44 protein-coding genes (1 of these 44 running past the window's edge) are annotated in these 57,671 nt (G+C 61.7%); 21 read left to right on the plus strand and 23 right to left on the minus strand.

Going from position 1 to position 57,671, the window contains the following annotated elements; all coding sequences use genetic code 11:
* Positions 1-120: 120 nt before the first annotated feature.
* Positions 121-1,608, plus strand: a complete 1,488-nt coding sequence (istA, locus tag B8784_RS16780) for an IS21 family transposase (protein ID WP_169712612.1) — start codon at positions 121-123, stop codon at positions 1,606-1,608.
* Entirely contained in the window at positions 1,605-2,369 is a 765-nt protein-coding gene (istB, locus tag B8784_RS16785) for an IS21-like element helper ATPase IstB (protein ID WP_084396756.1), read from the plus strand. The genes istA and istB overlap by 4 nt, the downstream gene beginning before the upstream one ends.
* Before the next feature lie 298 nt (positions 2,370-2,667).
* On the opposite strand, the gene B8784_RS16790 is transcribed toward istB, so the two are convergent.
* Positions 2,668-3,495, minus strand: a complete 828-nt coding sequence (locus tag B8784_RS16790) for an SDH family Clp fold serine proteinase (RefSeq protein WP_084399047.1) — start codon at positions 3,493-3,495, stop codon at positions 2,668-2,670.
* A gap of 388 nt (positions 3,496-3,883) precedes the next feature.
* On the opposite strand from B8784_RS16790, the gene amt reads away from it, so the two are divergent.
* Positions 3,884-7,093: an ammonium transporter gene (gene amt / locus B8784_RS16795; protein WP_233356208.1), complete on the plus strand. Its 3,210-nt coding sequence runs from the start codon at positions 3,884-3,886 to the stop codon at positions 7,091-7,093.
* Between the two features lie 57 nt (positions 7,094-7,150).
* Here the strand turns inward: amt and B8784_RS16800 are convergent, their stop codons facing one another.
* The 11 genes from B8784_RS16800 to atpD form a co-directional block, all read right to left on the minus strand.
* Positions 7,151-8,740, minus strand: a complete 1,590-nt coding sequence (locus B8784_RS16800) for a class I adenylate-forming enzyme family protein (protein WP_084399048.1) — start codon at positions 8,738-8,740, stop codon at positions 7,151-7,153.
* Between the two features lie 132 nt (positions 8,741-8,872).
* Positions 8,873-9,805, minus strand: coding sequence for a F0F1 ATP synthase subunit gamma (locus tag B8784_RS16805; RefSeq protein ID WP_143435596.1), 933 nt, complete (start codon positions 9,803-9,805; stop codon positions 8,873-8,875).
* Positions 9,802-11,313 (minus strand): F0F1 ATP synthase subunit alpha, encoded by a 1,512-nt coding sequence (locus B8784_RS16810; RefSeq protein ID WP_084399050.1) that lies wholly within the window; start codon positions 11,311-11,313, stop codon positions 9,802-9,804. Before B8784_RS16810 ends, B8784_RS16805 begins: the two co-directional genes overlap by 4 nt.
* Before the next feature lie 29 nt (positions 11,314-11,342).
* Positions 11,343-12,131, minus strand: coding sequence for a F0F1 ATP synthase subunit delta (locus B8784_RS16815; RefSeq protein WP_084399051.1), 789 nt, complete (start codon positions 12,129-12,131; stop codon positions 11,343-11,345).
* Positions 12,132-12,135: 4 nt separating this feature from the next.
* Positions 12,136-12,417: a F0F1 ATP synthase subunit C gene (locus B8784_RS16820; RefSeq protein WP_084399052.1), complete on the minus strand. Its 282-nt coding sequence runs from the start codon at positions 12,415-12,417 to the stop codon at positions 12,136-12,138.
* Positions 12,418-13,125: a F0F1 ATP synthase subunit A gene (locus B8784_RS16825; RefSeq protein ID WP_084399053.1), complete on the minus strand. Its 708-nt coding sequence runs from the start codon at positions 13,123-13,125 to the stop codon at positions 12,418-12,420.
* Positions 13,115-13,438: an N-ATPase subunit AtpR gene (locus B8784_RS16830; RefSeq protein WP_084399054.1), complete on the minus strand. Its 324-nt coding sequence runs from the start codon at positions 13,436-13,438 to the stop codon at positions 13,115-13,117. The genes B8784_RS16825 and B8784_RS16830 overlap by 11 nt, the downstream gene beginning before the upstream one ends.
* Positions 13,435-14,673, minus strand: a complete 1,239-nt coding sequence (locus B8784_RS16835; protein WP_158085721.1) for a cation:proton antiporter — start codon at positions 14,671-14,673, stop codon at positions 13,435-13,437. The genes B8784_RS16830 and B8784_RS16835 overlap by 4 nt, the downstream gene beginning before the upstream one ends.
* Positions 14,666-14,968, minus strand: coding sequence for an AtpZ/AtpI family protein (locus tag B8784_RS16840; protein WP_084399056.1), 303 nt, complete (start codon positions 14,966-14,968; stop codon positions 14,666-14,668). The genes B8784_RS16835 and B8784_RS16840 overlap by 8 nt, the downstream gene beginning before the upstream one ends.
* A complete protein-coding gene (locus B8784_RS16845; RefSeq protein ID WP_084399057.1) occupies positions 14,965-15,372 on the minus strand; it encodes a hypothetical protein in 408 nt (135 codons plus the stop codon). The genes B8784_RS16840 and B8784_RS16845 overlap by 4 nt, the downstream gene beginning before the upstream one ends.
* Positions 15,372-16,772: a F0F1 ATP synthase subunit beta gene (gene atpD, locus B8784_RS16850; RefSeq protein WP_084399058.1), complete on the minus strand. Its 1,401-nt coding sequence runs from the start codon at positions 16,770-16,772 to the stop codon at positions 15,372-15,374. The genes B8784_RS16845 and atpD overlap by 1 nt, the downstream gene beginning before the upstream one ends.
* Positions 16,773-17,042: 270 nt before the next feature.
* Here atpD and B8784_RS16855 point away from each other — a divergent pair, with 270 nt between their 5' ends.
* Positions 17,043-18,662, plus strand: coding sequence for a Na/Pi cotransporter family protein (locus B8784_RS16855; protein ID WP_084399059.1), 1,620 nt, complete (start codon positions 17,043-17,045; stop codon positions 18,660-18,662).
* A 223-nt stretch (positions 18,663-18,885) separates the two neighbouring features.
* Entirely contained in the window at positions 18,886-19,239 is a 354-nt protein-coding gene (locus B8784_RS16860) for a c-type cytochrome (RefSeq protein ID WP_143435598.1), read from the plus strand.
* 77 nt (positions 19,240-19,316) lie between these two features.
* Here the strand turns inward: B8784_RS16860 and B8784_RS16865 are convergent, their stop codons facing one another.
* Positions 19,317-20,171 carry a fumarylacetoacetate hydrolase family protein gene (locus tag B8784_RS16865; protein WP_084399061.1) on the minus strand — a complete coding sequence of 285 codons (855 nt, stop codon included), beginning with the start codon at positions 20,169-20,171 and terminating at the stop codon, positions 19,317-19,319.
* 121 nt (positions 20,172-20,292) lie between these two features.
* Here B8784_RS16865 and B8784_RS16870 point away from each other — a divergent pair, with 121 nt between their 5' ends.
* The 3 genes from B8784_RS16870 (at position 20,293) to B8784_RS16880 (ending at position 26,079) form a co-directional block, all read left to right on the plus strand.
* Positions 20,293-20,934: a GntR family transcriptional regulator gene (locus B8784_RS16870; RefSeq protein ID WP_158085722.1), complete on the plus strand. Its 642-nt coding sequence runs from the start codon at positions 20,293-20,295 to the stop codon at positions 20,932-20,934.
* 400 nt (positions 20,935-21,334) lie between these two features.
* Entirely contained in the window at positions 21,335-22,897 is a 1,563-nt protein-coding gene (locus B8784_RS16875; protein ID WP_143435599.1) for a hypothetical protein, read from the plus strand.
* A gap of 317 nt (positions 22,898-23,214) precedes the next feature.
* Positions 23,215-26,079: a cation-translocating P-type ATPase gene (locus tag B8784_RS16880; protein WP_158085723.1), complete on the plus strand. Its 2,865-nt coding sequence runs from the start codon at positions 23,215-23,217 to the stop codon at positions 26,077-26,079.
* Here the strand turns inward: B8784_RS16880 and B8784_RS16885 are convergent.
* Positions 26,076-26,399 carry a DUF5132 domain-containing protein gene (locus tag B8784_RS16885; RefSeq protein ID WP_084399065.1) on the minus strand — a complete coding sequence of 108 codons (324 nt, stop codon included), beginning with the start codon at positions 26,397-26,399 and terminating at the stop codon, positions 26,076-26,078. The genes B8784_RS16880 and B8784_RS16885 overlap by 4 nt on opposite strands.
* Before the next feature lie 147 nt (positions 26,400-26,546).
* Between B8784_RS16885 and B8784_RS16890 the strand changes: the two genes are divergently transcribed.
* On the plus strand, positions 26,547-27,812 hold the full coding sequence (locus B8784_RS16890; RefSeq protein WP_143435601.1) for a DUF445 domain-containing protein: 1,266 nt from the start codon (positions 26,547-26,549) through the stop codon (positions 27,810-27,812).
* Positions 27,813-27,828: 16 nt separating this feature from the next.
* On the opposite strand, the gene B8784_RS16895 is transcribed toward B8784_RS16890, so the two are convergent.
* Together B8784_RS16895 and B8784_RS16900 are read right to left on the minus strand one after the other, a co-directional pair.
* Positions 27,829-28,593 carry an SDR family NAD(P)-dependent oxidoreductase gene (locus B8784_RS16895; protein ID WP_084399067.1) on the minus strand — a complete coding sequence of 255 codons (765 nt, stop codon included), beginning with the start codon at positions 28,591-28,593 and terminating at the stop codon, positions 27,829-27,831.
* Positions 28,594-28,649: 56 nt separating this feature from the next.
* Positions 28,650-29,414, minus strand: a complete 765-nt coding sequence (locus B8784_RS16900) for an SDR family NAD(P)-dependent oxidoreductase (RefSeq protein WP_084399068.1) — start codon at positions 29,412-29,414, stop codon at positions 28,650-28,652.
* Positions 29,415-29,761: 347 nt separating this feature from the next.
* On the opposite strand from B8784_RS16900, the gene B8784_RS16905 reads away from it, so the two are divergent.
* The 4 genes from B8784_RS16905 (at position 29,762) to B8784_RS16920 (ending at position 36,066) form a co-directional block, all read left to right on the plus strand.
* Positions 29,762-32,524, plus strand: a complete 2,763-nt coding sequence (locus tag B8784_RS16905) for a TonB-dependent receptor domain-containing protein (RefSeq protein ID WP_084399069.1) — start codon at positions 29,762-29,764, stop codon at positions 32,522-32,524.
* A 168-nt stretch (positions 32,525-32,692) separates the two neighbouring features.
* Entirely contained in the window at positions 32,693-33,106 is a 414-nt protein-coding gene (locus B8784_RS16910; RefSeq protein WP_084399070.1) for a nuclear transport factor 2 family protein, read from the plus strand.
* A gap of 116 nt (positions 33,107-33,222) precedes the next feature.
* On the plus strand, positions 33,223-35,430 hold the full coding sequence (locus tag B8784_RS16915) for a PQQ-dependent dehydrogenase, methanol/ethanol family (RefSeq protein WP_158085724.1): 2,208 nt from the start codon (positions 33,223-33,225) through the stop codon (positions 35,428-35,430).
* 90 nt (positions 35,431-35,520) lie between these two features.
* Positions 35,521-36,066, plus strand: a complete 546-nt coding sequence (locus B8784_RS16920) for a VOC family protein (protein ID WP_158085725.1) — start codon at positions 35,521-35,523, stop codon at positions 36,064-36,066.
* A gap of 19 nt (positions 36,067-36,085) precedes the next feature.
* Here the strand turns inward: B8784_RS16920 and B8784_RS16925 are convergent, their stop codons facing one another.
* Genes B8784_RS16925 through B8784_RS16935 form a run of 3 tightly spaced genes read right to left on the minus strand, consistent with a single transcriptional unit; the run spans position 36,086 to position 39,749 of the window.
* A complete protein-coding gene (locus tag B8784_RS16925) occupies positions 36,086-37,282 on the minus strand; it encodes an MFS transporter (RefSeq protein ID WP_084399073.1) in 1,197 nt (398 codons plus the stop codon).
* A complete protein-coding gene (betA, locus tag B8784_RS16930) occupies positions 37,282-38,913 on the minus strand; it encodes a choline dehydrogenase (protein WP_084399074.1) in 1,632 nt (543 codons plus the stop codon). The genes B8784_RS16925 and betA overlap by 1 nt, the downstream gene beginning before the upstream one ends.
* Positions 38,914-38,915: 2 nt before the next feature.
* Positions 38,916-39,749, minus strand: coding sequence for a phytanoyl-CoA dioxygenase family protein (locus tag B8784_RS16935; protein ID WP_084399075.1), 834 nt, complete (start codon positions 39,747-39,749; stop codon positions 38,916-38,918).
* Positions 39,750-39,942: 193 nt separating this feature from the next.
* Here B8784_RS16935 and betI (B8784_RS21685) point away from each other — a divergent pair, with 193 nt between their 5' ends.
* A complete protein-coding gene (betI, locus tag B8784_RS21685; RefSeq protein WP_158085726.1) occupies positions 39,943-40,551 on the plus strand; it encodes a transcriptional regulator BetI in 609 nt (202 codons plus the stop codon).
* 5 nt (positions 40,552-40,556) lie between these two features.
* Positions 40,557-41,135, plus strand: coding sequence for a transcriptional regulator BetI (betI, locus tag B8784_RS16945; protein WP_084399076.1), 579 nt, complete (start codon positions 40,557-40,559; stop codon positions 41,133-41,135).
* Between the two features lie 10 nt (positions 41,136-41,145).
* Here betI (B8784_RS16945) and B8784_RS16950 read toward each other — a convergent pair whose 3' ends face one another.
* Positions 41,146-42,057, minus strand: a complete 912-nt coding sequence (locus B8784_RS16950) for an NAD(P)-dependent oxidoreductase (RefSeq protein ID WP_084399077.1) — start codon at positions 42,055-42,057, stop codon at positions 41,146-41,148.
* Between the two features lie 167 nt (positions 42,058-42,224).
* Between B8784_RS16950 and betB the strand changes: the two genes are divergently transcribed.
* A complete protein-coding gene (betB, locus tag B8784_RS16955; protein WP_233356209.1) occupies positions 42,225-43,682 on the plus strand; it encodes a betaine-aldehyde dehydrogenase in 1,458 nt (485 codons plus the stop codon).
* 55 nt (positions 43,683-43,737) lie between these two features.
* Positions 43,738-46,065, plus strand: coding sequence for a TonB-dependent receptor (locus B8784_RS16960; protein ID WP_084399079.1), 2,328 nt, complete (start codon positions 43,738-43,740; stop codon positions 46,063-46,065).
* A gap of 78 nt (positions 46,066-46,143) precedes the next feature.
* Here the strand turns inward: B8784_RS16960 and B8784_RS16965 are convergent, their stop codons facing one another.
* Complete coding sequence (locus B8784_RS16965; RefSeq protein WP_084399080.1) at positions 46,144-46,812, minus strand: cytochrome b/b6 domain-containing protein; 669 nt, start codon at positions 46,810-46,812, stop codon at positions 46,144-46,146.
* A 12-nt stretch (positions 46,813-46,824) separates the two neighbouring features.
* Complete coding sequence (locus tag B8784_RS16970) at positions 46,825-47,328, minus strand: c-type cytochrome (protein ID WP_084399081.1); 504 nt, start codon at positions 47,326-47,328, stop codon at positions 46,825-46,827.
* A 447-nt stretch (positions 47,329-47,775) separates the two neighbouring features.
* Here B8784_RS16970 and B8784_RS16975 point away from each other — a divergent pair, with 447 nt between their 5' ends.
* Together B8784_RS16975 and B8784_RS16980 are read left to right on the plus strand one after the other, a co-directional pair.
* Positions 47,776-49,551, plus strand: a complete 1,776-nt coding sequence (locus B8784_RS16975; protein WP_143435603.1) for an amidohydrolase family protein — start codon at positions 47,776-47,778, stop codon at positions 49,549-49,551.
* Complete coding sequence (locus tag B8784_RS16980; protein WP_084399083.1) at positions 49,548-51,464, plus strand: gamma-glutamyltransferase family protein; 1,917 nt, start codon at positions 49,548-49,550, stop codon at positions 51,462-51,464. The genes B8784_RS16975 and B8784_RS16980 overlap by 4 nt, the downstream gene beginning before the upstream one ends.
* A gap of 75 nt (positions 51,465-51,539) precedes the next feature.
* On the opposite strand, the gene ggt is transcribed toward B8784_RS16980, so the two are convergent.
* A complete protein-coding gene (gene ggt / locus B8784_RS16985) occupies positions 51,540-53,345 on the minus strand; it encodes a gamma-glutamyltransferase (protein ID WP_084399096.1) in 1,806 nt (601 codons plus the stop codon).
* Positions 53,346-53,922: 577 nt separating this feature from the next.
* On the opposite strand from ggt, the gene B8784_RS16990 reads away from it, so the two are divergent.
* A complete protein-coding gene (locus tag B8784_RS16990) occupies positions 53,923-56,958 on the plus strand; it encodes a TonB-dependent receptor domain-containing protein (protein WP_158085727.1) in 3,036 nt (1,011 codons plus the stop codon).
* A 106-nt stretch (positions 56,959-57,064) separates the two neighbouring features.
* Positions 57,065-57,671, plus strand: the start of a protein-coding gene (locus B8784_RS16995) for an amidohydrolase family protein (protein WP_084399084.1). Its footprint extends 2,360 nt past the window's final position; only the first 607 of its 2,967 coding nucleotides appear in the window; it begins with the start codon at positions 57,065-57,067; the stop codon falls past the right edge of the window.

Consider the following 57,671-nt stretch of genomic DNA (forward strand, 5'->3'; position numbering starts at 1 on the left):
TGAGAACGGCGGTGCAAAATTAGACCACGGTAGCGCCGTCGTATTGGCGGTGCGGGCGGCGTAAAAGTCGTCCACTTTTTCCCTTCTTGCGGCAGCAGGGAGGGCGAGGAGATTTACACCGTGGAACTTTATCTGAAGGTCAGGCTGGCGCGCAGCGAGGGGATGAGCCAGCGGGATCTGGCGCGCCATTTCAACATATCGCGCGACAGCGTTCGCAAGATGTTGGCGTTCTCATCGCCGCCGGGATACCGGCGCACGAAGGAGATCAAGCGTCCCAAGCTTGATGGGTTCAGCGAGATCATCGACGGCTGGCTTGAAGAGGACAAGAAGTTGCCTCGCAAGCAGCGCCACACAGCGAAGCGGATCCACGAGCGGCTCAAGGCGGAACACGAGTTCACCGGCGGCTATACGATTATCAAGGACTACGTTCGGCAGCGTGAACGACGCACCCGTGAGATGTTCGTGCCGCTGGCGCATCCGCCGGGCCATGCGCAAGCCGATTTTGGCGAAGCGTTGGTTGTGATCGGGGGTGTCGAACAAAAGGCCCACTTCTTCGTCCTGGATTTGCCGCACAGCGATGCCTACTTCGTGCGGGCCTATCCGGCGGCGACGGCGGAGGCCTGGATGGACGGGCATGTGCATGCCTTTGCCTTCTTTGGCGGGGTGCCTCTGTCGGTTCTCTATGACAACGACCGTTGCCTGGTCTCGAAGATCCAGCCGGATGGGACACGGGTCCGCGCGACGCAGTTCAGCGGATTGCTGTCGCACTACCTGTTCCGAGACCGCTACGGGCGGCCGGGCAAAGGGAATGACAAGGGCAATGTCGAGGGGATGGTGGGCTACGTGCGCCGCAACCACATGGTGCCGATCCCCCACTTCCCGGATTGGGAGAGCTTCAACGCCTACCTTGAAGAGCAGTGCCGTGCCCGTCAGGGCGACACCTTGCGTGGGCACACGGAGATGATCGGCGCGCGCCTGCAGCGGGATCTGGCCGAGATGCGCCCCTTGCCAGCCGCCCCCTTTGAGGCCTGCGCACAGGCCAGCGGCCGGGTGAGCTCCCAGTCTTTGGTCCGCTACAACACCAACGATTACTCGGTCCCCGTGGCCTATGGCCATCAGGATGTGTGGGTGCGGGCCTATGTCGATCAGGTGGTGATTGGCTGCCGTGGGGACGTGATCGCACGCCATCCGCGGTGCTACGCGCGCGAGGACATGGTGTTCGATCCGATCCACTACCTCCCGCTGATCGAACGCAAGATCAATGCTTTGGATCAGGCTGCGCCCCTTGCGGAGTGGGACTTGCCAAAAGAGTTCGACACGCTGCGCCGCCTGATGGAAGCGCGCATGCTGAAGATAGGGCGCCGCGAGTATGTCCAGGTGCTGCGTCTTCTGGAGACCTTCGGCATGGAGGAGCTACACGCCGCCGTAAAGCAGGCCCTGAAGATGGGCGCGGTCGGCTTTGATGCTGTGAAGCATCTGGTTCTGTGTCAGGTCGAGAAGCGGCCACCACGGCTCGACCTCGACGTGTACCCCTACCTGCCACGGGCGCGGGTCGAGACGACCTCAGCGGCCAGCTACATGTCCCTGATGTCGGAGGCTGCGGAATGACCCATGCCCCCGAAATCCTGCTGGAGCATCACCTCAAGAGGCTGAAGCTTCCGACATTCCTGCGTGAGTATCAGAAGGTGGCGCGCCAATGCGCCGCCGAGGGCTTGGACCATGTCCAGTTCCTGACGCGCCTGGTCGAACTGGAGCTGATCGATCGCGAGCGACGGATGGTCGAGCGCCGCATCAAGGCGGCCAAGTTCCCGGCCACCAAAAGCCTCGACAGCTTCGACTTCAAGGCAATCCCCAAGCTCAACAAGATGCAGGTGCTGGAACTGGCGCGCTGCGACTGGATCGAACGGCGCGAGAACGTGATCGCCCTCGGCCCAAGCGGCACCGGCAAAACCCACGTCGCCCTCGGCCTGGGGCTCGCTGCTTGCCAGAAAGGGATGACGGTCAGCTTCACCACCGCCGCGGCCTTGGTCAACGAACTGATGGAGGCGCGCGACGAGCGTCGCCTGCTGCGGGTCCAAAAACAGATGGCCAACGCCAAGCTGCTGATCATCGACGAATTGGGCTTCGTCCCTCTCTCCAAAACCGGGGCCGAGCTGCTCTTTGAATTGATCTCGCAGCGCTACGAGCGCGGGGCTACGCTGATCACGAGCAACTTGCCCTTCGATGAATGGACGGAGACCTTCGGAACCGAGCGCCTGACCGGGGCGCTCCTCGACCGGCTGACCCACCACGTCAACATCCTCGAGATGAACGGCGAAAGTTATCGCCTGGCCCAAAGCCAGGCGCGAAAAGCCACCAAAACCTCCTGACCGACAATCCATGACTTGGCCCTCACGGGCCAAGGCGGCCAGTCAACCGCCAGCTATTTGGGGAGCGCGGTCGACTGGCCGCCAGCGCTCTATGCGCCCTTCACGCCCAACCCCAAAGTGGCCTACTTTTGCGCCGCCCTTTGGTCGGGTTTTACTCCGCCGTTGACACACAGTCCGCCTTGATCACTGTCAAAATGAGCCCCTGACGGTGCTCACAGGCGCGGAAAACCTCCGCGCTTGCCTAGGCAGGCCAGGCAAAGCGGTTAGGCAAGGCAAGTGCATTTTGGCTGAATGCCGGCTATCGCCGTGTTTGTGCAGGCGGGCGTGTGCGCGGCTCCGGCGCATATTCCACGCTCTGCCCCATGCGGGTCGGTTGAGGGTACATGGTCATCAGGGTCAGGACAGATTCGGGCATGTCGAGAGATATGTTGAGGCCGAGTGCGGCAGCTTCTTCAGCCGATATCGGATAGTCATGCGTCCACTGGCCGCTGCTCAGGGCCTCGACCAAAGCGGTTCGCTTGTCCGGCGCCACCTCCGGGGAGAGCAGGGCCTCAACGGCGGCCCGTAGCTGGTCGATCGCCTTTCGCGCCACGTCAGCCTGGATCAGTGTTTCATCATCGATTTCCGCGACCGGTTTGCGGGCGACGACGTCCAGGATGGAAACGGCCGGATACTGGTTGATCTGCGGGTCCACCGGACCAAGCACGGAGTGTGGCGACATGACGATCTCGTCAGCAGCCAGCGCAATCAGTGTCCCGCCCGACATCGCCATGTGCGGGACGTAGACGGTGACCTTGGCTGGATGCGCCCGGATGGCGCGGGCAATCTGGGTCGAGGCGAGCACGAGGCCGCCGGGCGTGTGCAGGATCAGGTCTATCGGGACATTGTTGCCGGTCATCTGAATGGCGCGCAGGACGGCTTCGGAGTCCTGCATGTCAATGTAGCGCATGACAGGAAAGCCCAGCAGGCGCATTGTTTCCTGACGGTGGATGAGCGCAATGACGCGGGACTGTCGGGTCTTCTCGATCTGGGAGATCTTCCCCCGCCGGGACCATTCCAGCATGCGGGTGCTGAGCACGGGCTGAAGGGCAAAGACCAGAAAGACAATCCAGATCAGCTCGCCCATCCCGCTTGTGCCTTTCGTTCTGTCCGAAGCCTATCCGGGCATCATCGCCTTCTGAAGGAGTGACAGCAATACGCCATCGACAGGACCGGCCCCGGCCGCGTCGTAAAGCGCCTCGCCTCAGCGGAGTTTGATCGGACGCAAAACGGCTTGTTCACTTGCGAACAGTCTTTCCTGGCCCAGTAAGCGTAAGGTCTGATCGGGCAGATAAGGGCTCTGATAGCCTTGTTAGCCACACTTGCAGTGGTGTCCCAGAGGAGGGTGCTTTGGGCCCTCATCAACAGGTCTCCGGAGGCTGCTTCGCAATAGAAGTCTGATTTTACCGTGATTTTACGAAATTGCTGTACTGCACAATAACGCATGTCTGTAATATTTGCTGCAGGGGGCCTGATTGGCGCATTTGAAGAATGGACGAAAGGCCGCCTTGGCCTTGCTTGCCTTTGGCCTGTCCAGCCTGCCCTCTGAGGCAAGCCCGGTCGCGATCTCATCGCCCGATCAGGTGCAGGGACTTCTCAACATGGTCTGGGTCATGGTGGCCGCCGCGCTCGTCATGGTGATGCAGATCGGTTTCCTGCTGTTGGAAGCCGGCATGGTCCGGTCCAAGAACTCGATCAACGTTGCCATGAAGAACATTATGGACTTCGCCGCATCGGTGCTGTTCTTCGCAGTGATCGGGTTCATGCTCGCCTTTGGCGCATCGTCCTGGCTGCCGGTCGGTTTCGAAACGGGTTTGGCCGGCCTGCGGGATATTGGGGGCGGCAACGAGATCTTCTTCCTGTTCCAGGCGATGTTCTGTGGAACGGCGGCAACGATTGTCTCTGGCGCGGTGGCCGAACGCATGCGCCTGTCGGCCTATGTCCTGGGCTCGATCGTCGTGGGTGCCCTGGTTTATCCTGTCTTTGTCCACTGGAGCTGGGGCGCAGCATTGCAACCGAATTCAGGCGCCTTCCTTGGCAATGCCGGATATGTCGATTTCGCTGGATCCACCGTGGTCCATGCCTTGGGCGGCTGGCTGTCCCTGGCAGCCTGTATCGTGCTCGGCGCGCGCCGGGGGCGGTTCCGGGAGAATGGCGAACCGGTCCGCTTTTCCGGCCATAGCCCGGTGCTCGCAGGTGCAGGCACGCTGATGCTTTATATTGGCTGGATCGGGTTCAATGGCGGCTCTACCGGAGCGGCCAGCACGAGCATCGGTTCGATTGTCCTGAACACGATCCTTGCCGGGTCTGCCGGCTGTATCGCCGGTTATCTCTGGACGATGATCGGGGACCGGACGGTCTTTCCGGAAAAGGTCATGAATGGCCTTATCGCCGGACTAGTGGCCGTCACAGCCGGTTGCCACATCCTCGACCCTGCCGCTTCAGTGCTGGTTGGCCTTGCCGGGGCGTCGGGGGCGCTGTGGTTCAATCAGTGGCTTGAGCACAATTTCCGGATTGATGATGCGGTTGGTGCGATCGGTGTGCACGGCTTTGCCGGCGTGTTGGGGGCCTTGCTGCTTGCCGTGCTCGCGCCGCAGGCCGCTCTGCCGGCTGGCTCATGGCTCGATCAGCTGGGTATCCAGCTCCTCGGCTGCCTGCTGAACTTCGCCTGGGCCTTCGGGACGGGCTTTGCACTCTACTCCGCGCTTAAGGCGCTGACGGGGATCAGGGTCAAGCCCGAGGCCGAAGAGAAGGGCCTGAACGAGAACGAGCATTCCACGCGCATCGGCATCGGTCATATCGAGGAAGCCATGGGCGATCTGGTCAGCGGCACAGCCGATCTCAGCATGCGCCTTCCCGTCGAGGGCGGAGACGAGGCCGAACGCCTGACACGCACCTTCAATGCGCTCATGGAGAACATGCAGATCAAGGAACTGGAAAAAGCGCAGAATGAAAGCGAACGGCGCACAGCCGAAGAAGCCGAACGTTTCTCCGCTCTGGCAAATGCCACATTCGAAGCGCTTTGTATTGCGGTCGATGGAAAGATCGTCGATGGAAATGCCGCACTTTGCCGGCTGACGGGCCTTGAGCTGGACAGCCTGCGCTCGCGCCCCTTGCAGGATTTCATGTCCTCTGACGACATCGCCCGGCTGGACGAACTTTCCAGCGTGGCAGGCGCGCCGGCCGAAGAATTCGCCATCGTCGATACCAGCGGCGAAACCATTCCCGTGGAAGTGCGCAGCCGCGACATGGAGTTCCGCGGTGTCGACACCCGCGTCCTTGCCATTGTCGACCTGCGCGAGCGCAAGAAAGCCGAAGCGCGCATCCGCCACCTGGCCTTGCACGATCCGCTGACGGGGCTGCCCAACCGGGCGCTGTTCAATGACCGGCTGACGGCCATGATCGACCGGACGATTACCGAAGGCTCCATGTCGGCGGTCGTGTTGATCGACCTGGATCGTTTCAAGGATGTCAACGACCTGCATGGGCATGCCGCGGGCGACCAGGTGTTGAAGGTCACAGCCGAGCGCATTCAGGGCCTTGTCGGCCACCGCGATACGGTTGCGCGTCTTGGCGGGGATGAATTTGCCGTGCTCCAGCTCAGCATCGATTTTGCCAACCAGGCAGAGGAGCTTGCGATCCGGCTCGTGGAAGAGCTTAGCAAACCGATAGAGTTGACCGGTGGTCAGCGGGTTCGCGTGGGCACCTCGGTCGGTGTGGCCTTCTGCCCGCGCGATGGCATTCAGAATGTCGGGCTGGTTACGCGCGCCGACACGGCACTCTACCACGCCAAGAATACCGGGCGGAACCGCTATGCCATCTTCGAGCATGGCATGGATGAGCATGTCCGCCTGCGCCAGCTGCTCGAACTCGATCTGTCCGACGCGCTCGAGGAAGACCAGTTCGATGTGCATTATCAGCCCCGGCTCAGCCTCGCGACCGGGGAGATTGTCGGTTATGAAGCGCTGGTGCGCTGGCATCACCCCACGCGCGGCATGGTTAGCCCGGCAGAGTTCATTCCGGTCGCGGAGGGCTGTGGCCAGATCGTCATGATCGGCGAATGGGTGCTGCAGCAGGCCTGTTCTGCGGCCGCCCGGCATATGGACACGCAAAGCGTGAGCGTGAATGCCAGCCCCGTACAGTTTCGTGACCACAACTTCGTCGAAGCTGTGCGCGCCGCGCTGCAGACATCGGGCCTGGACCCGGCGCGACTTGAAATCGAGATCACGGAAAGTGTCCTTATCGCCGAGGATGAGAGGGCGCTCGGGGTTTTCCGGGCCCTCAAGCGGCTCGGCGTCAAAATCGCGTTGGACGATTTCGGCACCGGATACTCATCGCTTAGCTATCTCAGCCGTTTCCCATTCGACACGATCAAGATCGATCAGTCTTTCGTGCAGAGTATCGGCACGGATGAGAACAGTATGTCTATTGTCGAGACCATCATCCGTCTGGGCCGGTCGCTGAACATGACGATCGTGGCAGAAGGCGTGGAGGCAGTGGACGACTTCACGACCCTGATCCGGACAGAATGCCATGAGGTCCAAGGCTTCCTCGTGGGGGCGGCCCAGCCGCAAGGCCGACTGCTCCGGATCGTCCCGGATCATGTCGCACAATCCCTTCATTCCGAAAAACAGCTGGCGAGCCTGCGCGAGCTTTCGGCTGAGGTCCATCGCAAGGCGGGGTGAGCCGGGAAGAACATATTCCATCTCGGACGTCGTGAAGCAGACCGCACGGAAATTTCGCTATGGAGTGGGCGTGACCAGGCCGGTTTCTGTGAGAAGTTCGATACATGCACGCTCGATCGGTTTTTCCGACACGGTCTTGGGGATCGCGTCGAGCTGCTGCCAGATGCCGGGAACCTCGTTCTTCTGTAGCTCGCCTGGCGCCCATGCCTTGACCGCGTCGAGGCTGGCGCCGTCTTCCAGAACAATCGCGGCGACGAGCTCCTTCTCGCCGGCAATGGTGGCTTCTGTCTGCACCCCATAGACGAAAACGTCGGCGACGGCGGGATGCTTGCTCAGCACGGATTCGACCATGAAAGTGTTGACGAAATCGCCGTTGCGGCGGACGCCGCCGCCTTCGCGGTGGTGGAAGTAGAACCAGCCTTCGGCGTCCATATGAGCGATATCGCCGCTCCGGAACCAGCCCTTCTCGACCTTCTCCCGGCCAGCTTTCTCGTTCTTGTAGTAATCGACAGGGCGGGCATCGCCATGCTTGGGACGGAAGCAGATATGCCCGGCTTGGCCTGGGGGCAGTTCGGTGTCGGTCTCATCCAGGATGGCTGCGATCATGCCTTGGGGCGGCCGGCCCATTGACCCGATCGGGCCTTCGCTCCGGCAGTTGATCAGCGCGCCGCCGCCTTCAGTGCTACCGTAAAGCTCGGTGATCTCCACGTCATAACGCTCTCGATAAGCGCCCCAGAGCCCAGCCGGCATGCCTGAGGAAATCACCAGCTTGACCGGATTGTCCGCATCATCGGATTTCACCGGGTTCGAAAACACTTCAGGGATCATGCCTCCCAGAAGGCTGAACGTGTTGCAGTCGAAGGTCCGGCAGATATCGAGCAGCCGCGTCTTGGTGAATGTCCGGCTGAACACTGCGGGCTGGGGGCGGCGAAGTGCGAGATTGAGCGTGAACTGGGCGTTGATGTGACAGAGCGGCAGGCCGGTATAGAGACGGTAGTCAGGCTCGATCCCCAGTTCCAGGAGCAGGGTGAAGTCGCGCTGATGGGAGGCATGAGTGCGCACCACAGCCTTCGGGTTTCCGGTGGTGCCCGAGGTGAACATCATGAACATGGGGCTTTCCAGGTCGATCTCGGCTATTTCGTCGAGTGGATCGGCGCTCTCTAGCGCTATGCGGTAGGGCGCGGCGCTCCAGTGACCCTCCGGGGCGGCGCCGGGATCGCCGACCATCAGGATAACCCCCAGCTCGGGCACCTGTCCGGCGACCATCTGCAGGGCTTCGCTGGCATAGTCGCCCAGGATGAGGGCTTTGCACGCCGTGAAATGGAGCATGAAGGCCAGCTTGTCGCCTTTGCTGCGCGGATCGACCGGAACGAACAACGCGCCAAGAAAGGAGGCGGCGATCATCGTCTCGACGAATTCGGGATGATTCCGGAGCATGATCCCGATCCGGTCACCCTGGCCGATACCGGCGGCACGCAGCCATCCGGCAAGGCGCCGCGCATTCGCTTCCAGCTCTGCGCAGGTGCGTGCCTCGCTGGCAAGAGAGCCGTCGGATTCGACTGTCACGAACGTTACGGCCGTCTCGTCAGGCGTTTCCGCGGCACGGGAAATAATCAGCTCCCCGAGTGTTTTTGATCGCAGATCCATGACCTCCCCCTTGCTGTTTCGTGCGGGTGATTGCTCCGGACGGCCTGTAGCCCCACGGAGACGTTCACCTCTCGCTTCAGTACTGAAGGGCTTGGGACGAATCGGCAAGCACGCCCTCCTGGTGCTGCGGGATCATTGTTCGGGGTTAGATGTCCGATGCGTTTCCCTCGATGTGTCTTCCGCGCGTTCCTTCATGATCGCATAACTGGCGACAATATCGAGCAATTGCTGGGTGATGGAGTTCTGGCGTTCCTCTCTGATGCTGGTCCCGAGCTCCGAGAGATAATCCTCGATGTGATGCTCAGCACGCTGCATGGCGGCAAGGCGTGAGGCATGTTCGCTGGCCAGCGATTCTCCGACAGCCTTGAAGAGCCCGAGGAAGACAAGCTCCCGGGTAAGCTTCGAGAACAGCGCTTCGGGCTCTGCTGTAAAGCTCGGCAAACCCCGCGTCGGCCAGGGCTTTTCTCTTAACCGGCTGAGCCGCTCTGCGGTGACCGGAAGAAGGGTCTCCTCCACCGTTTCGGCAAGTCTTTGTGTGGTCCGGCGGTTATAGATCACGCGGACCTCTCCGATCTGGTGGCTCTCGCGCTGCTCATCCAGCCACATCAGGATGGTCTGCACGGTTTCACCGATCGCGTCGGCCGTATTGGGAACCGGGATTGTCTGGTTCGGGACAATATCCCGGGCCATGATTCGGCCTTCCGCCCGAATGCCGACGGTCAGGATGCGGGCTCCATCGGCCCCAACGGTTCCTTCTGCAAACGCCGCGGCTGTGCGCTCGGCGACAGTGTCGTTGAAGCGTCCGCAAAGCCCCCGGTCCGACCCGACAATGATATAGGCCGGACTGGCCTCGGGCGGGGGCGTGACGAGGATAGATGATAGCGTCGCTTCGCGGAGAAGCGCCTGAAGGCCGAGGTCAACGACTTCGTGATAGTCCAGCATGGCGCTGACAGCAGCATCATACTGGCGAATGCTGACAGCCGAGAGGGATTTCATGACACGGACTACCGAGCGCAGGTCCTCTCCGGTCTTTTCCTTGCGCAGCATTTGCTCCAGCGTACTCAAGAGCTTGTTTCCTCGCCTGATATGAGGCCGGCATTTTCCAGCGCTGTTCGCATGGCTTGCAGGATCTCCGACTTGCCTTTGTCGTCCAGGCCTTCCTTTGCGCTGAGCTGAGAGGAGAGGTCCGGCAGGTCACGGCGTATAACGGTTTCTGCCTCGGGGAGCTTCTCCATGGCCACAGCGTCCAGCAGGCCGGACGTGGCCGCCAGCAGCACGCCGATCTGCTCGGCCATGGTCATGCGGTCATGTTCCCCCTGTTTCAGGATCTCGCGGATCCGCCGGCCCCGTTCCAGTCGTTGGCGGGTATCCTTGTCGAGCCTGGCCCCGAACCGGGAAAAGGCCTCCAGCTCTTCATACTGCGCATAGTAGAGGCGAAGATCGGGGGCGACCATGCGATAGGCGCGCTGCTGGGCGTCGCCGCCGACACGCGAGACGGAAAGGCCGATGTCCACGGCCGGCAGAATGCCTTTCTGGAAAAGGATCGGAGACAGATAGATCTGGCCATCCGTAATCGAAATCAGGTTGGTCGGGATATAGGCCGAAATATTCTGGGCCTGCGTTTCGATGACGGGCAGGGCGGTTAGCGAACCGCCGCCCTTGGCCTCTGACAACTGGGCGGACCGTTCCAGAAGGCGGGAATGAATATAGAAAATGTCACCCGGATAGGCTTCCCGCGCAGGCGGACGCCGCAAGAGGAGCGACAATTCCCGATAGGCGCGTGCATGGCGGGTCAGGTCGTCATAGATGATGAGAACGTCCTTGCCGCGTTCAACGAAATACTCGGCCATGCTGGTCGCGGCATAGGGCGCGCTGAATTGAAGGCCGGGTGCGTCCTCGCCGCTAGCAGTCACGACGATACTGCGTTGCATCACATCATTCGCCTTGAGGTTCTGGATCACACGGGCCACGGCGGAGGTGCGCTGACCGATCGCGCAATAGATGCAGATCACGTCCTCGGCACTCTGATTGATCATGGCGCTGACGGCAATTGCGGTCTTGCCTGTCTGCCGGTCGCCCAGGATCAGCTCGCGCTGGCCGCGCCCGACAGGGATGGCGGCGTCGATCGACTTGATCCCGGTCTGCAGGGGGCGGCTGACGGGCGCCCGGTCCATGATGGCGGGCGCGTGCCGTTCGATGGGCCAGTAGGTGGCCGCCTTGATCGGGCCGCGTTCATCCAGCGGCCGGCCGAGACCATCGACGACACGGCCGAGCAGGGCCGGACCGACCGGCGCATCCAGCGTACGTTTCGTACGCCGGACTTCATCGCCTGTCTGCAGGTGATCGGCATCGCCAAGCAGGACGATTCCGGCCATGCCCTGGCGGATGGTCGAGGCCGTCCCGTAAAGACCGCCCGGAAAGCTGAGCAGCTCGTCGATCAGCAATTCGGAAAATCCGCTGACATGCGCGACGCCTTCCCCGACCTCGGCCACGATGCCGACCTCAGCGAGCGTAGGATCCGGCCTCAGGTTACGGCGTGCTTCGTCGAGCGCACCGAACAGGGCCGCACTCATGCTCTTCAAGCTGGGGGACGGGCGGTCAGTCATTCGGCGGCGGCTCGCCTCTCTCTGGCTGTTTCCCCAGCAAGCGCTTCCTCGATCCTGTTTGTCAGCTGGTCGAGAAAACTGTTGAAGCTCCACTCGATAACCTGACTGTCCGCCCGCAGGCGAATACCGGCCAGAAGGTCATCCGCGGCCTCGAATTTCGGCTTGAGCGCTGGATCCATGGCGGTGTGAAGGCTCTCAGTGATTTGTTGCTTGTCCTGTTTGGAAAGCGGAAAGGCGGATTCGACCGTCACCGTGCCATCATGGCGTTTGCCCGCTGCCGCGACCTTCTTGCGGACGTCTGCGGGCATGGCGTCGAGCTTTCCGGAAAACGCGGCCACGATTCTCCGTTCAAGGTCTTCGCCAGCCAGTTCCTTCAGCGCCGTCCGGCATATTTCGACAATGGCGTCGGCCCCTTTCCCGCGGACGTCGGTGAGGAATTCGGTTTGTTCGCTGGCAAGCTGTTCCAGCCATGCGCGGCGCATGGTGTCGGTTTCCGCGCGTGCCTCAGCCTCGAGCTGGTGGCGGACTTTTTCCGCCTCCGCGTGGGCGTCTTCCAGCAGGGCCTTGCGCTCGGCGGCCAGCTTGGCCTGATCGGCCTCGAGGCCTTGGCGAGTGTTTTCTGCAGCCTCCTTCTCGGCGTCAGCCTCAGCCTTGCGTTTGTGGATCTTCTCCTCACGCGCGGCCATGGCCTTCATGACCGGGCCGTACAGGAATTTGTGTAGCAGCCAGACAAGGATCAGGAAGTTGACGGTTTGGGCCGCAACGGTCACCCAGTTGATTTCCATCCCATCAGCCTCCGGCCACTTGCTCCCGGACCGCGTCCCAGAACGGGTTGGCGAAGATCAGGATCATGGCGACGACGAAGCAGTAGATCGCTGTCGACTCGATCATGGCGAGGCTGACGAACAGGGTCCGCGTGATCGTGTTGGCCTCGTCAGGCTGCTGCGCGATGGCGGCCAGTGCCTGAGCGGCGACCCTGGCTTCGCCAAGGGCCGGGCCGATGGAGCCGATGGCAATGGTCAGACCGGCTGTGATAATCGAGACCGCCCCGATAAGGCTGGAAGGGTCCATCTAACTCTCCTTTTCAGATTGGGTGTCTGGCTCGGTCTTGCGATGGCTCGCCTGCGTTGCCGAGGCGATGTAGACCATGGCCAGAATAGCGAAGATGTAGGCTTGGATAAGACCTGTTATGAGGCCGAGAAGCTGCATGACCACCGGGAAGAAAAAGGGGGCAATGCTGATCAAAATCCCGGCAATCATCGCCCCGCTCATCACATTGCCGTAGAGGCGCACGGCCAGAGCGATGGTACGCGACAGCTCACTGATGACGGTGAACGGAAGCATGAGCGGCGTCGGACGCAAATATTCCCGGAGGTAGCTGAACAGCCCGCGCGAGGCGATGCCGAACAGGGGCACGGCCACGAAGACGCAGAGCGCGAGCGCCACGGTCGTCGACAATGAGCCCGTCGGGGCCACGTATCCGGGCACCACTGACAGAAGGTTCGAAACGGCGATGAAGACGAACAGTGTGCCGACAAAAGGCAGGTATCGGCCCGGCTCCTGCCGGCTGACATCCCTGATCTGGTCGGCGAGACCGGTCACCAGCACTTCAAGGAAGTTCTGGAAGGGCGAAATGTCCTCGGTTTCCGACAGCCGCCGTGTGGCAAGCCAGGAGGCGCCGGTGATCAGCGCCATGACCAGCCAGGTAAAGGCGATTGTGGCGTTGAGCTCGAGTTCTCGCCAGGAATAGAGCACCCATTCGTCCGGACTAATGCGCACCGCTGCCCTCCTTCTGTTGTGTCAGGGCCGCCATGTCCCTTGTCCCACGGCGGATGCGGGCGACAGCCAGAAAGCGCGCCAGCAGGAAGCCGAGCAGGCTGGCCCCGATGACGAGGGCGCCGGCGCCCAGCGCGAGCAGACCGCCGAGCAGGAGCACGACAAGCCCGAGGCGCAACGCCATCAGCCCGGCAAAGGCCAGACCGCCGGAGCGGCCCGTGGCATGCGCTTCGGCTGAGCGCCAGACCAGATAAAAATAGGCGAGCCCGACGGCGGCGCCGCCGACAAGAGCGGCCAGCAGACTTAGAGCGGTCATGATTCAGCCCCCTCGGCTTTTGCGGGTGGACCAGCCTGAAGAAGCCGGCGGACGACAATCGGGCTGACGATACAGGTCGCCAGGCTTGCCAGGACGATGGCGTTGTAGAGGGCCGGCGGGGTTGCCCAGGGCCCGAGGCTGAGGCCGTACCCCATCACGAGCAAGGCGATCTCGGCCCGTGGCACCATGCTGGCTCCGATCAGCAGGGCCCCGCGTGGACGCACGAATGAGAGGGATGGAAGCCCGACCCCAACCAGCTTTCCGACGGCGGCTACGGCGAAGAGCACAAGGCCCAGACCGAGGGCGCCGCCGATATCCTGCGGTGAAATTCCCATGCCGATATGCACGAAAAAGAAGGGCGCGAAGAGATCATAGATCGGTGAAAAGGATTCATCGATCTTGCGCTCTGCCGGGTCCCGGCTGAAGGCGAGGCCGGCGAACATGGCCCCGATTGCGAGGGAAAGCCCAAGGCCATCGGCGGTTGCGGCAATAATGAAGGCGGTGCCTGCGGCGAAGAAGGCCGCACCATGGTTCTCGTCCAGCTTGGTAAACTGCTTGGTCAGCCGTCTCTCAAGGAAGCGGGAGAACAGGATACAAAGGATGATGAACAGGGCCAGCTTGACCAGGACGAGCACGGTTTGCTGGGCCAGCAGCGGTGCAAGTGACCGGCTGGCTTCGGTCTCCAGGAGCGGACCGAGCGCAAACAGGATACTGATCACGAAGACGGCCGATATGTCGTCGAGTTCGGCCACGTCGATCAGCAGGGCTCCCGAGGGTCTGTCCAGCGCGCCGGCGTCGCGCCAGACGGCCGTGCTGACGCCGACACTCGTGGCGCTGAAGGCCGCTGCGCAGAGAATGGCCGGAACGAGACCAAAGCCGAAGAGGTAATGGACGGCGAGAAAGGCCGTCAGCGCCGAGATGGTGACATCCGACACCCAGATCAGCAGGGCCGGGCGCAATTGCTGGATCAGGGCGGAGAGATTGCTTTCCAGCCCGACGCGGAAGAGCAGCGTGACCAGGCCGATCTGGGCAAAGATGCCGACAATGCCGCGCGCCTCGGGGGAAATGAGGGTTGCAGACGAGTCGAGACAGGCAATGAGAAGGCCGATGGCCGTGTAACCGACCACGGCTGGCAGATGAATCTGCTCGAAAAGGCGCCGGATGACGATGCTCGCCATGATGACACCGCCCAGCAGGAGCAGCAGGATGGTGGCTTCGCCCTGAACCTCAGTCATCGGAACGCTCCTGACTGACCCAGCGCCAGGCATTCCAGCAGCCCATGCAGACCCCGGCCACGATCAGGGCCAGCGTCCAGGAGAAGCTGGTTGGCGCTACGCTGTCCAGCCACATGCCAAGCGCCACACCGATCAGGGTTGGAACGGCCACGGCCCAGCCGATCAGGCCGAACATGCCGAACCCGAACCAGATACTGTGCTGGCCCTCGCGCCGGGCCTTCAGCTTGCGCTCGGCCTTGCGCTCGATCTCTTCGGCGCTGTTCTTGCCCGATGGCTTGTCTTCGGATCGCGTCATGTCAGCCGCTCCATCTCGACGAAACGGCGGATGAGGCTGGTTTCGAGCCGGTCCAGGGCGGATCGGGCCGCAAGCGCATGGGCGGTGTGGACTTCGAATTCCTCATGCACCCGCTCCTGCAGGCGCTCCAGGCTCGATTCGCTCAAAGCATGATGGGTCGCGACGCGGACACGCTCGCCAGCTTTGACGAGAAACCCTTCGTCGATGCCCAGAAACCGCTCGCCACCCGACACCGGTTCGAAGGCCAGGATGCCGGCTGTCAAAGGCGCGACGAAATCGACATGCCGCGGGAGCAATGCAAAGGAGCCATTTGTCGCTTCGGCAATGACCTTCCTGACCCGCTCGTCGGTGACAATGTGCGTCGGCGTGACGACGGTCAGGTGTATGTCCACCGGCCGGGTCATCAGGCAGCCTCCGAGGTGTCTGGCAGGTCCCCGAGGCTGCCTTTCATGTAGAAAGCGCTTTCTGGCCGGTCATTCAGCTCGCCACTGAGAATGCGCTTGCAGCCGTCGATCGTGTCTTCGAGGGGCACCAGCGCGCCCGCATGGCCGGTGAACTTCTCCGTTGAGAAAAAGGGTTGTGTCAGGAAGCGCTCCAGGCGCCGCGCCTTGGCCACCGTCGCGCGGTCCTGTTCGGAGAGCTCTTCGGTGCCCAGCATCGCGATGATGTCTTTCAGCTCCTCATATTCGGCGAGTACCTGGCGAACCTCCCGCGCCACCTTGTAATGCTCCGGGCTGACGCTTTCCGGGGAAAGAAGCTTCGAGGTCGACTTTAGCGGATCGATGGCCGGATAAAGGCCCATGCTGGCGCGCTTGCGCGACAGGACAATCGAGGCTGACAGGTGCCCGAAGGTGTGCGTCGCAGCCGGATCGGTGAAGTCGTCAGCCGGGACATAGACCGCCTGAACGGAGGTGATCGAGCCAGCCCTGGTGTTGCTGATGCGCTCTTCCAGCCCAGCCAGTTCCGTTCCGAGTGTGGGCTGGTAGCCGACCCGGGAAGGCGTGCGGCCGAGCAGGCCGGAGACTTCCCCGCCCGCCTGCACGAAGCGGTAGATATTATCGATCAGGAGCAGAACGTCCTGGTGGCGGTCTTCCCGGAAATACTCCGCCATGGTGAGGGCGGCATGTCCGACCCGGAAGCGTACGGCCGGCGGCTCATTCATCTGTCCGAAGATGAGCACTGCGCGGTCGAGCACCTCCGCGCGCTTCATCTCTCTATAAAGCTCCTCGGCTTCCCGGCTGCGCTCCCCGATCCCGCAAAACAGGCTGACGCCCTCATGGGCGCTGGCAATGTTGTGGATCATTTCGGTGATGAGCACGGTCTTGCCGACGCCGGCGCCCCCAAACAGGCCCGCCTTGCCGCCCCGCTCGAGCGGGGCCAAAAGGTCGATAGCCTTGATCCCTGTGACGAAGACCTCCGTATCGATCTGGCGCTCTGAAAGGCTGGCGGGCGCACCGTGAATGGACCGGTATTCGACGTCTTCAAGTGGCTCGCCATGGTCGATGGGTTCGCCCAGCGCGTTGAGAGCCCGTCCAAGCAGCGCCTGACCCGTTGGTACGCGGATCGGTGCCCCGGTGCTGATGACGGACGCGCCGAGCGCGAGTTCTGTGGACGGGGTCATCACGAGCGCGCGCACGGTATGCGGACCGGTCAGGCTGGCAACTTCGGCGATAATGTCCTGATGCTCGCCGATCCGCAGCATGGTGTTGATGGCCGGCGGCTGGCCGTCAAACCGGATGTCGACGACGCTGGCTTCGATGCCGATGACTTCTCCATGATCCTGTGTCTTCAGGACATCATGCATGAACTTGCCCTTTTGCGCGCAGGGCTGCCCGCCTGCTGGAGAGTTTATTCGAGTCTGACGCCGCCCAGCAAGGGCTGCTCAAGCCAGTGCCACCCCGTTGCGGCAGTTTCAGGCCGGTGCACGGAAGCGTCGTGAAGGACAGGCCTTTGAGAATCCCACTAGCGTCTTTGCCACGTGCCTGTTTTGAGCAATCTCAAACCTGCAGCCCGGCCGCATCAGGACCGCAAAAAATCGCAGACAGTGACAGCCAGTTCGGGCAGTCTGTGATCGATGGGTAGCTTGTTTACACTCCTGGGCGGGCTTGGGCTTTTCCTGATCGGCATGCAGGTGCTGACCGACGGGCTGAAAAGCCTGGCCGGAGAAACCCTGCGCAAACTTCTCGTGCGGTTTACGCAAAGCCCGGTGAGCGGGGCGGCCACCGGGGCGGTTGCCACGGCCATCCTGCAATCCTCCAGCGCGACAACCGTTGCCGCCGTAGGCTTTGTAGGGGCTGGCCTGCTGACCTTCAATCAGGCGCTCGGCATCATATTCGGCGCCAATATCGGGACGACTATCACTGGCTGGATCGTGGCTCTGATTGGCTTCAAGCTCGAGCTGACGACGCTGGTCTTTCCGCTCGTCTTTGCCGGGGCGATGCTGAAGCTGTTCACCCGGGGCTGGGTCCAGCAGCTTGGCTGGGCTGTCGCGGGCTTCAGCCTGATCTTCATCGGCATCGACGCACTTCAGTCCGGCATGTCGGTCTGGGAGAGCACAGTCACCCCGGACACCTTTCCAGGCGATACACTGTTCGGGCGCCTTCAGCTTGTCGGCCTCGGCATCCTGATCACGATCGTCACCCAGTCGTCCAGCGCCGGGGTGGCCACGGCGCTTGTGGCCCTGAGTGTCGGCGCGATCTCTTTTACCCAGGCGGCTGCCATGGTCATCGGCATGGATGTCGGCACGACCTTCACCGCCTTCCTCGCGACACTGGGGCGGGGCACGGCCATGCGGCGAACCGGCTATGCGCATGTCGTCTACAATGTGATGACCGGTATCCTCGCCTTCTTCCTTCTGACACCGTTCGTGATGCTCGCCTCGAACTGGCTGGCGCTCGACACGGCAGGGGATGCGCAGATCGCCCTGGTTGCTTTCCATTCCTCGTTCAACATCCTTGGAGTGATCCTGATCATCGGAGTAACCCGCCAGTTTGCGGAGCTGATCGAGCGGCTGGTGCCAGCCCGGGAAGCCGAAGCCTTTGGCGAGCTGGAGGACAGGCTGCTGCAGGATGGCGCGGCGGCGACAAATGCAGTGGCCGGACAGGCGGCGCACATCGCCGACAGTCTGGTCGGCAAATTGAGCACTGCGCTGGCACCAGGTCGTGCTCGGCATACCATTGCGCTCGACGCTGAAGCCGCTGCGCTCACCGCCCTGTCGCAATATGCCGAACGCATCAGGACAGAACCTGGCTCGAAGGCGAATTACCGTCTGCAATCGGTCTTTCACGCGCTCGATCATCTGGTTCGCCTGCAACGCCGCATGGAGAGCCTTGGTCAGGTGCGCCCGGCCTTCGCTGCAGAGGACATTCGAAACGCCGTGAAGACACTGCAGACGATCGTGACGGCCGTCGATGAGGAGGGGTTCACAAGTCCCCTTGTCGATGCGCTGGATGAGGCTCGTCAGGACCTGCGGGATCGGCGTGAGGCGGTGCGCCTGGCCACGATCGAACGCATCTCAGGCGGGCTGGAGGATGCGAGCGACGCCCTTGGCCAACTCGACGCGATGCGCTGGTTGCATCGCAGCACCTATCACATCTGGCGCATTGGCGTTCATCTCGAAAACGCGCTCTCCGATACACCTCATCCGCTTCTCATCACTGATGAACACAGGGTCGACACAGCACAGCCGGCATAGGAACGCCGTTTGATGATGAGAAGGCTGATATGTTCCAGATCAAGGCCTTGTCCGCGCCAAGGCGTATTGTTTGAAGATTATAGACACTGGCATGTCTTCGTTTCAGAGTTGTTTTGCCGCCGAATGCGGCGGAGGACAGACCCTCTTCCGCACAGGCCGGCCAGTCCCCACACGAATGGGCAGGAGAAAGCCGAATTCAATGACCTGTATCTGGAGAATATCTGTGTTGGCCCTGGGCATCGGTGCCTTTGTGGCGTGTGGAGCGCCCGCCGGAAGCGACGAGTCCCAGCCTCAGTCCGATATTCCCCGGCAGGAACGGCTCGGCCAGGGAGAAGCCATCGCGGAAAACCTGTGTGCGTCCTGCCACGCTATCGACCGGACGGACGAAAGCCCGCATCCGGATGCGATCCCCTTCCGGGTGCTGTCGCGTAAGTATCCAGTGCGGTCTCTCGCCGAACCCTTGTCCAAAGGGATCATTGTCGGTCATCCCGACATGCCGGAATGGCAATTCGAACCGCGGCACGTTGAATCCCTCCTGACCTATATCGAAAGCATCCAGGACCCGCAGGACATCTAGACGTCCCGGCCTGACAACAGGTCCGTATCCTTCGGGATCCGGGTTTGCTGTCGGACGCGACCTCTACCTCGGCGGCGTCAGGTTTCGTCTGCGACGGTGTTTGACAGAACGCCCAGTCCTTCGATCTCCACCTCGCAGACGTCTCCCGGTTTCATGAACACCTTGGGGTCGCGTGCGACACCGACCCCGGCCGGGGTGCCCGAGATGATGATATCACCGGGGCGCAGCGTGAAGGCTTCCGAGATGCATGCGATCAGCGTCGGTACATCGAAGATCATCTGATCGGTCGAGGCGCTCTGCATGACCTCGCCATTGAGACGGGTCTCAATGTGAAGACCAGATGCGCCCAGTGGAAGCTCGTCTGCGGTCACGAAAGCCGGGCCGAAGCTACCGGACTGATCGAAATTCTTCCCCATCAGCCACTGTCCGGACTTCATCTGATAGTCGCGGATCGAGCCGTCATTGAAGATCGAGTATCCGGCCACGTGGTCCAATGCATCGGCCTTGGTGATGTGGCGCCCGGCCTTGCCGATGACGATGACAAGTTCGCCTTCATAATCGAACATGTCCGAGACTTTCGGACGAATGAGCGGATGCTTGTGACCGACCCAAGATGAGGGGTAGCGATTGAACAGGACCGGGTAGGCTGGTGGTTCGAAGTCGGCCTCGGCAGCATGGTCGACATAGTTCAAGCCAACCGCGATTGCCTTCGAACACGCCATGAAGGGTGGCAGATAGTCGATGCCTGCAAGCGGGTGGCGGACCGTGGATGAAGCCGCCGCCGAGCTGGCGCGTGCCATGAAGTCCGGCGAAGACTGAACCAGCTCATCGAGCGTGGAAGGCAGGCCAGCTTCGGTCAGGTCTATGACTTCATCCTTCTCCTGAAGCCCGAGTCTCGGTCCTGTCTCTGACATGAAATTCAGGAGGCGCATGCGGTCATTCCCCTTTGCTGCAGAATGCCAACGGACAAATAATATATTATTTGTTCCGTCAACATATTATATGGCCAGAGAGGCGAAGTCATAGTGAAACGTGAACAAGGGAGGAGAGATCTTGTCGGCGCCGGAAACTCAGGTCGAGCAGGTCATCGCCCGCTTGCGCAGGAACATCGTCTCGGCGCGGCTCATGCCGGGTGCCAAGCTCAACATTGCCACGCTGGCCCAGGAAGTTGGCGTCAGCGCAGGCGCGGTCCGGGAAGGCCTTGCGGCGCTTCAGGCTGAGGGGCTTGTGCAGGCCGAGCCCCGCCGTGGGTTCCGGGTCGCCGGCATTTCGCGAAGTGACCTCTCGGAATTGACCGAGGCGCGCGTGGCGATCGAGCGGCTATGCCTTGAAGGCTCGATCAAACGCGGCGGAATCGATTGGGAAAGCAACTGCCGACGGGCTTTCGAATCTTTGTCGGAGCAGTCGGTCTCCGAGGCTGCGGGCATGCAGGCACACGAGAGATTTCACCATGCCCTGGTCTCGGCATGCGGGAACCGTTGGCTTCTGAAGATGCAGCGGATGTTATACGCCCAGTCGGAACGCTATCGTCACCTCAGCATCCGATTTGCCAGCCCGTCGCGCGATGTGCTCGGCGAACATGGGCAGATCCTCGACGCAGTCCTTTCCCGCGACACGGAAAAAGCCACGACGCTTCTCGATCACCACCTGCGTGAAACGGCCCGTCAGCTTTTACAGACTGATTTCCTGACCTGATGACAGCGCCGAATCGTGCGGAAGTCCCGTTGCTGATCGGAGCAGCAGACTGCCAGCGAAGTTGGAGTTTCAAGCGTCAACGCAATGCCTCGCCGCGGACCAAAGGGGGTAGAGTTCCGCTTCAGTTCCGGTTGCGCTCACGTTGAATCTGCAGGCAAGCAAAACATGCGGTGTGCGTGGCAGTTGATTAGAAGGTAGGCAAGGTCCTCGTCTTTTGCAGCGCGGGAGGGCTGTTCGCATCTGAGGTTTGGTAAGGAATGGGGCTGATTTTGCCTCTTCAAACTGGAAGTCGCACTCCATAAAGGCGTGACGACAGGATGCGTTTGCAGTAAGCCTCCAGCCGCTGTCGTTGCAACAGATGGTAGAGGCGTTCAAGGAATATAAGGGGCAAGCCGTCGATATGAGATCTTATCTCAAAAAGTATAAAAGCAGTTTGTTGGGCTTTGTGGAGTCCCCGCCAAAATTAAGCGCCGCCAATTTGTTTGCCATCCTTATGGCTATTCTTTTTTTGTACACCCTGTTCTCGTTTCTGGGCGTCTATTTCAACTCGGGGTACCTGATCGAATTCAGATCATTCGCCCAAATTGATACGGTCCTTGCCTTCAGGGATGGGAGGAACCCGTTTGCCGAGGAAGACCCCGCCGGGGCGTCTAACTTATATACCTTCTTGTGGCCTTTGGGATTGGCGATTCTTTCCCGGATACTTTTCCTTGATGATATTTCGAGTATTATTGTGCTCGCCCGTCTTGTGAGCGCGGCAACGATGTTTGTTGCGTTTGCTGCTGTTTTGCGGGTCGCTACGGCACAGAAAAAGCCCTTCGTGGTAACTGTGACGGCGCTCTTCGTGCTTCTCATGATCAACCTCATCAGGATAGTCCTTGGTGAGTGGTCATACGGCGCCGGACTGAATATTTCAGTCGTGGCGCTCATGTACTGGGTCTCCAGCAGCAAGAATCTGCGCTCGTTTTCGTGTTTTCTTGCGCTGATCTTTCTTGCGTCGATGATGAAGTTTTACTTCGTTTTCGTGTCGGCCCCGATCGTGATTTCGTTTTTATATGAGTACATCCGCGCATACGGGCGGGAGGCACATATTGCGATCGGAAAACTCGCAATTGTTGCTGCAGCGTTCAGTGTGGTGATCGCGGTTATTCACATTCTTTTTCCCACCTATTTCGCGCATGCGTTTGGCGTACATGCGCTCATTTTCAATCAGAGCGGAGGTCTGCTGATAGAACTGCGCGGCGTCATGGGGATTGCCCCATGGATTTACCTTCCTCTGGCGCTTTTTGTTCTCAGAGGGTCAGGTGGAACCGGAAAGGTCCTTGAACGGCTGGGCCTTATTCTGACGTTCTCTCTCGTGACGTTCTATTTCGGGCGTCACTCAGGCAATGCGGTCACCTATACGGCGAATATACTCGGCCCATTGGCGGTTTGGGCGCTCATAAGTGCGCCACGGGCCGCGACGAGGACGACATCCGAGCTCGTCTTGGTCCTCGTCGTGGTCATGTTTGCCATTGTTCCCCACGCGCGCTTCGGTCTGATTTCGGGTGAAAAGGTCGCCCAGAACCGCGAGACGATTAAGGCGGTCGAGACTGTTCTGGACTCTGTCGAGTCACGGAAAGTCTACGTGCCAGCCGTATTGAGTTATCTCGGCAGAGAGCGCGATTACGAATATGTCGATTCAGGCAATCGGGAATATATCGCCTTGTGGAACAGCCGGCGGGAAACTTTGAAGGAGCGGTTTCCTTTCAGCATCGCTGGGCGCCTTTTTTCTTGGCAGGACAAGACGATTAACGACATGGCCTATTACGATCAGGCCCTGGAGTTCGACGTCGTCATTTGCAGTCTTCGGTGTCGCCACTTCCTTAAAAATGCGGGGTATGTCGAGGATCGCGAATTGGGGCGTCTGACAGCAGCATGGTCGGGGCAGGAGCATCGCGTGGTGTTGCTGCGCAAACCGTAAAGGCGTGATGGGACCGACCTGGGCCCTTTTCACCGACATATGTCGGCGCCCGCGCAGTGATTTGATCTGGCTCGAGGGCTGTCTCTTCTTTCATGGTATGCGTGGAAGCTGAAGCCGCGTCCGGTGGGATCGGCCTTGAGTTAGTCAACTAGGTCTCATGAATGCAGCCCGCGCGGTCCCAGAGCAGCTTAACGTTTGATCACCGCCTTGAGCCGCACGTGCGTGTTCATCATGCCATTTCCGGCCGGACACGCTTGCGGCTGCCACCACTTCAAGGCCGCGGGGATATCCTCAGCCAGCTAACCCGGCAGGTTCGCTTGCGTCCCGGCATTCTGTCGGCAGAGTGTAATCCCTGGTCCGGGGCGATCCTGATCCACCATGACAAGGCGCTCACGCCGGAAGCCATTGCGTCATATGTTCGCGAGCTCTGGCGAACAGGGCCCAAGGAGGGCGCGTCGCTGACGCTGGTTAGCCAGAAGGCCTGGGGGGAAGGGGGCGGCAATCTCGGCCTGTCCGGGGCTGAGGAAACGTTCTGGCACAGCCTGCCTGTTACAGAGGCCTTGTCCGCCTTCGTCAGCCCCGAAGGCCTGAGCGAGACAGAAGCCTTGTCGCGGCTGGAACAATACGGGGAAAACCGCCTCCCGGTGGCTGCGGGTACGCCTTTTGGCATCCGGCTGGCCGGTCAGTTCAGATCGCTCCCGGTTGCCCTTTTGGCCGGATCGGCCGTGCTCTCGCTGGCAACCGGAGGGCTGTTCGATGCCGCTTTGACACTGGGAGTTATCGGGCTGAATGCCGGGATCGGCCTGTCGACGGAAAACTGGACCGCCAAACTGATCGAGCGCCTAACGCGCCCCGCGGATCTGGAGGTCACTGTCCGGCGGGATGGACGCGATGTTTTGCGCCGTGCCTCGCAGATTGTGCCGGGAGACTGGGTTGTCCTGTCGCTAGGTATGGCCGTGCCTGCCGATGCGAGATTGGTCGAGGCCGAGGCCCTCAACGTCGATGAGTCGGCCCTCACCGGTGAAAGCGTTCCCGTCCTGAAGGATGCCGGCACAGCCGTCGATCCGGATGCACTGCTTGCGGACCGACGGACCATGGTGTTCGCGAATACGATCGTGACCGGTGGCCGGGGCCTTGCCATCGTCACCGCGACAGGGACAGCGACCGAAACCGGACGCCTCCGCCTGCTGATGGAGGGCACGGAGCCCCCGAGACCGCCGCTGGAGCGCGCCCTTGATGAGCTTGGTGCGAAACTGACCCTGGCCAGCCTCGGCGCATCGGGTGCCATGGCCCTGATACTGCTGGCCCGCGGCCAGCCTGTGCCGGTTGTCGTGCGCAGCGCCATCGCGCTCGCGGTTTCAGCCATACCCGAGGGCCTGCCAGCGCTGGCGGCGACGGCCAAGGCTTTGACCGCGCGTGAAATGGCGCGCGAAGGGGCCTTCCTTCGCAACATCAATGTGCTTGAGACGACCGCCAATCTGGACATTCTCTGCTTCGACAAGACCGGCACGCTGACGGTCAACCGGATGGAGGCGACAAGCCTCTCGACCGTGCGGAGCCGTAAGGCGTTGAGGGATGGGCCACTGGCTGAGGAGATGCACGAGGCCGCCCGGATCGCCGCTCTCTGCAACGATGCGGTGCCGGGGGAGGACGGCACGTCCTATCATGGCTCGGGCACCGAGATTGCGCTGCTGAAATTCGCGCAAGCTTCCGGGCTCGACCTTGCCGAACTCGAGGCCGTCTACGAGCGTGTCGATACACTGGAGCGATCATCTGGTCGCCTCTACATGGCGACCGAACATCACCATGAAGAGGGTGTCCTCCTTGCCATCAAGGGGGCGCCGGAACAGGTGCTCTCCATGTGTTCGCATGTCCGCGATGGCACCCGCACGCGGACCTTGGGCAAGGTTTCGCGGGAAAAGATCCTCCATGAAAATCAGGCCATGGCACGAGAGGGGCTACGTGTGCTCGCTCTGGCGCGCGGGCAGGGGCGGCGTCTCTCTGACGGACCGCTCGAGGGGCTGGAATGGCTGGGGCTGATCGGTCTCAGCGATCCGCTCCGCCCGGAAGCGGGCGAGGCCATCGAAACCTTCAGGGCGGCTGGCTTGCACCGCGTCATCCTGACGGGCGACCAGGCAAACACGGCGGCCAAGCTTGCTGGCGACCTCGGCCTGGGGAGCGGGACGCTGGAGGTCATCGACATGGCCGACCTGCGCCACAAATCCCTGACACAGGCCGAGCTGGCGGCGCTTGCTATCTCGGGCCAAGTCTTCGCTCGCGTCAGCCCGTCAGACAAGCTTGATATCATTCGCGCCTTGCAGTCGCAGGGCCATGTCGTCGGTATGACGGGCGATGGCGTCAATGATGGTCCCGCCCTGCGTGCGGCGGATGTGGGCTTTGCCATGGGCCGCTCCGGCACCGACATCGCCCGCGAGGTGGCGGATATCGTGATCGCGGACGACGATCTGCGTGCGCTTGCCAAGACCATCCAGCGCGGCCGGGCCGCCGAGGAAAATCTGCGGCGCGCCGTGCGCTTCCTGGCGGCTACGAATGCGAGCGAGATCAGCCTCTTGTTAGGCGAAGCGCTGGCAAGCCCGGGGTCGATGACGACGCCAGCGGAGATGTTCTGGCTCAACCTCGTCACCGATGTGTTTCCCGCTCTTGGCTTTGCCATGGCACCGCCAGCCGATGACCTGATGACGCGCCCGCCGCGTGGCACGGATGCGGGCATCTTCTCGCGCCGCGAGCTGCGAGAGCTTCTTGAAGAGGCCGTAGCAATTTCTGGCCCGACCCTTCTTGGATATGCACTGAATTTGAGGCGTTTCGGGGCGGGACCGCGTACGCGTGGACTGACCTTCCTGTCGCTGGCTGCCAACCAGTTCGCTTATGCCCTGAAACTTGGCCAGAACGGCAAGGAACCGCTCGCGAAGCGCCGGTCGGTTCATATGGGAGTGGGCGTCAGCTATGGACTGCTCGCGCTGCCATTTGTGTTCCCGCCCCTGCGGCGCGCCATCCAGATCGCGGCGCCCCGCCCGCATGAAGCCGCACTTGCCATCTCGGTCAGTCTGGCGTCGCCAGCTTTGCGCCGGGTCATGCCCGCGCCAGCCGCTGACAGGATTGCTCTGGCTGTGCGCACGGCCTACTTCGCCAGTCAGGCCTTTGCCCCGCGCCGTGCGCGTTAGCCGAGCTTTTCTTCGGGGCTGGTGTGCGGGGTTTCCGGCGCTGACGGCGCCTGTGTCGCGTCGCCATCCGGTTGAGGGGGCGCGGCTTGCCGGGGCCGCATTTCGGCCCGGGCCTCGGCAACGAGGTCCTCGAAATCGTCCATTGCTTCGGCAGCAGCCCGGCGCATGAGGTCATAGCCGGAGAGGCCGAGTTTGAGGCCTTCACGCAGGTGCGGTCGTGCGGCCCGCATGACACGCGGCGCGACCACAACAGCGCCTGCAGTCACGACGCCCGCTCCCACAAGGAAACCAAGCCCGGCCAGTCTCGAAAACGCACCCATATCTCTGCCACCTTTGATTGCAGGGTCATCCTGAATTTTAAGCATAGAGGCCTTCGGCTTCCAGTGCCTTGTGCGGGATCAAGTCTCTTGAATTTCGCAGAGACATTTGCGCCAGTGGGAAGCACCAATGGCGAGGAGCGTGCAAAGATGAGCCAGGACGCAAACAAGATGACGCAAAAGACGGCAGGCCCGTCATTGCCCATGATGCGCGCTTTCGCACTGGGGCTCCTCTTCCTCATGAGCGGGCTCTACATCCTGTCGATTGCCATGCAGGGCGATGGAGCCTGGTGGGGCTATCTACGGGCCTTTTCCGAGGCGGCCATGGTGGGCGGGCTGGCAGACTGGTTTGCCGTCACCGCCATTTTTCGCCGGCCCTTCGGGCTGCCCATTCCACATACGGCGGTTATCCAGCGCAACAAGGACCGGATTGCCGATGCGCTGGGTGACTTTGTTGCGGTGAACTTCCTCTCGCCAGAGATTGTCCGCGAACGGGTGGAGGACCAGAAGCTGAGCCGTGCGGTGGCAGAGCATGCGGCGGAACCTGAGACGGCGCGCCGGGTCGCTGACGGCATTGTCGATGCCATCCCGGCCCTGATCGACCTGATGGATGATGAAGCCGTCAGCGGTTTCATGCGCAAGCAGGCCGAGGCCTATTCGCGCGATGCCGATCTTGGCGAACTGGTCGGAAATCTGCTGACCCTGGTGACCGAACACGGCCACCATCAGATCATTCTCGATGCCTTCCTGGCGGAGGCCTGGCGGGCCCTTGAGGAAAACGAGGCCACGATTCGCCAACAGGTCCGCTCACGAACCTTCTGGGCCTGGCGTCTCGTTTCGCTGGACAAGCAGGCTGCGAATGCCATGATCGGCTCGGTTGAGGATGTGCTTGAAGCGATGGCGCGCGATCCCGAACATCCCGGGCGTCAGCGGATTACCGACGCCATCCAGAAGTTTGCGGACGATATCGGGACGTCTCCCGAACTGCGCGCCCAGATCCAGTCCGGCATCGTTGACGTGCTTGAGCACCCGTCCGTCCTGGCCTTCTTCAGGAGCCTTTGGGGCACGCTGAAGCAGACGGTCCAGACAACGGCGAGCGACAGGAATGCGGCCGTCCGGCAGGATTTGTCGCGCGCCATCGAGCGTTTCGGGGCCGCCCTCAATGCCGAGACGGAAACGCAGGAGGCGCTGGACCGGAGGCTGCGGGCCCTGCTTGTCGATCTCGCCGACCGGCATGGCCAGGACATCGGCCACCTGATCTCTGAAACCATCCATAGCTGGGACACCAAAACAGTGGTGACCAAGCTGGAGCAGAGTGTCGGGCCGGACCTTCAATATATTCGCATCAATGGCACGCTGATCGGCGGACTTATCGGCCTTTCCATCCACCAGCTCACCATCCTGTTCGCGCACTGAGACCGCCGCTCTCGGATCAAAGGTTCCGGATGATGGAACTGATGCCGCCATCGATCACAAAGTCAGACCCGGTGACCCAGGCGGCTTCATCCGAAGCCAGATAGAGCGCGATATAGGCAATGTCTTCGGGCTTTCCCGCGCGCCCGACCGGCTGGATGCGGTTCATGTCGGCCAGCTGTTCCGGTGAGACTGCGCCCATGGCGGGGGTGATGATCGTGCCGGGCGAAATCGTATTCGCACGGATGCCGAGAGAGGCCCCCTCGGCGGCCAGCTGCTTGGTCATGGCGAGGATGCCGCCCTTGGCGGCGGCATGGGCGGCCTGGCCGATCGCGCCATAGCCGCGATGAGCGGTGACAGAGGCTGTATTGATGATCGCCCCGCCGCCTTGATCCAGAAAATGCCGCCAGGCCGGGCTCACCGTATGGAAGATAATGTCGAGTTCAGCCCGGATCGTGTGGCTCCACTCATCCTGGGTCATCTCTCCCATGAAGCTCATCCTGGGATTGCCGGCATTGTTGTAGAGGACATCGATCCGGCCCGTCCGGTCGAGCCCGTTCTGGATCCATTGCGCGGCTGCGGCCGGGTCCGTCAGGTCGACCAGGAAGGAGTCCATCTTGCCGCCAGCCGTGCGCACGAGGTCGACGGTTTCATTGGCCTCGCTTTCCTTGATGTCGCACCCGATTATGTGCGCACCTTCACGCGCGAACACTTCCGCTGCGGCGCGGCCCTGACCGCCGGCCGTGCCCGTAATGAAGACAGTTTTGTTTTCCAGACGTCCCATTCGCCTCTCCTCTTCCGATACTCCCAACCTCTGACATCGCAAATGCGCTTCGGTGCTCAGACAGCGGTGTATCCGCCATCAACGAGGAAATCGGCGCCGGTGACATAGCCGCTCTGGTCGGAGGCGAGATAAAGCGCGCAGGCGGCGACTTCTTCCGGCTCGCCGGGGCGCTGCACAAGAAAGCTTTGGCTGAGCGATTCCATGACCGCCGGGTCCTTGATGAAGGGCTCGGTCTGGGCTGAGCGGATGAAGCCCGGCGAGATAGAATTGACCCGGATTTTGTGAGGCGAGCCTTCCGCGGCGAGCTGGCGGGTCATCGCGACAACGGCGCCTTTCGCTGCGGTGTGTGCGAGCGCGCCTTGGGCCCGGGCGCCGATCCTGGCGGCAATCGAGCCCTTGTTGATGATCGAGCCGCCGCCCTGTTTGACCATGTGCGGCCAGACCTCCCGCGTCAGGTGAAAGACAATATCGACTTCTTCGCGCATGGTTTTCGAGAAGGTCTCATAGGTCATGTCGGGGAAGAAATCGAAATAGGCCATGGCCGCATTGTTGTAGAGGATGTCGACCCGGCCGTAATTGTCGAGCGCAAACGTCGTGAGCTGGCTGGCGCCTTCGGCCTTCGACAGGTCAACCGGTTGAAGCGAGATCATCTCGCCACCATTCGCCGTCACCGCCGCGGCAACTTCTTCGCCGCGCGCCTTGTTAATTTCGCACCCGACCACCTTCGCACCCTCGCGCGCGAAGAGTTCTGCTGCCGCCCGGCCCATGCCGCTGCCGGTGCCGGTAATGATCGCAACTTTGCCTTCGAGTTGTCCCGCCATGTGGTCTCCTTCCCATGTCTTTTGTGTTCTTGATTGATTTCCCGAGAGCGGCGCTGGCGGGCGCACCCGTCATGTCCGCTTTCTCAGTTACGACGCGGAAACAGGGCGGCTATTCCAAAAAAGTCCTCAAGCGCGGGTCTCTGGCGAGAGGTTCACCCCGGTCTTCATTGCCGCATGAAGACGGCCGAGGAGGGCCCGATGATCAAAAAATTGACCGCCCCATAACTTTTTCTGGAATGCCCAGCTTTCCCCTACGTCGTACCTAGGAGACCGGAAATGGCGGAGCGCCTGACAGCTTCCGGTATCGAAAAAATAAATAACGACACAAAAGACATGGGGAGGCCTACATGGCGTATAGAAAGTTCTGCAAATACAGTTTGGCGAGCGCGGTTTCACTGGTCGCGATCGCAACTGTCCCGGCCAGCGCCTGGGGACAGGAAACGACACAGTTCAATATTGAGAGCCAGCTACTGTCCAAGGCTCTGCTCGATTTCAACGAACAGACCGGTATCACGGTCGCGGCCTCCCGCGATCTGACCGAGGGCAAACGCTCTTCGGTTGTCCGTGGTGAGATGAAGCCGGAGGAAGCGCTTCGCCTCATGCTGGCCGATACCGGCCTGACCTATCGCCAGGATAGTTCGGGGGCGGTTATCGTACAGCGTGTGGCCGAGGAAGGCTCTGCCGCCGTCGCACAGGGCGAATCGAACGCGCCGGCTCAGGGGACGGAGGCTGCCGAGCCTGATACCGAGAATGCAGCCGAAGAGGACGAGGCAGAAGCCAGGCTGGGCGAAGTCATCGTGACCGCCCGGAAGAAAGGCGAGAGCGATCTCGATGTGCCGATCGCCATTCAGGCCATGCCCAGCGCCGAACTGGAAGCGCGAGGCGTCCAGAGCCTGACGGATCTCGCCGCCGTTACGCCGTCGCTTCTTATCTCGGAAAGCTTTGGCAGTCTGGGCGGGACGATGAACCTTCGCGGCGTCGGGGCATCATCGCTCAATGCGGCGACCGATCAGGCTGTTGCGCTCAATCTTGACGGCGTGACTGTCGCCAATGGGACGGCGGCGCGGTTTGCCCAGTTCGATATGGCGCGTGTCGAGGTTCTGCAGGGGCCGCAAGCGCTCTATTTCGGCAAGAACACGACGGCCGGTATCGTTTCAGTCGTCTCGGCCGACCCGACCGACGAACTCTACACGATGCTACGCGCAGGCTATGAGTTCGAAGCCGACGAGATCCTGACCGAAGCAGTGATTTCCGGCCCGATCACAGACTCTCTTAGTGGCCGCGTGGCCCTCTACCGCTCGGAGCAGGAAGGGTATTTCGACAACCCCCTCGCTTCCACCAATGTCCAGCCGCCGGCCGACCTGGTGGCACTCTACGGCCCGCTGGATCCGCCCCGTTACTCCCGTGGTCCGAATACAACCGATCTCGGTATTCGCGGTACGCTGCTTTATGAGCCGACCGACCGGTTCAGCCTGCGGCTCAAGGGGACCTATTTCGACCAGGAAGGCTCGGCGAGTAATGCCAATACCCAGCTTTACTTCTGCCCAGCCGGTGTGCCGGCTCCGGGGATCCCGGGCAATATACCCGGGGTCGGGGAGTGTGATGTGGACGAGACTTTGGCGCCGCTCGGCCAGAATCCGACCGCTGAAGTCGGCGGCGACCCAACCTATCGCGATGGTCAGCCATACCAGGAAATCTATCAGTATCTTCTCTCTGCGGATGCCGAATACCGTCTGACCGACAACCTCACGCTGAATTCGACCACGGGCTACTACAAGGTGGACATGCTGGACGCGGCAAACGCGACCTGGTCGCCTTATCCGGCCCTTGGCAGTGTGAACCAGGTCAAGCGTGATGACTTTACCCAGGAGCTGCGCCTCACATCGGATTTCAACTCGCCCATAAACTGGATGATCGGGGCCTATTATCAAACGGGGGATTTCTCTTCCGACGGGCTGATCACGATCCTGCAGGATGTGGCACCAAACTCGATCTATTATATCGACTCACGCACCTGGGGCGGTTTCGGCGAAGTAACCTTCGAATTCGGTGACTTCGTCCTGGCTGCCGGGGGCCGGTATACCGATGAAAAGAAGGATCTGGACCTCTACAGCAAGGCGCTGGGCGGTTTCGCGACGGACCTTCCCGTCACGACGGTGCACTCGAAAAACTTCTCGCCCGAAGTCAGCCTGACCTGGAATGTCGCGGACAGGACCAACCTGTTCGTTTCCTACAGGAAGGGCACGAAGTCGGGCGGTTTCAACGCCGACACGCTGAACCTTCCGCCCTATGCCGATGACGACATCTCCTATGACGACGAAACCGTCGAAGGGTTTGAGGGGGGCGTGAAGAGCGTGTTGCTGAACGGCGCACTGCGCGCCGACCTGACCGGGTATACCTATGAGTACAGGGACCTTCAGGTCGGCGTGCTCGACCCGGTGGCCGTGACGCAGCTCACACGGAACGCCGCGACTGCGGATGTGCGGGGGATCCAGTTCAACGCCAATTACCAGCCCCCGTCGATTGAGGGCTTCCGCCTTTCCGGCGCGCTTAACTACAGTAATGCCCGCTTCTCCGACTATATCGGGACTTGCTATGCGGGGCAGTCGATTGCTGCGGGATGTAATCTCGACATTTTCGGCAATCCGGTCGAGCCGGGAGAGGTTGCGGTCAATCAGGACTTTGACGGCAAGCCTCTCGTCAAGGCGCCGGACTGGACGGGCAGTCTGTCGGCGACCTACGACTTTCCGGTCACGTCGAATGGCACCTATCTCGGCCTGAATGTGGCGGCCAACTACAGCAGCAAATACCACACAGTGGACACCCAGCCGGTCAATTCGCTGCAGGATGCCTACACGACATTCGACGCGCAGGTGCGCCTCTTCAACGACCGGGGCGGCTGGGAGCTGGCGCTCATCGGCAAGAACCTGACGGACGAATTGCGCATTCAGCAAGGCGTCGAAGTGCCGTTCTCGCCGGGACCGGGCGTCAATGCCGGGACGGGCACCAATGGGCCGACGGTCCCTGCAGACCTGGCCGGCTTCACCAACGCTCCGTTCCAGCTGATGGTGCGGCTGACGATCAGGCCACACGAGTTCTTCAACCAGTGAGGCCGATCACCGGTACCCCGTGTCGTTCAAGATACTTTCCCTCCCGTCTCGGGCGGCACGGGGCCGGCTGCATCCGGACAAGCCTCTTCTCGCCGCTGTCCGGTGGAGGCGCGCAGCCATTTCACGCGCGCACAGGGAATCCAAACGTCATTCAAGAAGGAAACAGCTATGTCCATTGAGGAAAACAAGAAGGTCGTCCTCGACTATTTCGCAGCGTCCAAGGCCGGAGATGTCGAGAAGCTGAAGCAGCTCATCGCCGACGACGCCAAGCGCTGGATGATTCCGGGCACGCCCTTTTCCGGGGTGGCAGACAAGGCGGAAATGATCGGGGCATTCGAAGCGGTGTCGAGCGCGTCCGACGGGCCGTTCGACAATGAAGTCGAATACGTCACCGCCGAAGAGGACCGCGTCTCGGTCACCGCGAAAAGCGAGCTGAAGCTCAAGAGCGGCAAGGTCTATTCGAATGTCTACCACTTCCTGTTCTTCGTGGAGAACGGCCAGATCAAGTACATCAAGGAATACTTCAATACGGCTCACTTCAACGAAGTCTTCACAGAGGAAGAACTCGCAAAGCTCGGCTAACGAAGGGGAGGCGCATCGCAGCTTTTCCGGCCGGAATACAAGGCTGGGGCGCGAGAGCGGCGGCTCCTGAAAGCATGAAAATCAAAACCAGGGACAGGACACTGTTCGGGAGGAGTATGATGAAGTTTGGCGCACTGTATTGGTCGGTCGCGGTCCTGGCCTGTCTGGGGATCTCGGCCTGTGATGTGAGCACGAAGGCGCAAGCGCCAGAGGCGGACGCGCAGGAAACAGCCGTTCAGGACGAGGCGGCGGACGAAACAAAGACGGCTCTCCCAAAGGCGGCTTCCGGGGCCGAGGTCTCCATGGTAGACGGGACGAACCCCGATGACTGGCCCTCCTATGGCCGCACCTATGGCGAACAGCATTTCAGTCCGCTGGATCAGGTCAACGCTGAGACGGTGGACCGGCTGGGCCTGGCCTGGTCGCTCGACCTGCCGGTCGGCAATACGACCACACAGCCCATCGTCGTCGATGGCGTGATCTACTTCGCCGCCCGCTACAGCGTGGTTCACGCGGTCGATGCGGTCACAGGCGAGCTTCTCTGGACCTATGACCCGGAGGTTCCCCAACATGTCGACGATGCCGGCCGGATGCTGATTGCCTGGGGCAGCCGCGGCATCGCCTGGTGGAATGGCAAGGTCTACACCATCACCAATGCCGGGCGCATGATTGCCCTCGACACTGAAACCGGCGAGCCGGTCTGGGAAAAGCAAATCATCGCCCCTGATGATCAGAGTTATTTCACGGCCGCGCCCCGCGTCTTCGATGGCGTGGTCGTCATCGGCAATTCCGGCGATACAGGCCCGACACGCGGTCACTTTACCGCCCTCGACGCCGAGACGGGCGAACAGCTCTGGCGCTTCTGGGTCGTGCCGGGCAATCCGGAAGACGGCTTCGAGCGCCCGGAGCTGGAAATGGCGGCGGAAACCTGGTCCGGTGAATGGTGGAAGTTTGGCGGCAATGGCGCGCCGTGGAATGCCTACACCTACGATCCCGAGACCGGGACCGTCTTCGTCGGGACCGGTAATGGCTTTCCGTTCAACCATCGCCTGCGCAGTGAAGGGGAGGGCGACAACCTCTTCCTGTCGTCGGTTGTCGCGCTGGACCTGAAGTCCGGCGAGTACAAGTGGCACTATCAGGGCACGCCCGCCGATACCTGGGATTTCACCATGACCCACGATATGGCGCTGGCCGATCTCGAAATCGATGGCGAGCTGCGCAAGGTTCTGGTGACGGCCCCGAAGAATGGTTTCTTCTTCGTCATCGACCGGATCACCGGCGAATTCATCTCTGCCGAGCCCTTCGTGAAGGTCACCTGGGCGACGCATTATGACGAGAATGGCCGCCCGGTCGAAGCACCTGGCGCCCGCTACGAGCCGGGTACGACGTTCGATGGCTGGCCGACTGTCTTCGGGGGCCATAACTGGCAGGCGCAGGCCTACAGCCCACAGACGAAACTGGCCTACATCCCGGTGGTCGATCTGGGCGGGACCTTTACCGACAATACCGACGAAACGACCTGGGATCCGGAGCACGGTGAGATCACCACGGGGCTCGATGCCACGGGTGATGTCGAGAACTCTGACCGGCCCGAAGAGGCGACCGCCGCCCTGCTTGCCTGGGACCCGGTCAAACAGGAGCGCGTCTGGCGCGTCCAGGCCGACCGCATGGTGCCGGCCGGTGTCATGGCGACAGGCGGTGGCCTGGTCTTCCAGGGCGCGGTGGACGGCTATTTCAGCGCCTATGATGCGGCCACTGGCGAGGAAGTCTGGTCGTATGACATGAAGGCGCCGGGCGTGATCGCGCCGGTGACCTATGCCGTCGACGGCAGGCAATATGTCACCATCCTGACAGGCACGAGCGGGGTGCCCTCGGCCTGGGGGCGGATGGTGCACGATCTCGGCCTGGACTATCGCAGCATCGACCGGCGAGTCCTGACCTTCGCGCTCGATGGTGAGGCCACCCTGCCGCCGCGCACCGTGGTCGACCTGCAGAAGCCGGAAGACCCGGACTATGAGCCGATGCCCGAACTCGAGGAAGCCGGTCGCGAACTCTATGGCGGCATGTGCGCGACCTGCCATGGCTACAAGGCCGTTGCCGGTGGTCGTGCCCCGGACCTGCGCTATTCGCCGATGCAGCTCGATGCCGACATGTTCGAGGCGGTCGTGCAGGACGGCGCGCTCTTGTCAGCCGGCATGCCGCGCTTTGGCTTCCTAAGCGACGAGGACATTGAGGCGATCCGGCAATATGTCCGCGCCCAGGCGCATGACCCGGAGCTCGATGAGGCAAAGAACGTGACCGGAATGGCCATCGCGCCGCGGTAACGAACGGCATGGAGGCAAATTGGGCGCTCCGGTCAGAGGGCTGGGAAGTGCCCGGTCAATCCATGGAAGAAAGGGTGTTGGAAAATGACAATGAACACAAGGGATGCGGCAGTATCGGCCGTGAATACGCCGATCATCCAAATGGCTTTTGTCGTTCCCGATATTCGCGAGGCCATCGACACCTGGGTGAAAGATCTGGGGGCTGGTCCGTGGTTTCTGGTCGATGGCATCACGGGGGATGAGCCGGATTATCGCGGGCAGCCGACGGAAGCTGCCTATGCCCTGGCCACGACCTTCGTCGGCGACATGCAAATTGAACTCGTCGAGATGAAGGATGATCACCCGTCTGCCTTTCGCGAATGGGTGGATCATCGCGGATACGGGCTGCACCACCTCGGCGTCGGCAGTGAGGATGTCGAGGGCGATATCCGAAAGTATCAGGCCAAGGGCTATGAGACCGTCTTCCGGTGCGGCTCGCCGCTCGATGGCCGGATCGCGTTCCTGTCGGCAGGCTTCGACAAGCCGTCCATGATCGAGATTATTCCCCTCTCCGAAGGCACCAAAGAGATGCGGGGGATGTCACGCAAGGCTTCCGCAGACTGGGATGGCATGGAGCCGATCAGAAATCTGTTCTGAAGGCCGCGTGAGACCTTGTCTACATCCCGCCCTCGAAGGTCTGGCCCGGGACGGGCACGCGCCAGCGGATATGCGCGACCGCGAAAAGGGCAAAGGCCAGACCGGTCAGGCCCATCGTGGTCAACGAGACTTGCTGGAAGAGCCCATGCGCCGCCGGTACCAGGCTGACGAGGGCAGGACCAACACCCATCCCGGCAAAGGCCAGGACTGGCAGGAGCGAGGTGATCCGTTCGGTCGGATCGACCTCGGCCACGATGCCCATCAGCAGGGGGAGTCCACCGCCCCACGCAAACAGGAAAAGACTGCTGGCAGCGTAGAAACGGACAAGCCCCATATGGGCGGTGAGCAGCATCACGCTGAGCGCCAGGGTCAGGCAGACGGCCAGCACTGGCCCGATCCGCCCGAAGCGTGAGGTGATGATGGCAGCCAGCAGCGAACCTGCGATCGCAGCGATATTGCCAACCGCCAGGGCCTGGCCGATCAGCCCGTCCGCCAGCCCGGCCATCGAGCCGAGTACACCAGAGAACACCCACAGCACACCGACAGCGGCGGAAAAGATGAAATAGGCGGCCGCTTTCAGCAGCACCGCCGGGTGAAAGGCTGAAGCCTCTGCCTCGGCCACGCCCGGAGGTGTAGCAGGCATCGGATTTCGGCCCAAGGCGAAGCTGACAGGGATCAACAGGGCCTGAAGTCCGGCCAGGAAAGCCGCGACGGGCAGGAAAGAGGCGCCCCAGCCAAGCGCGGGTATGGCGAGCAGGACCATGACCGCCACGATCGCCTGCAAGGTCAGGATAAAGGCAAAGCCCCGGTCCGGATTGGCCGAAGCGCCGACGATGGCCGCCGAGAGCGCAAGCAGTACACCTGCGCCAACACCGGAGAGGGCTTCCATGAGGACCGCGCCATTGAACCCGGGCATGAAAGCCACCCCCAGTTGGGCCGTGCAGGCGAGAAGCGCGGAGAGAATGGCCGTCAGCCGAAAAGGTAGACGTTTGAGCCACACTGTTACCACCAGCGAGCCAAGCGCTGTGCCCAGAAGGTTTGCGAGGCCGACAAGACCCGAGCCGGCCCCCTCGACCTCGAAGGCCCCGGCAATGAGCGTTGCCAGCAAGGGCATGGCGACGACCTGGGTGACGCCGAGCCCGCCCATCACGATCGCGGCCAATACCTCGCCGCGACCGGGCCCCGTGGCGCGCGCTGTCTCTTGAGGCAAAGCCATCAGGCCGGATCCGCGGGAAGCGGTGTCTTGCCCAGGATGTGGTCGGCTGCCTTCTCCGCCAGCATCAGTGTCGGCGCGTTGATGTTGCCATTGGTGATGTTCGGGAAGACCGAGGAATCCACCACACGCAAGCCCTCCACGCCGATGACTCGGCATTCCGGATCGACAACAGCCTCCGGGTCATCCGGGCTGCCCATCCGGCAAGTGCCGCAGGGATGATAGGCGCTTTCGACTTCTTGCGCCACGAAGGCGTCGACATCGTCATCGCTCATGCAGTCAGCGCCAGGCGCGATCTCACCGCCGCCATAGGCTTTCAGGGCGGGCTGGGAAAAGATCTCGCGCGTCAGGCGCACACAGGCGCGGAAAGCTTTCCAGTCTGCTTCGCTCGACATGTAGTTGAACTGGATGGATGGGGCCGCAAGCGGGTCTGCCGATCTCAGCCGCACATGCCCGCGTGCTGTGGTGCGTCCCGGCCCGATATGCGCCTGGAAACCGTGCGCGCGCACCGGCTGACTGCCATCATAACGGATCGCCGCGGGCAGGAAATGATACTGCGCGTCCGGGTACTCCGCCGCCTCGTCCAGCCGGACAAAGCCGGCAGTTTCGAAGTGATTGCTCGCGCCGATCCCGGTCTGTGTCAGTAGCCATTGCAGCCCGGCGAGCCCCTTGCTGAAGGGATTCATATAGCGGCGCAGCGTGATCGGTTCGGTGCAGCGCATCTGGAGATAGATTTCCAGATGGTCCTGCAGGTTCTTTCCAACGCCCCGTCGCTCGCTGACCGTGTCGATGCCGAATGGCGTCAGCTCCTCAGGCGCGCCCACCCCGGAGAGCATGAGTAGTTTTGCCGAGTTGAAGACCGAGGCGCTGAGGATGACTTCCTTGCGGGCAAGCAACAGACGCCGCTTGCCCTTGTGCAGCAGCTCCACGCCGGTCGCCTTGTCGCCCTTCCACAGGATGCGGCAGGCCAGCCCACGATAGAGCGTGAGGTTGTCCCGGCCGAGGGCGGGTTTCAGATAGGCATTTGCCGCCGACCAGCGCCGGCCTTTCCAGATGGTCTGGTCCATCGGGCCGAAGCCGTCCTGGTGGAGACCGTTGCAGTCTTGCGTCCTTTGGAAACCAGCTTCCTGGGCGGCCGCCATAAAGGCCTGGTCCAGCGGATGCTGCTGCTTCGGTACCGTGACGTGCATCGGTCCGTCCGTACCGCGAATGGCGGGATCGGCCCCCTCGACATTTTCCAGTCGGCGAAAATAGGGCTTCACATGCCGCCCGCTCCAGCCCTCTGCGCCCTTTTCGGCCCAGCCATCGAAGTCCTTCGCATTGCCGCGGATATAAACAAGACCGTTGATCGAGGAGGAGCCGCCCAGAACCTTGCCACGCGGGGCCGCCAGTTCCCGGCCGCCAAGGTGCGGCTCGGGCTCGCTACGATAGCCCCAGTCATAGCGTTTCATGTTCATCGGATAGGAGAGGGCGGCCGGCATCTGGATGAAGGGACCGATATCAGAGCCGCCATATTCGAGCAGGGCAACCTCATGCGTCCCGGATTCCGACAGGCGGTTTGCCAGGACACAGCCTGCCGATCCAGCTCCAACCACAACGTAGTCGGCTGTGCCGATTTCAATCGATCTGGCCATGACTATCCGCCCAGAAGCGCGCGCGGGCTTCCGACTTCGTACATGTTGATCTGGCCTCCGCCCCGGCTCGTCCCGTCATAAATGTCGTAACCGAGCAGGCTCTGGGCACGCTTGGGCAGCTTGCGGACTTTCTCCAGCGGAACGCCAAGCCAGCTGTTCTCTACGGGAACGAGCCAGCCATGACAGTACGACACCGACAGGCCGCGCCGCGGCACGCCGCTGACATTCCGGCCGCCACCATGGATCGTCTGGCCAGTGAAGATGGCGGCAGAGCCGGGTGACATTACGGCTTGTGTGGTCTCTTCTGGCGTGGGCTCACGGTCACGGGCCCATTTATGGCTCCCGGGCACAACCACGGTCGCCCCGTTCTCGGCTGTGTAGTCGCTGAGCGCGATCATCACATTGATGGCCAGTGGCGCTGCCGATTGGGCGGCGCGGGGCCAGGAATCATCGTCGCGGTGTATCGGCTGGGCAGCTTCCCCGCCACGGATCTCGATCAACTCGGCTGAGCTGAGGCGGTAATCGGTGCAGTTGGGTTTGAGTTGCTGATCCATGACCGAGAGGATGCGAGGGTCGACCAGCACGTCGACAAAACTTTCAGACTTGTCGGCGATGGCATGCAGGCGCACCGTGTAAGCGCCGAGAAAGCCATCATACATGCTCTTCAGCTCGCGCGGTTTGCAGGCCTCGATATGGGGCTGCAGCTCTTCGTTGAGCGCGGCTACGAGATCCGGCGCCAGGAAGTCCTCGACGATGACTACGCCATCGTCTTCCAGCGCTTTGCTGATGTCCTCGCCAGAAGACGCGCCTGACAGTCGCTTCACGGTCGCACCCATTCGAATTCCTCCAGGTGATCTTTGCTTATCGAATGACACTTTTCCAGAATGGGCGAAAAAAAGTAAATGGTCAAGCAATTACATTTATGCTTCGCTGCCTGGTAAGTCGCGTTTGGCAGGCACAGACTTTTCTTTGGGAGTAGGCGGGCCTATGCGAGAGACAGGGTGCATCCACAACAACCGACCGGGGGTCATGTCGACACAGCCGCGCCAACGACGCCATCGCGATGAAAGCCAGAGACATCTGGTCGATGCGACGATTTCGGCGATCTACAAGCATGGCTTCCATGAGGCCACAGCCCAGAGGATTGCCGAAGAGGCGGGCCTCTCGGCGGGCAATATCCACTATCATTTCGGTTCCAAGGAAGAGCTGTTCGCCGCGGCTATGCGTCAACTCATGTCCGATATCAGCGACACGCTCGTCTATGAGCTTGGCAAGGCCGACACGCCGCTGGCGCGGGCGCATGCCATCATCCATGCCAACCTCTCCGAGCCGCTCTACACCCACCGCAACTGCTTTGTCTGGCTTCAGTTCTGGTCCGAGACGGCCCGTTCTGAAGAGCTCGCCCGGCTCGAGCGCATCAATGCCCAGCGCTTCCACCGCAATCTCCTCGATGCCCTGAGCAAATTGCTGGACCGTCCGGATGCGGAGAAAATCGTGCAGGAACTGGTCGCCATGGTCGATGGGCTCTGGATCCGCAAGGCCCAGCACAATGAGGCCGTCACCCCCGAAGCCGCGCGGGCCATCGTCTTCGCCTATCTCGAACGCCGGCTCGGCCCGGCCGCAGGGCAGGGGAGCTGAAAGCTATGGGGCGGGCAGAGAAGAAACTGTTGCGCAAGCAGAGCCTGATCGAGGCGACGGTCATCTGCGTGAACAAGTATGGCTATGCGCAGTCGACCATCCAGCGGATCGCCGCAGAAGCCGGCCTGACGGGCGGGACGATCTATCGTCACTTCAACAATAAGCGCGACCTCTTCGAGGCGACGATGCGCCACTTGCTGAAGCTCGTCCTGGCTGAAGAGCACGCGGCAGTGGCCAAAGCCCGCAATGACACTGACCGGCTCAAGGCCGTTGTTTCATCCAAGTTCGCGCCGGGCCTTTTCAATTCCGCCTTCTGCACCGTCTGGCTACACTTCTGGGCGCATGCGCAATCCCATTCGGCTTTCTCGCGGATCGAGCGGTTGAGCGACCGCCTTCTGCATCGCAGTTTGAACCGCTACGCGCGCCGGATCATGCCGCCGGAAGAGGCTGCGGGTTTTGTCGACGAAATCTCATTGATCGTCGACGGGCTCTGGATCGCCCACGCCCAGCGGGGCTCCGAGCTGACAGCTCACGCCGCCAATGAGGTCGCCCAAGGCTGCCTGACGGCGAGACTTGGGCGATAGGCCTCCAACCTCAGACTTCCCAGTGCAGCGGCCAGTCGCCCTCCAGGCGCAGGTCTTCTCCGACCGCATCCTCGATCAGCTTGGCGACGTGAAGCTCGCCGGCTTCGCCGCCATAGGCGTTGGCGGCATCGGCAAAGCGTTCGCGTACGCGGGAGCCGATCGGGATCGGCACATTGCCCCGCTCGGCGAGCGCTGCGCACAGGCGCAAATCCTTGAGGCAGAGGTCGAGGGTGAAGGACGGGTCGTAATGGCCTGCAAAGATGGAGGGCGCATCATGGTGCGCGACGAAGCTGTCGCCCACGCTGTCCTTGATCGCATCCCACAGCACGTCCAGCGGTACACCGGCCCGGCGGCCGAGCATCAGTCCTTCGCCAATCACGGCGGCATGGGTGAACCAGAGATAGTTGGTCACAAGCTTCACCGCATTCCCGGTTCCGAGCTTGCCGCAGCGGATAACGCGACCCATGCGGGAAAGAATGGGCTCGACAGTGTCGAGCACATCCTCATCGCCGCCGGCAAACAGGGTGAGCTCACCGCGCCGGGCGCCATCGACGGCCCCGGTGACCGGCGAGTCGACCGTTTTCACGCCCAGTTTTGCAGCTTGTTCGGCCAGTTCGATGACGAGGCCGGCATCATTGGTGGTGGTGTCCACCCAGATCGTACCTTCGCCCAGGCCTTCGAAAACACCATTCTTGCCGCGCATCACGCGGTCGACGACATCCGGCTTGGGCAGGGAGGTGATCAGTATGTCGACATCGCGGGCGCACTCTGCCGCTGTTCCAGCCCAGCTGGCACCGTTCTCGATGTGCTGGGCGGCGCGCTGCTTGTCGATGTCGTGCACTTTCAGCTCGAGGCCCGAGCGTAGCAGCACCATGGCCATGTTGGCGCCCATATTTCCGAGACCGATAAATCCAATACGCATGATTCCCCTCTCCTGACTGGCTGGCCGGCTGGTGCATTCACGCCCAGGCCGGGCTTTCGCGTGGATGTCTCTGGCACATGCAATTGACAAAATGTAATTGTACGTGCAGTTATTTTTGGAGAGCTAATCGACCAAACAGGAATCCGCAAGGAAAAAGGAAGCGCGACGTGAGCTACGCCATAGACTTGTTCATCGACGGCCAACGCGTGAGCGGAGAGGGCGAAACGGAGTTTATCTGCCGTAATCCGGCGACCGGCGGAGAGATCGGCCGGTTCCGGGAAGCGAGCCCCGCCCAGATTGAAGCGGCCATCGAGTCCGCCACGAAGGCCCAGCGCGAATGGGCGGCCATGCCGGCCGAAGAGCGGGGCCGTATCCTCCGCAGGGCGGCCAGCCTTCTGCGAGCTTCCAATGACGAGCTCGCCCGCATCGAGGTGCAAGACACCGGCAAGCCGATTGCCGAAGCCAGCGTAGTGGATGTCCAGACAGGCGCCGATGCGATCGAGCATTATGCCAATCTCGCCGGCAGCCTGGCGGGTGAATACCAGGATTTCGGCTACGGCTTCTACTATACGCGCCGCGAGCCGCTGGGCGTTTGCGCCGGCCTCGGGGCCTGGAACTATCCGCTCCAGATCGCCTGCTGGAAGTCCGCTCCAGCGCTCGCTGCAGGCAATGCGATGATCTTCAAGCCGTCGGAGCTCACCCCGATCAATGCCGTCACCCTTGCCGAGATCTATTGCGAGGCCGGCATGCCACCCGGCGTGTTCAATGTACTCCAGGGCGAGCGCAATCCGGGGGCGGCCCTTGCCGCGCATCCCGGCGTGGCCAAGGTCTCGCTGACGGGCAGCGCGCCGACCGGGCGCAAGGTCATGGAGGCAGCCTCACCGCGCCTGAAGGAGGTGTCCCTTGAGCTTGGCGGCAAATCTCCGCTGATCATTTTTGACGATGCCGACCCCGAATATGGCGCACGTCTCGCCATGTATGCGAACTTCCTGACCCAGGGCGAAATCTGCGCCAATGGCACGCGGGTCTTCGTCCATGCCGACATCTATGACGCCGTGCTGCAAGAGATCGTGAAGCGTACAGAAACGCTGAAAGTCGGCGCCCCGGATGATCCGGACACCCAGATCGGGGCACTCATCTCCGAAGATCACCTTGGCGTCGTGAATGGCTTCGTGGATCGGGCACGACAAGCCGGTGCTAAAGTCCTTTGCGGCGGACACCGTGTCGAGGTGCCGGGCCACGAGAAGGGCGCCTTCTACGCCCCGACCGTCATCGCCGACAGCACCGACGAGATGGAGCATGTCCGCGAGGAGATTTTCGGGCCGGTCATGACCGTTCTGAAATTCGAGACCGAGGAGGAGGTTGTCGCCCGCGCCAACCAGTCAGACTATGGCTTGGCGGGCGGCGTGGTGACGAAGGACCTGGTGCGCGCCCACCGCGTCGCCGCAAACGTCCAGACCGGCATGTTCTGGATCAACACCTATCAGGCCCAGCCCATGCAGATCCCGTTTGGCGGCTACAAGCAGTCCGGGATCGGCCGTGAGAATGGCTGGGACGTCCTCGATGAATACACCCAGAAGAAGAGCGTCTTCGTGCAGATGAAGCCCGAAGACCTTCCGTTCTGATGCTTTCACTCACCCTAGAAACTTTTACACCGCAACGCGGATCCGGGAGGACAGTATGAAGACCATAGATCGATTGCCCCTGATGGCGGGGGCGGCATCCAGCCTTGTCCTGTCGATGGCCGCGCCCGCCTTGGCGCAGGAGACGGGCCAGGAAGATGGCCGCAACCGCGTCCTGCAAACCGTCCAGGTCACCGCCGAGCGCCGCGAAGCCTCGCAGCAGGATGTGCCGGTCACTGTGGCCACCGTCGATGAGCGTATGCTGAGCGAGGGGGATTATCGCACGAGCGAGGATCTCGCCCAGCAGGTTCCCGGCCTCCAGATCAAATCCTCCTTCTCGGCCTCCAACCCGACCATTTTCATCCGCGGCGTCGGGATCAATGACTTCAATCCCGCCAATAGCGGCGCAATCGGCGTCATGGTCGACGACATGTTCTACAACTCGACCACCGGCCAGCTCTTCCAGTTGTTCGATCTCGACCGCGTCGAAGTCCTCAAGGGGCCGCAAGGCACGCTTTACGGACGCAACACGACCGGCGGTGTTCTGAGCGTTTACACCAAGGAACCCGGTTTCGAGCCGGGCGGCTATGTCAGCGCGACCTATGGCCGGTTCAATCAGCTCGACCTCGAGGGCGCAGTTACCCTGCCGGTGAGCGACAAGCTCGCCTTCCGCGTTTCCGGTGTCTCCAATACGCGCGATGGCACGCGCGATATTGCCTTCCCGGATGGGACGAGCACGGAAAAGAATGATGTCGATTTCCAGGCGGCCCGTCTGCAGATGCTGTTCGAGCCGACCAGTGCCCTCAAAATCCTCGGCAAGATCGAATACGGCAAGAGCAGCGCCACCTCGCGCTCCTATGAAAGCCAGGGCCTGATTAACTATTCGAACGGCCAGTACGGGCTTGCCGACTATGACGGCGTCTGCGGCGGGCGAGGGGCGGCGGTCTGTGGCGATGCTTTCGGCTATGTCGATGATCCGGACCCGTATTCCGGCGCTGAAAACCTCAAGGATACGCCGGAAGAGGTCGAGGCTTTCACTGCGAACCTGCAGGTGGAATGGGATCTTGGCAGTTTCGAGCTGACCTCGGTGACAGGCTATCTCGATACTGACCGCGAAGCGATCCTGGAAGTCGATGCCTCGCCCAACCGCTTGGTCGAGGAATACATCAATGATGGTTCCGAACAGTTCAGCCAGGAGGTGCGTCTGGCCTCGCAATGGGAAGGACCGATGAGCCTGATCATGGGCGCCTTCTATCTGCAGGACGAGCTGACAGGGCAGGATTCCTTCGAGCTGCTGGCTGGCGCGAACCCGACGCCGGGAACGCCTTATTTCGATGCGGTGAACTTCATCCTGCGCACCGACCGCTTTTATACCCAGAAGACCGACACGTTCGCCGTCTTTGCCCAGTCGGACTATGAGCTGACTGACCGGCTGACGGCGACGCTCGGCGCACGCTTTACCTGGGAAGATCGTGAGCTTGACCACGTCGCCTATGCCGGGCCGGTCGATGCGGTGCCGCTGGACGGCGACATGCCGGTCTATGCCAGGCTGCTGGATACTTCCAGCTTCGAGACCGACAAGCTGACCTTCGAGGAGCCGACCTTCCGGGCCGCGCTCTCCTATGATGTCAGCGACGATGTGATGCTCTTTGGCTCGGTTTCGCGCGGCTTCAAGAGCGGCGGTTTCAATACCGGTGCGACCTCTGATCCGATCGAAGCCTCTGTCGTGAAGCCGGAAAAGCTTATGGCGTATGAGGTCGGCATCAAGTCGGAATGGTTTGACCGCACGCTGCGGGCGAATGCCTCGGCCTTCTATTACGACTATACCGACCTGCAGGTCTTCGGCCTCGCGCCGGGGGCTGTCCCGACACAGACCCTGTTCAACGCCGATGAGGCTGAAATCAAGGGTCTTGAATTCGACCTGACGGCCGTGCCGGCTTCCGGCCTCGAGCTGTCACTGGCCGGAACGTATCTCGATGCCGAGTATACCGATTTCGTCACGCCGATCGGCCAGGACTTCTCGGGCAACACCATGGTGGCCGCGCCCGAATGGAGCCTTGTCGCGCGCGGGCGCTATGAGACCGGGCCGATCTGGGGCGATCTCGGCCTCGTGGCCAGTGCGGACGCGACCTATACCGGCGACCAGTACTTCGACACCCAGAACACGGCACGTCTCGGCCAGGACGCTTACTGGCTCGCCAATGCCCGCCTCGCCCTGCGGCCGCAAGGCGGTCGCTGGGAGCTCGCAGCTTTCGTGAAGAATCTGGCCGACGAAGAGTACCTGGTCGATGCGTTCGATGTCTCGGATTTCGGCTTTGACGAGCTCGTCTATGGTGACCCGCGGACCTACGGTATCAGCCTGACCTACAGGTTCGGCAGTGGTTAACCGGCCATGCCCCTTCCTTGGCAGCCTGCCGGGAGGGGCAAGCCACCGGATCGTGTCCGGCGGTGAAATGCCGAAGCGTCAGAGTTGAACGGCAAACACCGGCAAGCCGGCGAGCGCCACGCCTATGACCAGTCTTGGCAGCGAGACGCCATTGCGGGTCGCTGTCTCTGGCGTGGCCGTCTCTGCAGGACGCCGCCCCGTCACCATCGGTCTGACGAGGTTTGTCTTCAGGACGAGCCAGTAGCCCAGAACAGCCAGCACATGGAGGCCGATCATCCAGAGCAGAAGCTCGAAGGTGAACTCGTGCCACTCTGCGAATTGCCGGCCCGTCTTGAAGTCCACGAGAGATGAAAGAGGGCCTGACTCCAGGCCGTCAACATCCACGGCAAACAGGCCGAAACTGACCTGGGCGACGAGCAGGCCAAGCAGGGCCACCACGCTCAGCGCGCCGAGCGGGTTATGCCCCGTCGAGGGCACATAAGGCCTGCGCAGGCTTGAGCGGGCATAGGCCAGGATCGCCGATGGCCCCTTTACGAAGCTCGAAAAGCGTGCCGTCGGAGAGCCGAAGACGCCCCAGTACAAACGGAAGACGAGCAAGCCGAGCAGAGTCAGCCCAAGGCGCGCATGCCACGCCATATGGCCTTCTTCCGCCGTCCACCAGAGAGCCGGTATCAAGCCGACCGTGACCCAGTGGAACAGGCGGATGGTCCAGTCCCATACAAGGACGTCTTTCGCGGGGGTCGTCATGCGGCCGCCCGCTTAGTCGTCATCAGCGCGGTAGCTGTCATGGCAGTTCTTGCAGGTGCCGCCGGCTGTCTCGAAGGCGGCTTGAATGGCTTCGACGTCTCCGCTCTGGGCCGCCGTGTTCAGCTCGCCTGCCGCCGTTTCGAACTTGGTGATCGCAGCCTCGAATCCTTCAGGATCTTCCCAGATGGAATCCAGCGCCTCTGTTTCGACGCCCGAGTCTGCGCCGGTGCCTTCAGGGAACCAGTCACCAATCTCCTGCGAATGGGCTTCGACATTCGCCGCAGCCGTTTGAATATCCGCCACGTTCGGGTCGCCCTTCTTCAGCTCGTCGCTGATGGTCTTGAAAGACCCGCCCACATCTTCGAGCCCATCCTGGCGCGTCTCGATCATCTCGCTGATGGTCATGCCGTTGGGCAGCTCTTCATCGCCTCGGTATTCCGCCGATTCCGTGTCAGCGCCCCCGCAGGACGCAAGAATGACGCACAGTGATGCCAGTCCGAGTGTCTGAATCTTCATAAGGTCTTTTCCCCCAAATAGGTCGACATTTACAAGCTATCGCTTGAGGCCCGTCCGTCAAATGGCGTCTGGCCAACGAACACGGCCCGGCACGATCAGGCTTCGCTCCATTTCATATTGAACAGGCAACCCCTGAAAGACAAACCGGGAGAAATCGACGCCTGCCTTTCAGGGCTGTTTGCACAAGGTGTCCCCAATCCCGGTAGCATTTGAGGCATCTGCCTCGTGTCACCCGTCAGAGCAGGGTGTGCTCATCCTGAGCCGGGCCCTGGGCGTCCCTTCACCCGTGTGCGGACGATCTTTCGCGCCTTTCAGGAAAGCGAAACTGCCCAAGTCTTTCGCATTTTTTATGGAAACTTGCAGAATCTATTCACTGCAGCATTCACAACACTGCCCGTCAGCCTTCACCAATACAGTCAGGTCCAATCGCCCACTTGGAGACTTGATGTGAAGCCAATTTCCTTCGGTATGTTCCTGACTGGAGCATTCTTTCTATCTGCGCCGGTGCATGCTGAAGAGCTTGCCATCACCAATGCCACCGTTTTCGACGGTACGGGGGTGGCCCCGTATTCCGCCACTGTTGTGATCGAGGACGGCAAGATCGCCTCGATCGACAAGACGGGCGCGGTTCCGGACGGCATTGAGACGCTCGATGCTGATGGCAAGGCCCTGCTGCCCGGCTTTTATGACCTGCACGTCCACTATACTTTCTATGGCGAGCCCGCGACGCCGCCGCAGATCTCCCAGGCCTATCTGGCTGCCGGCGTCACCTCCGTCTTTGATTTTGCCCAGGCACCTGAAGCCTTCGGCCCGCAGCGCGAGTGGATCGAGTCCTTTCCGAGCCCGCATGTTAACTTTGCCGCGCGCATGAGCACCACCAACGGCCACGGTGCTGACTGGAGTGACCAGACCACCACCAAATGGGTGAACACGCCCTATGCCGCGAAAGAGGCCGTCGACGAGCTCGTCCCCTATGAGCCGGACGTCATCAAAGTGTTCACCGATGGCTGGCGCTATGGTTCCGGTATCGACAATACCAGCATGGACGAGCCGACGCTGACGGCGCTTGTCGAGGAGGCCCATGCCAAGGGGCTGCCCGTCCTCACCCACACGGTTACGGTTGACCGGGCAGGCCTTGCTGCCCGGGCCGGCGTGGATGTGCTCGCACACTCCATGCTGGACGAGGATGTCGATCAGGAAACTATCGGCGAGCTGCTTGAGGCCGGGACCTCCTATGCCGCGACCCTGGCAGTCTACCAGGCCGACAAACCGGGCATTGCCGACTTCGAGATGGACTCCAAGATGTGGGAAACGCGGATGGAGCGCTACAAGATTGGCCTGCGCAACATCAAGGCGCTTAGCGATGCCGGCGTGAACGTCGCGCTGGGCACAGACGCCGGCATGCGCCTGACGCCGCACGGCGAGTCCACCCTGCGCGAGATGGAACAGATGGTCCGCGCCGGCATGACGCCGACCGAAGCCTTGATGGCCGGAACGTCGAACAGCGCCAAGGCCGTCGGTCAGATCGATGAGCGCGGGGCGATCGAAGTCGGCAAGGCGGCTGATCTGATCCTGATCGACGGCAAGCCCTGGGACAACATTTCCGATATTCGCAATCTCGAAATCACCTGGGTGGACGGCGACCGCCTGTTCGGCCCTGGTGCCCCGGAACCGGTCGAGGCCGAATACATGGCAGCGTCCGTGCCGGACACGCCGCTCATCAACGCCTTCGAAACCGAAGAGGGGCGCACGAGCACGGGCGGGCTCGTCACGGGCGATCCGGACGGTGGTATGGAGCGCAGCTGGCAGGTCTATGAAGTGGTTGAGGATGAGGGCCATGGCGGTGTCCTGCGTCTCAACGCCAAGCTGGGGCGCCGCGAAGAAGCCCGCGTTGGCGTCATCCTGCCGATGAATGTCGGGCGCGTGCAGCCGATGGATGTCAGCGCATATGACGGCCTCAAGCTCGACCTGCGCGGGGATGGCGGGGAATACACCATTGCGATGACGACCCCCGATGGGCGCTGGGACTGGACCACGACGGCAGAGGAAGACTGGTCGACCAAGACGCTGGCCTTTGCCGATCTCACGCCGCCCGCTGAGGACGTTGCATGGAATGGTGAGCAGGTCTTCGATGCCCGCGTGCTGATCATCCGTCCGGGTGGCGAGCGCGCATGGTTCGATCTCGACAATGTCACTCTCTACAAAAGCGAGGCGGACACATGAAAACCAAGGTGAAAGAGGCTGAAAAAAGCGCTCCCACCACTGGGGTAGCCGAGCCGGATCGCAGGACGATGCTCAAGCTGGCGCTCGCCGGCAGTGCCGGGGTCGGCCTGTCCGCCTGTGCCGGGGGCGCTGGTGCCGCGAATACGGGGACCGATGAGGTCCTGGCCCCGGATGCGCCCGAAGCCGGGGCGATGGAGGTCAAATCCTACCGGGTCGAGGTGCCGGGGCCGAACGGGGTGGTCTCGGCCGGCCATCCGCTGGCCTCAAGCGCCGGTCTGCGTATTCTCACCCAAGGCGGCAGCGCGGCCGATGCGTCTGTGGCGACGATGGCGGTTCTGAACCTGGTCGAGCCCTGGGCCTCAAGCATAGCCGGCAACGGCTTCGGCACAGTCTATGACCCCGAGAGCGGCGACACGATAGCACTCAAATATGGTGGGGCCGCGCCGATGGCGCTGGACCCGGCAAGTGATCCGGAAGTCTATGACTGGGGCGTCAAGGCGGCGACGACGCCCGGCGCCTTTGGCGGCTGGATCGCCCTGATGCGACGCTATGGGCGGCTTTCCCTGAAAGAGGTTTTCGCCCCGGCGATTGAGTATGCCCGCAAGGGTCATCCAATGGATCCGTCGATTGCCTGGGTTCTCGACTATTATCGCGAAAAGATCGCTCAGAATCCGACCACCGCGGCCATTTTCCTGCCGGGGGGCGAGCCGCCCGAGCCGCGGGCGATCCTGAAAAACCCCGACCTCGCCAACACGTTCGAGCAGCTGGTCGATGCCGAGCAGAAAGTGCTGGCATCCGGTGGCGACCGGGACACCGCCCTCAAGGCCGCGCTGGACTATTTCTATACCGGCCCGATTGCCGAGGAAGTCGACCGTTTCTTCAGGGAAGTCGGCGGCTGGCTGCGCAAGGAAGACATGGCCGCCTACAAGGCCGAATGGGCGCCCACCGTCTCGACGACCTATCGCGGATATGGCGTGCACAGTACGCCACCGACATCGCGCGGCGGGCTGGAAGTCTGCATGCAGGCCAACCTTCTGGAGCAGTTCGACATTTCCGGCATGAAGTATGGCGACCCGCGCCTGCTTCACCTGCAGGCCGAGGCGATCAAGTTCGCCAAGGCCGACATCTATGCCTATGTCGCCGACCCGAAGTTTCACACGACGCCGCTGACAGGCATGCTGTCGAAGGAATATGCGCAGGATCGGGCGGCCCTGATCGCGCCGCGCATGTCCTCTCCATTCCCGCCGGTGACCGACTTCCGGCCTTACGACCCCTCGGCGCCGGCCCCGCCAGAGCCGATCACCCGGACGCCGGATGACGATGCCCGCTTTTCCGATACCGCAAGCCTCACCGTTGTCGATGGGGAAGGCCTGGCTGTCGTCATGACGACGACACTGGGTGGCGGGTTCGGCGCGGGGGTCGTGGCGGGCCGGACGGGCTTTCTGCTCAATAACGGCATGCGGCTTGGGTCGACCTCTCCGTACCCGGAGAATCCAAACTTCGTCGCGCCGGGCCAGATCCCGATCCTCAATAACTCGCCGGTTCTCGTTACGCAGAATGGCAGGCTGCATGCCGCCTTTGGTACGCCCGGTGGAGAGACGATCGGCCAGTCGGAATTCCAGGTTCTGGTGAACCTTCTGGATCATGAAATGGGCATTCAGGATGCCATCGAGGCGCCGCGCTTTTCCATGAAGGCAGACCCGAACTTCTATCTCGCCGGGGCGGCCTGCACGCTGCAGCTTGAAAACCGGTTCGGGGCGTCAGTCGCCGATACGTTGCGGGCCATGGGCCATGACGTTTCCATGGTTGGGCCGCTGGCCATTGGCAGCATTCAGGGCGCGCGCCTTTATGAGAATGGTGCCGTTATGGCCGGGGCCGATCCGCGCCGGATGGCGATGGCTGCCGGCTTCTAGGCGCCGATCCCGCCAAAAGAAAAAAGGGCCTGGTCCACTGGATCAGGCCCTTTCTTTTTGTGGAGACAAAGTGCCCTAATAACCGAGCGCCAGCCCATCCTTGCGCATCTCGCTGGCTGCGCCATAGCTTTCGCCTGTGTTCATCGTCGCCTGGTAGCCGCCAAAACCGCCATCGGTCCCGCCGACCGTCCACCCCATCTTGGCGAGCAGGGCCTTGGTCGTTTCCGGGACCCCGGTTTCCAGCTTCAGTGTGCCAAGCCCCGGCGTGTAGACGCCGGTCGGCTGGGAAGACCCGTCATGGCGCCAGCGCGGGCAATCCCCGGCGGCCTGAAGGTCGAGGTCATAATCGACCATGTTCAGGATAATCTGCGTCTGGCCCTGAGGCTGCATCCCGCCGCCCATCACGCCGAAGGCGAGCCAAGGGGCGCCGTCTTTCAAGGCGAAGCCCGGAATGATGGTGTGGAAGGGGCGTTTTCTCGGCGCGTAGATGTTCGGGGAGTCTTCCTGCAGGCTGAAGCCGGCGCCCCGATTCTGCAGGCCGAAGCCGAGCCCGTCCGCCATCAGGCCGGAGCCCATGCCGGCATAATTCGACTGGATCAGGCTGACCATCATGCCATCGGCGTCACTGACGGTGAGATAGGTTGTGCCCCCCTTGTGTGGGGCATCGCCCGGGAAGGCGCGCTCCATCGGCCGGTCCGGCCGGATCAGTTCGGCGCGCTTCTGTCCGTATTCGTCCGAAAGCAGCGTCTCGATCGGAATGTCCGCAAAATCCGGATCGGCGATGTATCGGGCCCGATCCTCGAAGGCCAGGCGTTTTGCCTCAGCCTGAAGGTGGATCGAGCGGGCCGACATCAGCCCGGCATCGCGCATGTCGAAATTCTTCAGGATAGAGAGCATTTGCAGGGTGGCTGGTCCCTGGCTGTTGGGTGGCATGCCGTAGACGCTTACCCCGTCGCGATAGTCGACATGGTTCGGCTCCACCCACTCGGCATGCTGCGCGGCAAGGTCGGCGCGCGTCATCCAGCCGCCGATGCGTTTGAAATAGGCCTCGATCGTGTCCGCGATCGGCCCGTCATAATAGGCATCTCGGCCACCTTCGCCGATGAGGCGCAGCGTGCGGGCGAGATCAGGGTTTCGGACGATCTCGCCTTCGACCGGAGTGCGCCCGCGCGTCATGTAGATCTTCTGGATATTCTCGGTTTCTTCCACCCCGGAGTCGGGCGAGAGGAACCAGGCCATGTCGCGCTTCATCCGGTCGGCGATCATCAGGCTGATCGGCATGCCCTCTTCGGCAATGTCCGCGGCCGGTGTCATCAGATCCTTCCAGGGCAGCTTCCCGTAGCGTTGATGCAGCGTCCACCACGCGTCGACGGCGCCCGGCACGGTGACGGCCGCGGCGCCGAGAAACGGGACGCGGTCATTCTTGGACCGCGCGCGCAGCGTTTCCAGTGAAAGCGCGGCTGGCGAGTGGCCCGACCCGTTGAGGCCGACGACTTTTTTCTGCGCCGGGTCCCAGAGCAGGCAGAAGGCATCGCCGCCGATCCCGTTGGCCGTCGGTTCGACCACACCAAGCGTGGCATTCGCGGCAATGGCGGCATCGATTGCGGACCCGCCGGCCCGAAGAATGTCTATGGCGACGAGGCTGGCCCTCGGGTGAGAGGTCGCTGCAGCCCCGCTCATGCCCCAGACAACGGATCGCGAGGCAAAGGGCGAGCCTGCCAGCCGGTCGCCCGAATAGATCGTGCTGCTAAGCGGCGGCTCTGAAGGAGGGCTCCCAGCCTGGGCTGGCGTCGCGTCTGACGCGGCGCGCGGTGTTGCATATGAGCTGAACGTGAATGCGCCTGTGGCTGGCGCGGCGAGAAGAAATTGTCTGCGCTTCATCATGGATATGTAATTTTGAATGGGAGGGAATGGACGGCGTTGTCCGGACAAAGAGCCTCCCCTTTTTGAGTCGTGCCGAGCAAGCGCAAACCGGACCGGGCCGGGACACGACCGAATGCTTGTCATCGATTAAAGCAGCCACGCCCAGAGATGGGGCAAATATTCGCGAGAACCGGGAAGCCTTATCCCCTATGGTGGAAAGTATTTACCCATGGATGAAGCATGTAACACATTTGTGCAAAAGGTTCACAGCCTGAACCAATTCTGGTCATCGGGATATTTCTCGAATGGCCCGCCTTTTCCCGCCTTTACCTGCCGGGCAAAAGCTGTCTCCATCATTACACGGTCAAGCGTATGTATAGCCTATACATAGACCCCCAAAACAAGCACCTCTTGCAACGTCGCAAGAGCAATAAATCCAAATTTGCTTTTGCCAACGGCGGCAAAAGAGGTCTTCATGTAAATAATAAAGGCAATTGAGCTTGGCCTAATTCAATCAATTAGGGGTGTTTGCTCAATGTCGAACTATATGGGGCAGCACAGATTGCGTTCTGTGCTCAAATCTACTTGCGGAGCCGTGTGTCTTTCCGCCTTCCTAGCTTCCGGCGCATTTGCTCAGGAAGCTGATGAAGGCGAAGCGCCGGAAGATGCCGTATCCAAACAGGAAACCGTCCTCGTCGTCGGTTCCCAGATCCAGGGGGCCAAGATTACCGGCGCGCTGCCAGTGTCGGTTGTCGGAACAGACGAGATCGAGGCGACCGCCGCGGTTTCTGCTGAGGATCTTTTCCGCACTGTTCCCTCAGCGGGGGACATTACATTCAACGGGACCTATCTCGGGGGCGGCAACTCCAACGCCGCACGCGGTGACGTTTCCACTGTCAGCCTGCGCGGGCTGGCGCAAGGCAATACGCTGGTCCTGATCAATGGTCGCCGTTCGGTCGTCCACCCGACCTCCCAGACCGACAACCAGACGCCGGTCTTTGGCTACAATGTGAATGCCGTTCCGGTTCAGGGGCTCGCCCGTGTGGAAGTTCTGAAAGATGGCGCGGCTGCCCTCTATGGCTCCGATGCTGTCGCCGGCGTGGTGAACAATGTCCTTCAGGAAGACTTTGTCGGCCTCAATCTCGACCTCCAATACGGTGTTGCCGAGGGCACCAATATGGACGAGCTCTCAGGCTCGCTCCTGTACGGTACCGATTTCGACAACGGCAAGGGCAACATTTCCGTCTTCCTGGGCGGCACAACGCGCGACGCACTGCTCGATTCCGATCAGGATTATACGGCCGACGCTGACAAGCGCCCCTTCGTGGTCGGAACGCCTTGGGAAGGGCTCGTCGCCTTTGACGGCCGCAGTGGCTATTATGCGCCCTGGGGCCAGTTCACGCCGAACACACCTGTTGGCGAAATCGCCGCCGATGGCACGCCCTTCACAAACAGCGCCGGCACCTTCCATGTCCAGCCGCCCAATCTCGGCGATGGCTGTCTTTATGATACCGGCAGCGGCGTCTGCTATGGCGGCGGCTCCATTTACGGGGCAGCTTACCGGGACATGTGGGGTAACCCCGAACAGATGTTCGATACGCTCACCACGCTCCCTGCAGTCGACCGCCTCAACTTCTTCAGCTTCGTCAATTATGACGTCAGCGATGAGCTGACCCTTTACGGCGAAGTCGGAGCCTATAATGCCGAGACGGAAGCCGTCATCGGCTCCGGCGCCTCGCTTGGATCCGGCCCGATTACGGTTTCGGAAACCGCTTATTGGAACCCTCTTGGGGCCGTCGGTGTGACCAACCGCATCGACGGGCTGAGCGCGAATGTGCCTGAGGATGGCCTTGCCCTCACAATCAACGCCTATAACTATGCCGATGCTGGCACGCGGAACGTGACGGTCGAAAACGAGCAGTACCGTCTGCTTGCCGGCGCCAAAGGGGAAAAGTGGGGCTGGAACTGGGATTCAGCGGTGCTCTACAATGAAGCCACCGTGAAGGACTCTGCCGACGGGTACGATTCGAATCTGCTTCAGGCCGCTATCAACCGGACTGACGAGTCGGCCTACAACCCGTTCTGTGGTGGTGACCCGGCTAATCCGGACGCGGGCGTTCCGACCTGCAATTCGCAAGAAACGATCGACAGCTTCATGATCACCCAGGTTCGCGAGAACAAGACGGCGCTCTACCTCGCTGACTTCAAGATCTCGAAACCGGATCTCTTCACCATCTGGGCGGGTGATATCGGTATTGCCGGCGGTGTCGAATTCCGCCGTCATACCTACAAGGACAACCGTGATCCCCACCAGGATGGCTCGCTGCCGCTCTATGATCCGGACGGGAATTTCGTCTCCGGGTCGAGCCTTGTTGGCCACAGTCCGTCGCCCGACGTGAAGGGTGACCGGAATGTCACGTCGGCCTATGCGGAACTCGCCATCCCGCTGGTTTCGCCGGACATGGGCATTCCGCTGGTTCAGGCTGTCGATGTGCAGGTCGCCGGACGCTTCGAAGACTATTCCGACGTCGGATCGGTCGCCAAGCCGAAGGTGGCGGGGTCCTGGGACGTGGTCGATGGCCTGCGCTTCCGTGGTTCCTGGTCGGAAGGTTTCAAGGCGCCGAACCTGGAAGTGGTGAACACCACGCTGCTCGAACGCGTGAACGGCTATCCGGATTATATCCAGTGTGAAGCCGCCGTGCGTCAGGACCGGATTCCGGACTACACCCAGTGTGCGACCCTCGGCGTGACCGTAGCGAGCCTTCGCGGGGGTAACCCGGACCTCGAGCCGGAAGAGTCGACCAGCTATTCCTATGGTGTGGTCTTCGAACCGCAATTCCTGCCGGACAGCTTTGGCGACCTGACCTTCACGGTCGATGCCTGGCACATTGAGCAGGAGAATGTGATCGGTCTTCTGAACGATGCCGATGCGCTGGCCTACGACTATGTCCTGCGCCTGCAGGGCCAATCGAACCCGAACATCGTCCGGGCCGATCCGACTGCCCAGCAGATCGCTGACTTCGCCGGAACAGGACTCGATCCGGTGGGCGATGTCGTGAACGTCAACGCCGTCTTCACGAATCTCTCGCCGCTTGAGGTCGAAGGGATCGACTATGGCGTCGTATGGAACGTGCCGGTCGGGCCGGGCGAGTTCTCCATGAACTTCAACGCCACCAATCTCGAAAAGTACTATCAGAGTCCGACGGCGGAAGCTCAGGCCGTTCTGGATGCGCAGGCGGCTGGCGAGATCAGCCCTGTTGTCAGCGTGAGCGGCGGCGGCAGCCTGATCGAGGATGGCGGGCGTCCGGAGTGGAAGTATTCCGCTTCCTTCTCCTACGCCCTCAACCAGTGGAAGTTCGGCGCCTTCACCCAGTATACCGGCGAGGTCTACGATGATGGTGCGGTGACCACCACCGGGGATCCGTGGCTGATCGACGACCAGACCACCTGGAACTTCTACGGCCAGTACAGCTTCGAGAATGATTCCTGGACCAATGACACCACGGTCCGTGTCGGTGTCCGGAATGCCTTCGACGAAGATCCGCCATTTGCCAGTGGCTATGGCTACCTGTCTTCGCTGTACCAGCCGATCCCGCGCTACTGGTACATGAACATCAAGAAGTCCTTCTAGTCGTTCGCAAAACAGGGTCCGCCAGTCTCTCCTCGGCTGGCGGGCCCATTTCTGTTGTCTGCGTGGGCATGCCGCTCACGTGATTTGTCTTTCTGGAGCTCGTCCCATGAAACTCCCAGCGTTCCTTCAGGCGGCCTCCGCGCTCGCCATCACCGCCTGCCTCTTGTCGGCAGGCTGCGCCAAACAGCCCGCCACCTCAGAAACCCCCGAGACGCCGGCCGCCGAAACGGCCGATGGTGACCGTGTCCTCATCGATGTCACGATGACCCAGGGCACCAACATGTCGGCAGCTCTCTCTCCCGATGGTGAGACGTTGGCGATTGCGCTGCAGGGCGTGATATGGACGCTGCCGGCCTCCGGCGGCAAAGCGACCGCCATCACACCTCCAGTGATGGACTCCCATGAACCGGCCTGGTCGCCGGACGGGACGACGCTCACCTTCTATGCCTTCGCCGAGAATGCGTTCTCGATCTGGACGGCCAAGGCCGATGGCTCGGATCTGACAGAGATCGAGACCGGTGAGGCCGATGCGCGTTATCCGAGCTTTTCGCCCGACGGCGAGTCGATCCTGTTCTCGACAGACCAGAAGGGCGGCTATCAGGTCTGGTCGCTCGACCTGGCCTCCGGCGAAGCCAAACAGCTCACCGTTGCTGACGAGACCGGCTACGAGACCCCAGTTGCGCCTTATTTCCGTGGTGCGGGCAATGCCGTTT

Source organism: Henriciella aquimarina (genome assembly GCF_002088975.1).
Taxonomy (GTDB): Bacteria; Pseudomonadota; Alphaproteobacteria; order Caulobacterales; family Hyphomonadaceae; genus Henriciella; species Henriciella aquimarina.

Coding starts and splice junctions, on each gene's coding strand:
- B8784_RS16895 (WP_084399067.1), bottom strand. CDS start 28,593: ATGGGACGTCTGGAAAACAAAACTGTCTTCATTACGGGCACGGCCGGC.
- istB (WP_084396756.1), top strand. CDS start 1,605: ATGACCCATGCCCCCGAAATCCTGCTGGAGCATCACCTCAAGAGGCTG.
- betI (WP_158085726.1), top strand. CDS start 39,943: ATGTCGACACAGCCGCGCCAACGACGCCATCGCGATGAAAGCCAGAGA.
- B8784_RS16830 (WP_084399054.1), bottom strand. CDS start 13,438: ATGACCGCTCTAAGTCTGCTGGCCGCTCTTGTCGGCGGCGCCGCCGTC.
- B8784_RS16925 (WP_084399073.1), bottom strand. CDS start 37,282: ATGGCTTTGCCTCAAGAGACAGCGCGCGCCACGGGGCCCGGTCGCGGC.
- B8784_RS16790 (WP_084399047.1), bottom strand. CDS start 3,495: ATGGGCGAGCTGATCTGGATTGTCTTTCTGGTCTTTGCCCTTCAGCCC.
- B8784_RS16935 (WP_084399075.1), bottom strand. CDS start 39,749: ATGGGTGCGACCGTGAAGCGACTGTCAGGCGCGTCTTCTGGCGAGGAC.
- B8784_RS16965 (WP_084399080.1), bottom strand. CDS start 46,812: ATGACGACCCCCGCGAAAGACGTCCTTGTATGGGACTGGACCATCCGC.
- B8784_RS16970 (WP_084399081.1), bottom strand. CDS start 47,328: ATGAAGATTCAGACACTCGGACTGGCATCACTGTGCGTCATTCTTGCG.
- B8784_RS16875 (WP_143435599.1), top strand. CDS start 21,335: ATGAGATCTTATCTCAAAAAGTATAAAAGCAGTTTGTTGGGCTTTGTG.
- B8784_RS16810 (WP_084399050.1), bottom strand. CDS start 11,313: ATGAGTGCGGCCCTGTTCGGTGCGCTCGACGAAGCACGCCGTAACCTG.
- B8784_RS16890 (WP_143435601.1), top strand. CDS start 26,547: ATGAGCCAGGACGCAAACAAGATGACGCAAAAGACGGCAGGCCCGTCA.
- B8784_RS16855 (WP_084399059.1), top strand. CDS start 17,043: ATGGGTAGCTTGTTTACACTCCTGGGCGGGCTTGGGCTTTTCCTGATC.
- B8784_RS16800 (WP_084399048.1), bottom strand. CDS start 8,740: ATGGATCTGCGATCAAAAACACTCGGGGAGCTGATTATTTCCCGTGCC.
- B8784_RS16960 (WP_084399079.1), top strand. CDS start 43,738: ATGAAGACCATAGATCGATTGCCCCTGATGGCGGGGGCGGCATCCAGC.
- betI (WP_084399076.1), top strand. CDS start 40,557: ATGGGGCGGGCAGAGAAGAAACTGTTGCGCAAGCAGAGCCTGATCGAG.
- B8784_RS16910 (WP_084399070.1), top strand. CDS start 32,693: ATGTCCATTGAGGAAAACAAGAAGGTCGTCCTCGACTATTTCGCAGCG.
- B8784_RS16835 (WP_158085721.1), bottom strand. CDS start 14,673: ATGACTGAGGTTCAGGGCGAAGCCACCATCCTGCTGCTCCTGCTGGGC.
- B8784_RS16920 (WP_158085725.1), top strand. CDS start 35,521: ATGAACACAAGGGATGCGGCAGTATCGGCCGTGAATACGCCGATCATC.
- B8784_RS16950 (WP_084399077.1), bottom strand. CDS start 42,057: ATGCGTATTGGATTTATCGGTCTCGGAAATATGGGCGCCAACATGGCC.
- B8784_RS16885 (WP_084399065.1), bottom strand. CDS start 26,399: ATGGGTGCGTTTTCGAGACTGGCCGGGCTTGGTTTCCTTGTGGGAGCG.
- B8784_RS16865 (WP_084399061.1), bottom strand. CDS start 20,171: ATGCGCCTCCTGAATTTCATGTCAGAGACAGGACCGAGACTCGGGCTT.
- B8784_RS16815 (WP_084399051.1), bottom strand. CDS start 12,131: ATGGAAATCAACTGGGTGACCGTTGCGGCCCAAACCGTCAACTTCCTG.
- B8784_RS16905 (WP_084399069.1), top strand. CDS start 29,762: ATGGCGTATAGAAAGTTCTGCAAATACAGTTTGGCGAGCGCGGTTTCA.
- B8784_RS16900 (WP_084399068.1), bottom strand. CDS start 29,414: ATGGCGGGACAACTCGAAGGCAAAGTTGCGATCATTACCGGCACCGGC.
- B8784_RS16980 (WP_084399083.1), top strand. CDS start 49,548: ATGAAAACCAAGGTGAAAGAGGCTGAAAAAAGCGCTCCCACCACTGGG.
- B8784_RS16820 (WP_084399052.1), bottom strand. CDS start 12,417: ATGGACCCTTCCAGCCTTATCGGGGCGGTCTCGATTATCACAGCCGGT.
- B8784_RS16915 (WP_158085724.1), top strand. CDS start 33,223: ATGATGAAGTTTGGCGCACTGTATTGGTCGGTCGCGGTCCTGGCCTGT.
- B8784_RS16840 (WP_084399056.1), bottom strand. CDS start 14,968: ATGACGCGATCCGAAGACAAGCCATCGGGCAAGAACAGCGCCGAAGAG.
- B8784_RS16845 (WP_084399057.1), bottom strand. CDS start 15,372: ATGACCCGGCCGGTGGACATACACCTGACCGTCGTCACGCCGACGCAC.
- betA (WP_084399074.1), bottom strand. CDS start 38,913: ATGGCCAGATCGATTGAAATCGGCACAGCCGACTACGTTGTGGTTGGA.
- atpD (WP_084399058.1), bottom strand. CDS start 16,772: ATGCATGATGTCCTGAAGACACAGGATCATGGAGAAGTCATCGGCATC.
- ggt (WP_084399096.1), bottom strand. CDS start 53,345: ATGAAGCGCAGACAATTTCTTCTCGCCGCGCCAGCCACAGGCGCATTC.